This is a genomic window from Streptomyces sp. AF1A (assembly GCF_047340315.1).
Lineage (GTDB): Bacteria > Actinomycetota > Actinomycetes > Streptomycetales > Streptomycetaceae > Streptomyces.
On sequence record NZ_JBLEBI010000018.1, the window covers coordinates 1 to 56,580 of the forward strand.

Consider the following 56,580-nt stretch of genomic DNA (forward strand, 5'->3'; position numbering starts at 1 on the left):
CTCGTCGCCGAGCCAGGGGCCCCATCCGTCGACGCGGGCGTACGACCCGTCGTCCCCGATGCCGATCGCCACGGCACCGGTGCCGATCGCGAGCACCACGCCGGTGTGCCCGCCGAGGGCGCCCGCGTGGGCGGTGACGGCGTCGCTGGTGACGGCCACCTCGTCCGTGGGCAGGTCCGCCAGGAGCAGGCCGGCCAGGGCGCGGGCCGCTTCGGGTGCGGAGGCCGCGCCCGCCGCGCCCACGCACACCGTCGCCGACCGCGGCGCGGGGTGCGCTTCGAGGAGGGGGCGTACGGCGGCGAGCACGGCGGCACGGGCCGCCGCCACGCCGTTCTCGGCGGCGAGCCCGGGAGCCCCGGGCACCTCGCGGGTCTGCCGGGGCGGACCGTCGCTGCCGTTCCACAACGCGGCACGGCAGCCGGTCTTGCCCAGGTCCACCGCAACTACTGCTGTCATACGGCACGCCTTTGTGTCATCAGGGATGCGTCGCGCAGGCCCGTCACGGGTGGCCGGGAGGCCGGTGACCGGCGCGCGGCGCGGTTCAGCGAGTATCAGAACGACGGACTCCACATGTCAATAAGTAACTTCACGTAATTCGGCACGTAACTTTTTGACGTCCGGCCGAGCCCGTGGTTACTGTGGCGCCACCCAGTCAGGAGGAACGGCCCATGGCCCGCACGGAACCACCTCGCATACCGGCCCGGCCCGCGGAGGACCCTTCCGCCGCCGGAACCCTGGCACGCATCCGGACGGCGCTGCCGTCGCTCGCGCCGTCGGAGCGACGGGTGGCCGAGGCCGTCCTGGCCGACCCGGCGCAGGCGGCGGAGCTGTCCATCAGCGCCCTGGCCAAGCGGGCCGACACCTCGGTGGCGACGGTGATGCGCTTCTGCCGGGCGATAGACGTCACCAACTACCCGCAGCTGCGCCTCTCCCTGGCCGCGGCGGCCGCCCGGGAGCACGCCCTCAGCGGCGATCGTCCGGCACCGGGCACCGACATCAGCGCCACCGACACCCTGGACGAGATCGTCGGCAAGATCATCTACAACGAGGTGCGCGCCCTGGAGGACACCGGGGCCGGAGTGGACGTCGAGGTGCTGGGCCGGGCCGTGGAGGCCGTCGCGGGCGCCGGCCGGATCGACATCTTCGGCGTCGGCGCCAGCGCCTTCGTCGGCCAGGACCTGCACCAGAAGCTGCACCGCATCGGCCGCATGGCGTTCATCTGGACCGACCGGCACGCCGCACTCACCGCCGCCGCCCTCCTCGGCCCGGGCGACGTCGCCCTCGCCATCTCCCACTCGGGAGAGACCGAGGACACCGTCGAGCCCCTGCAGGCCGCCGCCGAACGCGGCGCCACCACGATCGCCCTCACCAACGTCCCGCGCTCCGCACTCGCGGAGAGCGCGGACCTCGTGCTGACGACCTGCGCCCGGGAGACGCCCTTCCGCTCCGGCGCGACCGTCAGCCGCATCGCCCAGCTCGCGCTCATCGACTGCCTCTTCGTCGGCGTCGCCCAGCAGTCCTACGACGCCACCACCGCGGCGCTGGAGAAGACCTACGGCGCGGTCCAGCGCCGCCGGCGCCAGCCGTCGCCCCGCCGCGCACCGTCCGGCGACTGACCGCCTCTGCCCTCCTTCTCCCGCACCCCCGAAAGGACGACCGCGCCGTGGACCTCAGCACACTCGGCACCGAGACCCGCAACGAGCGGACCGCTGATCTGGACCGCATGCCGGTCAGCGAACTGCTCTCGGTCATGAACGACGAGGACCGGACCGTCGCCCTCGCGGTGCGCGAAGCCCTCCCGCAGATCGGGGCCGCCGTCGAGGCGATCACCGAGTCGCTGCGGGCGGGCGGGCGGTTGATCTACATCGGCGCCGGCACCAGCGGCCGCATCGGCCTGCTCGACGCCGTCGAGTGCCCGCCGACCTTCGGCACCGCCCCCGAGCAGGTCGTGGGACTGCTCTCCGGCGGCCCCGGCGCCTTCGTGCTGGCGGTCGAGGGCGCGGAGGACGAACCGGGGAGGGCGGTCGCCGACCTTGACGAGATCGGTGTGAACGACCGCGACACGGTCGTGGGACTCGCCGCCAGCGGCCGCACCCCCTACGTCGTCGGCGGCCTGCGGCACGCCGCCGCCAAGGGCGCCGCCACGGTCTCGGTCGCCTGCAACCGCGACGCGGTCGTCAGCCGCCACGCCGGCATCCCGATCGAGATCCCCACCGGTCCCGAGGTCCTCACGGGGTCGACCCGGCTCAAGGCCGGCACGGCCGAGAAGATGGTCTGCAACATGCTCTCGACCGCCTCGATGGTGCGTCTGGGCAAGGCCTACGGAAACCTCATGGTCGACGTCAAGGCCAGCAACGAGAAGCTGGTCGATCGGGCACGCCGCATCGTCGTCCAGGCCACCGGCGCCGACCCCGACACCGCCGCCGACGCGCTGGTGGCGGCCGACGGTCATGCCAAGACCGCGATCGTCATGCTGCTCGCCGGGTGCACGGCCGAGGAGGCCATCCGGCGCCTGGAGATGGCGAACGGCGACACACGGACCGCCGTCGGCCGCAGCTGACGGCCTCTCCCCGGCCGGGATTCGCCCGCGGGCGCAACTGGTCGGGCAGCCTCGCCCCAGCCGTGGCACACCGGCGAACTCCCCTGGGGTGGAGCGTCATGCCTGAGGTGGAGTCAAGCCTTCACAGCCCACAGACACGTCGACGGCATGTCGATGAATCACCATGTCCAGCCATCGCCCTCGCGGCCACGTCATGCGCCGTGCCTTGGTGCCCGCCGAGCCGCCTGTCACATTTTCCGGTCCCGGCCGGTCAAAGGGTCGACGGCACAGGCACACGAGAAGGGCGGCGGTGGTGGACGTCTACGAGGCGGTCATGAGTCGACGGGCGGTGCGCGGGTTCAATGACCGCCCTGTCCCGAGGGAGACGCTGATACGCGTGCTGACCGCCGCGGCCTGGGCGCCGTCCGGATCGAACATCCAGCCGTGGCACGCCTACGTGGTGAGCGGCGCACCGCTGGACGAGATCAAGAAGCGCACCGGCCGGCGACTGGCCGAAGGCGACCCATGGGACGAGGCGGAGTACGAGCAGTACCCGCCCACCCTGAAGTCCCCTTACCGCGAGCGCCGGGCGGCCTTCGGCGCGCTGCGCTACGGCGCAGTCGGTATTGCGCGCGAGGACGTGGAGGCGCGCCAGCGGGCCGCTTCGGCGAACTGGGCCTGTTTCGGCGCGCCGGCGGCCCTGTTCTGCTACATCGACCGGGGCCTGGGACGGCCCCAGTGGTCCGACGTGGGCATGTATCTGCAGACCGTCATGCTCCTGCTGCGGGCGGAAGGGCTGCACAGCTGCCCGCAGATGGCATGGGCGAAGTTCCACAGGAGCGTCGCGGAGGTGCTCTCGCCGCCCGACGAACTCGTCCTCTTCTGTGGCATGTCGATCGGGTACGAGGACGCCACGTCGAGCAGGGCCCGCACGGGCCGGGCCGCCCTCGACGAGACGGTCACGTTCGTCGAGGGCTAGACAGATCGCGGGCACCCGTGCCCGCCCGAATACGTGCGGGGAGCTGCCGTCCGGTTGAGCGGCCGGGACGGAACACCTGATCACAGCTCCCCGCCAGGCCGGGGCCCCTCGTGGGGACGGCGGGCCCCGGCACCTCCTCGTTCCGACTGCTCACTGCGGCCAGGGCGAGTGGATGACGCGCTCCACCATGGACGTGCGGCGGAAGCCGGGAACGAAGTGTTCCAGGACGTCCGCGTTGACGGTCCCGTACGTGGTGTCCGGACGGTCCTTGAGCCCCTCGACGAAGGTCTGCAGGAACTCCCTCTTGAAGTCCCCGCGCGGATGAGCGGCGACGATCTCGTCCACCCGGCCGCTGTCCAGCCCGTCCAGGCGCCACCCGAGCACGTCGGTCAGAACGCCGTAGTTCAGGGTGGCGATCTCCGGGCCCATCCGGCCGGGAACCGCCGGCGTCGTGTGCAGCGCGATCGCCGTCCAGACCACCTCGGCGGCGCGCTCCGGGAACCCACGGTCGAGCAGGAACGTGCGCGCGTGGTCCGCGCCGTCCAGCTCGAAGCGCTGTTCCGCGTCGGAGAACGGGGTCAGCAGGCCCGTGTCGTGGAACATCGCCGCGATGTAGAGCAGTTCGGGGTCCGGCTGCAGACCCAGCTCGCGGGCGTGCAGGGAGGCGAAGAGATAGACACGCCGGGAGTGGTGGAAGATCAGGGGCGAGGTCGTGTCCCGGAGGTGGCTCGTGGCCTCCGCGACGGCCGAGGTCTCGGGGATCTCCACGCCTGCGATCATGTCGGTCATGGGTCCGTGCTTTCCGTCCGCTACGAGTGGACCGGGCGCCGTGGCCCGCCCGTGCCGACCACGCGGAATGGCTGCGTGCGGCACCGCATCGGTCCGGCCGTGGACCGCTCGAGTCCCGTCACTCCAGGATGGGACCGCGAGCTGAATCGCGCATCGGCGCATGTCCGACGGGCTCAGGCCGCAACGCGCCCGTGGAAGGTCGCGAAGGAACCGACGGGCTCGCGCGGGGTGCGCAGCAGGTCAGCGGTGCGCGGGATCGCCGTACCCGAGGGCGAGTCCGCGGACGATCAGCTGGTCGCAGGGGATCCGCAGGTCTCATGCGCGTCACACTGGAGGCATGATTTAGTTACATTAAATAACTGTAAAGGAACAGTCGCCCTCCTTCGTTCGCCCTCCTGTGAAGCCACCGCGGGCGACGGGCCGGTGTTCGCGTAGTGTGCCGGCGCTCCGGGGGAGCGGGCGGGCCGACGCTCGCCGTGGACGGGTGAGGCCCGGCTCGGCTGACGGGATCGGGGGTTGAGGAACATCGGAACGAAAGCCCGAGGAGGACAACTGTGAGCTCCGGCGTGCCCCACCGGGTCGCCATCCTCGTCTACGACGGGGTGAAACTGCTCGACGTGGCCGGTCCGGTCGAGGTGTTCGGGGAGGCGAACCGACTCGGTGCCGACTACCGGATCGCGGTGCTGTCGACCACCGGTGCCGACGTCCGGTCGTCGGTCGGAATCCGGATCGCCGTCGACGACGGCCCCGCCGCGGAGCCGGGCCCGGACACGTTGGTGGTGCCGGGCGGGGACGTCTTTCCCAGGGCCCCCGTCACCCGCGATCTGGTCGACGCCGCGAGGGATCTGGCGGCGCGCTCCCGCCGCGTCGCCGCCGTCTGCTCCGGGGCGTTCGTCCTCGGCGCCATCGGCCTGCTGGACGGAAAGCGTGCCACCACCCACTGGAAGGTCGCGGGCGAACTCGCAGCCCGGTGTCCGAAGACCCGCGTCGAGCCCGACGCCATCTACGTACGCGACGGCACCACGTTCACGTCCGCGGGCGTCGCCGCCGGCATCGACCTGGCGCTGGCTCTCGTGGAGGAGGACCACGGGGCCGAGCTGAGCAGGGACGTCGCCCGCGCCCTGGTCGTCTACCTGCAAAGAGCGGGCGGTCAGTCCCAGTTCTCCGCTCCGCTGCAGGGCCCCCCGCCCCGGTCTCCCGCCCTGCGCACCGTCCGCGACCTGGTCCTCGCGGATCCCGCGGGCGACCACTCCCTCGGTGAACTCGCCGGACATCTCCACGTCAGCACCCGTCATCTCACCCGGCTGTTCCGCGAGGAGCTGGCCACCACGCCGGCCCGGTACGTCGAGTCGATCCGGCTCGACCTCGCCAAGGCGTTCCTCGACCAGGGGCACACCGCGACGCAGGCGGCCGCCCTGGCGGGATTCCCGAGCTATGAAAGCCTGCGCCGGGTCTTCGCACGCGAGCTGTCCATCAGCCCCGCTGCCTATCAGCGCCGCTTCGGCACGGCCCGCGGCACGCAGGCGGGGCGGTGACGGGCGGCCGCAGCAAGACCTGTTCACTCGCGCGCGAAAGAGGGCCCCGCCGGGCACTGCCCCGCTGGGCGCCCTCCTTCCGCGCGTCCGGAACTCCCGCGCGTCCGGAACTCCCGCGCGTCCGGAACTCCCGCGCGTCCGGAACTCCCGCGCGTCCGGAACTCCCGCGCGTCCGGAACCTCCGCGCGTGGAGAACTCCCTCTCGTCCAGAAGAAGCCCAGCTTCACGCGACTGGCGAGCGGAACCGCTAGTGGCCGCGCGTCCTTCTGACTCCGAACGGTACGGCAGCCGCCGAGATGAGCGGCAGCACGACGCGGGCGTCGACGGCGGCGGAGCCGAGCTCGGTCACCTCGGTGCGGTGCGCCGGCACGATGAGAACGGTCCGTCCGGGGGCCACGTGCCGCCGGACGGACCGTTCGCCGCTTCACCACCGGAACGGCCGGGCCACGGCGACGCCCCGCCACTCCCGTCGGCGCACTCCGTCGAGAACGAGGCGCGCGCTCGGGCCGGTGGACAGCCGGGCGGGTGGCGCGTGCCACCGTCGCGCCGGTGACCTGCCGCGTCGTCCGGTGCGGTGTCCGCCCCGTGCGACACGGTCACGCGGCAGGCGAATCCTGTCTTCCTACAGGTGGGGGGGCTCTCTCGGCGCCCCGCGGCGGAACGGAGGGTCACTCAGATCTGGTTCAGTCCACCGTCGACGTAGAGCTCGGCGCCAGTGACGAAACTGCTCTGGTCGGTCGCGAGGAAGAGAGCAGCCGCGGCCGCTTCGGAGGGCTCGCCCATGCGGCCGAGGGGAACCTGCTGCGCGAAGAAGGCGTGGAGCGACTTGGCCTCTTCCTCGTTGGGCGCGAGGCCGGTGAGTCCCGGGGTCTTGATCGGTCCGGGCACCAGGGTGTTGACCCGGATGCCACGGCCCCGCAGCTCGTTGGCCCAGGTGCGCGAGAAGGAGCGGACGGCGGCTTTGGAGGCGGCGTAGACACCGAACGCCTCTCCGCCGGTGGTGGCGGCGGTGGAACCGGTCAGGATCACCGAGGCGCCGTCATTGAGGAGCGGCAGTGCCTTCTGCACGGTGAAGAGCGTCCCGCGGACGTTGATGTTGAACGTGTCGTCGAAGTGCTGCTCCGTCACCTCCTCCAGGGTTGCGAATTCCCCGCCGCCCGCGTTCGCGAAGAGCACGTCGATGCGGCGGCCCTGCTCGGCGATGACCGAGAAGAGCCGGTCGAGGTCGGCCGGGCTGGCTATGTCTCCGCGGACGGCGGTGACGTTGTGGCCGATCTCGGCAGCGGCCGCGTCCAGCGCATCCCGGCGTCGGCCAGTGATGATCACGTGGGCGCCCTCAGCCGCGAAGCGCCGCGCCGTGGCCAGTCCGATGCCGCTGTTCGCCCCGGTGACCACGGCCACCTTGCCTGCGAGTACTTCCGTCATGACGCGCCACTCCTCGATAGTTCTTGACCGACTCGTCCATAACGTTAAGGGTTATGGACGAGTCGGTCAAGAAAGCGTATGCTCAGCCGCATGGCACGACCTCGGAAATTCGACGAGCAGCAGGTACTGGCGAAGGCCCGGGAGCAGTTCTGGGCCGCTGGGTACGCCGGCACGCGCATGGACGACATCGCCGCGGCGACAGGCCTCGGCAAAGGCAGCCTGTACGGCGCGTTCGGCGGCAAGCAGGACCTCTTCCACCGTGTGTTCGACGACTACTGCAACGCAGTCGTCGACGCCACAGCCCAGCAGCTGCGCGGCGACGACGAGGACGCGTACACCCGGCTGTCCGCCCACATCCACGCGGTGGCCGCAGCCGCCGCCGCGGACACCGTCCAGCGCGGATGCCTGCTGGCCAAAGGCACCGCCGAGCTGGCCGAACACGACAAGACCGTGGCCCATCGTGCGCACACGGCCATCCAAGCGCTCCACGCACTGCTGAAGGACGACATCGCCGCCTGCCAGCGCAACGGCGACCTCGACGCGAACGCGGACCCCGGACGGTTGGCCGCACTGGTGCTCGCCGTACTCCGCGGCATCGAAGCACTGGCCAAGGCCGGAGCCGACGAGGAGATGCTGACGGACATCGCCCGCGCCGCCCTCGCCGTACTGCCGCGCCCAGCGAACTGACGCACCCATCGGACCACCTTGTCGGGGTTGCGATCACCAGCCGGGTATCGGCGTCCACGATGACCGCCGTGCTCGCCGACGGCGCGCTGAGCCGCTCCACGCCACGACGGACGCAGGGGCGCGTCAAACCTGGCACTCAACCCCGCGGCAGACCCTTTCCTGAATCCGAGTCGGTGGGCTGTTACAGGGCGAGATCGGTGAGGACCAGCACGCGTTCGTAGGTGTAGTCGTCCATGGCGAACTTCACTCCCTCGCGGCCGACACCGGACTGCTCGACGCCGCCGTAGGGCATCTGGTCGGCGCGGTAGGAGGGAACATCGCCGATGACGACACCGCCGACCTCCAGAGCGCGATGGGCCCGGAACGGCGCCTGCAAGTCGTGGGTGAACACACCTGTCTGCAGGCCGTACTTGGAGTCGTTGACCGCCGCGAAGGCCTCGGCCTCGCTAGCGACCCCGAGCACCATGAGAACCGGTCCGAAGACCCTCCTCGCAGGCCAGTGTCGTGTCGGCTGGAACATCCCCGAGTACCGTAGGCGCATACGAGGCGCCATCGCGCTTGCCACCCGCGTGGAGCGTGGCACCGGCGACGACGGCTTCGTCGACCCACAACTCGACGCGGCACGCGGCGTCCTCGCTGACGAGCGGGCCCACATCGGTCCTGTCGTCCGAGGGGTCCCCGGTGACCTGTGATTCGACTGCTGCGACGATGCGGGGGAGCAGTCGGTCGTACACCGCGGCGTGGGCTGTGACGCGCTGCACGGAGATACAGGACTGTCCGCCCTGGTAGTTGGAGAACGTGGCGATCCGGTCGGCGGCCCGGTCGAGGTCCTCGTCGCTCGTGAAGTCACCCAGCACGACGGCCGCGCCGTTCCCGCCGAGTTGCAGCGTGCAGTGTTTCCTCGGGACCGAGTCCATGATCGCGTAGCCGACCTTCTCGGATCCGGTGAAGGAGATGACGGGCCCGCGCTCGTCCTGGATCAGCGCGGGCATCCGGTCGTTGGCGACCGGCGGAATGCTCCACGCACCTTCCGGCAATTCGGTCTCGGCGAGCAGGTCCCCGAGGATCAGGGCGGACAGGGGAGTGTTCGGCGCCGGCTTCAGGATGATCGGGGCGCCGGCCACGATGGCCGGAGCGACCTTGTGAGCGCACTGATCGAGCGGGAAGTTGAAGGGCGTGATGCCCAGCACAACCCCCTTGGGGAAGCGGCGGATCAGCGCCAGACGACCCTGGCAGTCTCGCTGATGGCCTGGCGGCCGGCGAGCCAGAAGGCGCGGGGGGAGGTCATGTCCGGTCACGGCCCTGACGTTCGGACACACTGGCTGTGACCTCGCCCTGGACCGGCCAACTGGTCGGCCAAGTCAGCGTGCCGACCGATGGTCAGGTCGAGGAGGCGGTGGCGGTCGCATACGCCGCCCACGAGGAGTGTGCTGAGGAGGCAGTCCTACCGCATTCTTTCGATTACCTCGTCAGTCGACAGCAATGCATGGGCGAAGAATCGATAGTTGATGATCGCTGCTTGGTAGCCATCGCCCCAGACCGGGTGCCGGGGACCTGCTGTCGCATCGCTGACGAGGGCGACCTCAAATCCTTCCTCTATGAGGTGTCGCATATGGGACTCGACGCACATGTTTGCCAGCATGCCGCCGAGAATAATTCGCTGTATGCCGCGCTTGCGTAGTTGTAGTACCAAGTCGTTGCTTTCCGGCCCAAATACCTTGTGGGGGCTGGCGACCACCGTTCTGCCGTCCTCGATGTAGGGCTTGAACCGGTCGAGCCAGTCGGCCCCGGAGCCTTGGAATCCAGTGAGATCCAGGGGGCCGGTCCTTGCGAACGTGCGGGTCTTGAGCTCGCTCGTCTCGAGAGGCCCATTCATCCGCCATCCGTCGTCGGTCGGGTAAAAATAATGAGGCGAGATGAAAACCTCGTACCCGCCCGTCTTCGCCGTATCGAATATTCTCTCCATATTCTCGACGGTCCTGTTCTCCGTGACGCTTGCACCCACCACGGCCCAGTTGGCTCCGTGCTCGCTCAGCACGTCATTCTGTGGGTCAATGAACACGACCGCCGTGTCAGACCTATTGATTTCCATCCAGCGCTCCTTGTGTGACAATGATGACGGGCCTTATAATTCCCGGATGACGGTATGTGTTTCCGCGGATTTTGCTGGGTGATGGTCCTTTCGATCGGGCGGAATCGGCGAGCGGCGTACTGGCCTGGCGGTATGGAGACGTTGACCGGACGTTCTGACCGCCGTTCCCAGCCTGACTCATTTTCGAGCGCTGCGCATCGGTCAACCGCTGTACCTCGGTTGTCGTCCCTGACTCCTTCGCGGTGGTGATCGGTAGGCGTCATCCTCTGAGCTCAAACCCAGAAATCTCGGCCACGCGGGCCCGTGCATTTCGACGCGCGATCGCGCCACCACTCGGTTAGAGTCCGACAAGGCGCTTGTGTGGGCGCGGCGCTGATCTCGGCAAGTTCTGGACCAGCTCGAGAGGAACTCCGACATGCCCTTCGCCACTGCCAAGGACGGCACGCAGATCTTCTACAAGGACTGGGGGTCGGGCCAGCCGGTCGTCTTCTCCCATGGCTGGCCGCTGACTGCCGACGCCTGGGACCCCCAGATGAAGCTCATGTCGGACAATGGGTTCCGCTCGATCGCTCACGACCGGCGGGGCGGCGGACGATCCGGCCAGACCTGGGACGGCAACAATCTCGATACCTACGCCGATGACCTGGCCGCTGTCATCGAGGCTGAGGACCTCCACGATGTCATCCTGGTCGGCCACTCCACCGGTGGCGGTGAGGTCACCCGCTACATCGGTAGGCATGGCACGGCGCGGGTCGCCAAACTGGTCCTGCTCGGTGCGATCCCCCCGCTGATGCTCAAGACGGAGGCCAACCCCGAGGGCCTGCCCATCGAGGTCTTCGATGAGATCCGTGAGGGTGTGGAAACGGACCGTTCACAGTTCTACAGGGACCTGAGTGCCCCGTTCTACGGCGCCAATCGCGACGGCTCGACGGTCACGCAAGGAATCCGCGACGAGTTCTGGCTCTGGAGCATGACAGTGGGCATCAAGGGCGCCTATGACTGCATCAAGGCGTTCTCGGAGACGGACACCACGGAGGACCTCAAGAAGGTCGACGTGCCCACACTGATCGTCCACGGCGACGACGACCAGATCGTGCCCATCGTGGCGGCCGGTGAAAAGTCCTCGAAGCTCGTCAAAGACGCGATCTACAAGGTGTACCCGGGCGCCCCCCACGGCCTGGCAATGGTCCCGAAGTTCGCCAAGATCTTCAACAAAGACCTCCTCGAGTTCGCCCGCAGTTGAGTCGAAGACGTGACCAAGCCGCGACCTCTCGGCCTGGTACGTGATGACGGTACGGATGCCGGCTTTCCCAGGCGGGCAGAAGCAGTTCACGGCCTGGGCCCCGACCGCGGGGCCCAGGCCGCGTTTGTGCGCGCCGTGTCGCGCAGCATCTACAGGCCGACGGTACGGTGCAATCAGAAGCGATTCGGCTCGCTGGAGTCTGGCCGTGGTGGGGCGCTGGGCTATGTGCATCAGCTCTTTTGCCGACCAGGTCGGCCGGCGAGACTTTCCGGTTGTCCGGGCATGCGTGCTGCCCACGATGAGTGGCCGCCCCACCCGGAGGAAAGCGCATGGATTGCGACACGCAGGTAGTGATCGTGGGTGCGGGGCCCGCGGGACTCCTGCTGGCAGGCGACCTGGCGGAATCCGGCGTCAGCTGTACCGTCGTCGAGCGGCGCGTGCGGGACTCGGAGCTCACACGCGCGTTCTCTGTCAACGCGCGGACGCTGGAGCAACTGGATGCCCGCGCGGTCGCGGATGATCTGACCTCGACGGGTCTGCGAAATCCTGTTCTCCAGTTCCTGCAGATCGATCTGTCGCGGTTGCCGACTCGCTTCCCTCATGTGCTGGTGACGCCGCAGTACAACACCGAGCGGATGCTTCGCGCACGCGCCCGCACCCATGGTGTCGAAATCCGTGGAGGGTGCGAAGGCCGGGCGGGCGACGCCTCTACGAAGCTCTCCGTGGGCGCCGGTTCGTGCTGGTCTCGCCGGCGGACGCGCCGCTGCCTGCCTCGGTTGCCGACGACTGGAGCGGTGAGGTGGGGTTCGCCACCTCAGCCGGTCCGACCGGCAAGACGGTTCTGGTCAGACCCGACGCATGCATCGCCTGGGCCACATCCGACCAGTCCGCCGAGAGCCGGGACGCCGAGATCCGACAGGCCCTGGCCAGGAACTGTGGCCCGGCGACGGCAGAGGGGTAGCAACGCTGGGTGGCTGCCTCCCGGGTTGCGGCAAGAAATTCGTCCACGGTCGGCTTTGCGTGGGAGATCGCGAGCGCTGCCACCGGAACCGTTGGTCAAAGCTGGGACATGGAGTGGGAGATATGGGGAGTAAGGGCGTGCCGACTCGCTGCTCAGATGTGCGCCGAGAAGGGCGCCTGCCGGGCATCTGCCCTGGTCAGGCGCCCTTCTACGCCTAGAAGAAGCCCAGCTTCTTCGGGGAGTACGACACCAGCAGGTTCTTCGTCTGCTGGTAGTGCTCCAGCATCATCCTGTGGTTCTCGCGGCCGATGCCGGACTGCTTGTAGCCACCGAACGCCGCGTGCGCCGGGTAGGCGTGGTAGCAGTTGGTCCACACACGGCCGGCCTGGATCGCGCGGCCCGCGCGGTAGGCGGTGTTGACGTCCCGGGTCCACACGCCCGCGCCCAGGCCGTACAGCGTGTCGTTCGCGATCTTGATGGCGTCGTTGAAGTCGTCGAACGAGGCCACCGAGACGACCGGGCCGAAGATCTCCTCCTGGAAGATCCGCATGCGGTTGTCGCCCTCGAAGATGGTGGGCTGGACGTAGTAGCCCCCCTTCAACTCGCCGTCGTGCTCCAGGCGCTCACCACCCGTGAGGACCTTGGCCCCCTCCTGCCGGCCGATGTCCAGGTAGGAGAGGATCTTCTCCAACTGGTCGTTGGAGGCCTGGGCGCCGATCATCGTGTCGGTGTCGAGCGGGTGGCCCGGCTTGATCTTCCGGGTGCGCTCGACGGCCGCGTCGAGGAACTCCCGGTAGTGGGCGTGCTGGATCAGCGCCCGGGACGGGCAGGTGCAGACCTCGCCCTGGTTGAGCGCGAACATCGTGAAGCCCTCGAGCGCCTTGTCCCGGAAGTCGTCGTCGTGCGCCCACACGTCGTCGAAGAAGATGTTGGGCGACTTGCCCCCGAGTTCGAGCGTGACCGGCTTGATGTTCTCCGAGGCGTACTGCATGATCAGCCGCCCGGTGGTGGTCTCTCCGGTGAACGCCACCTTCGCCACCCGCGGGCTCGACGCCAGCGGCTTGCCCGCCTCCACGCCGAAGCCGTTGACGATGTTCAGCACGCCCGGCGGCAGCAGGTCCGAGACCAGGCTCAACCAGTAGTGGATGGAGGCCGGGGTCTGCTCGGCGGGCTTGAGGACCACCGCGTTGCCCGCGGCGAGCGCCGGCGCGAGCTTCCACGCGGCCATCAGGATCGGGAAGTTCCACGGGATGATCTGCGCGACAACCCCGAGCGGCTCGTGGAAGTGGTACGCCACCGTGTCGTCGTCGATCTCACTCAGCGACCCCTCCTGCGCCCTGATCGCTCCCGCGAAATAGCGGAAGTGGTCGATCGCGAGCGGGATGTCTGCCGCGAGCGTCTCCCGCACCGGCTTGCCGTTCTCCCAGCTCTCGGCCACGGCAAGGGGCTCCAGGTAGGCCGCCATGCGGTCGGCGATCTTCAGCAGGATGTCGGAGCGCTCCGTCACCGACATACGGCCCCACCCGGGGGCCGCCTTGTGCGCCGCGTCCAGCGCCCGCTCGACGTCCTCCGCGGTACCGCGCGCGATCTCGGTGAACGGCTGCCCGTTGACCGGCGACGGGTTCTCGAAGTACTGCCCGCGTATCGGCGGCACGTACTCGCCACCGATGAAGTGGTCGTAGCGCGCCTGATAGGAGACGATCGCGCCCTCCGTGCCCGGCGCCGCGTAACGAGTCATGCTGGTCTGCCTCCCGGTGCAGCGCTGCCCGCCGTTGGGCAGCTCTCGGCGCGAGGCTAGGCGGGCGGACGTTGCAAGTACGTTGCGCCGCGGGACCGGGCCGGCCCCCGGTCGGCCGGCGCCGCCAACTCCGCATCCAGGGCGGCGAGCCGGGCTCGCACCGACGCCGTCGGACGTATCGCGGCGAGCGCCCGCCACACCTCCACGTCGTCCTCGCCCCACGGCGCGTGCGCCCAGTCCGCCAGCAGATCGGGGTCCCGGTGCGCTATCAGCGCCGTCCGCAGCCCGTCGGCCAGACGCTCCCGCAGACGTACGATCGCCGGCGCCTGCGAGCCGGGCAGCAGCGGACCGGTGTACGCCTCCGCCGCCGCGGTGAGTGCCCCCGACTCCAGCCGCCGCTCCACCACGGTCGCGTCCGACTCGACCGCCGCCGTCAGCCGGTACGGCCGAGACGCCAGCACACCCGGGCCCAGCAGTCTGCGCAGCCGGGCCAGTTCGGCCCGCAGGGTCACCGGCGTCACCGACTCGTCGGCGTACAGAGCGCACAGCAGCTCGTCACCGGTCAGCCCCTCGGGATGCCGGGACAGCAGCAGGACGATCTCGCTGTGCCGCCGGCTGAGCCTGGTCCGCCGCCCCGCCACGGTGAGTTCGGCCTCGTCCCGGCCCAGCGTGCTCAGCATCGGGGTCTGCGCGGCCGGGCGCGGCGGGGCGAGCAGCGCGAGCTGGGTCTCGGCCGCCCGCGCCACCGCCCGCACGAAGCCGAGGCTGTGCGGATGCGCGAGCCCGTCTCCGCCGGTGATGTCCACGGCGCCCAGGACCCGGCCGGTGTGCGGATCGTGCACCGGTGCGGCCGCGCACGTCCACGGCTGCACCCGCCGTATGAAGTGCTCGGCCGCGAACACCTGCACCGGCCGGTTCACGGCGACCGCGGTACCCGGCGCGTTGGTGCCCACCGCGGTCTCCGACCAGCGCGCCCCCGGCACGAAGTTCATCCCGTCCGCCCGGCGGCGGGTCACCGGATGGCCCTCGACCCACAGCAGCCTGCCGTGCGCGTCGCACACGGCCAGCAGATGCTCGCCGTCGGCGGCGAACGTGCCCAGCAGCTCCCGGAACAGCGGCATCACCCGGGCGAGGGGGTGTTCCGCCCGGTAGGCACCGAGGTCGCCGTCGGTCAGCTCCACGCTCGCGGCCCCGTCCGGCCCGACTCCGGCACGCGCGCTGCGCCGCCACGACTCGGCCACCACCAAGCGCACCGGGCGCGGCACGGTGCCCACCGTGGTGAACGTCTCGTGCGCGCGGCGCAGCGCGCGGACGCGCTCGGCCGGGTCGGCTCCCGGCTCAAGGGCTACCCACGGATCGGTCAACTCGGCCTCCCCCCGAGGGTGATACGGCAGTGATACACGGTGTTCGGCGGCGACGCCATCGGCGCTGGCCGGTGACACGGCCGGGACCATCGTCACGCCGGGTGTCCGTGCGGACAACCGGTTCGACGCCGGTTCGGCCCCCGGCTAGGCGAAATTGACGAGTCTGATGTAGCGGACCCAGTCCCAGTCCGGTCCCGGGTCGGTGTGGTCGGTGCCGGGCACCTCGTAGTGGCCGATGATGTGCTCCCTGTCCTTGGCGATGCCGTACCTGTCGCAGATCGCCGCCGTGAGCTTCGCCGACTGCTCGTAGAGAGCATCGGTGAAGTAGGCGGGCTGGTCCACCCACCCCTCGTGCTCGATGCCGATGCTGCGGGTGTTGTAGTCCCAGTTGCCCGCGTGCCAGGCGATGTCGGCCTCGTGCACGCACTGGGCGACGTGTCCGTCCGCCGAACGGACCACATAGTGGGCGGACACCGCCTTCTGCGGATTCGCGAAGATGGCCAGCGTGTCGCCGTACGTCTCCTGTGTCACATGGATGACCACACGATCGATGGCGTAGCCGTCGGGGCGGTCGGCCGACGTGTAGTTGGAGGGGCTGGCCGGCTGCCACTCGGCGGGCGGGTAGTCGACGGCCGTGCTCTGCGCATCGGCGCTCGGGGCGGGGAGCAGCGCGTACGGGACGGCGGCGAGTGCCGCGCCCTGCAGGAGCCGGCGTCTGCTCAGGCGCGGCTTTGCCGAGTCGATGTCCATGGGGGGGATTGCCTTTCCGGGGTGTGGGGAGTCGAGGTGGGCGGAGGCCGGGGTGCTCCGGGCGGGTGCGACGGTGGGGTTCAGTGCCGCAGGGCCCGGGCGGTCTCCCGCAACCGGGCGTGCACCCCGCGGTAGGTCTCCCGTGCGGGCAGCCACTGCTTGCGAAGCTTGGCCACGCAGGTGTAGTTCGTGTCGCACACGTTGGCCAACGGCGATTCGACCGCCTGGGTTGCGAATTGGTACGCGTCCAGCTCACCGAACCCGTAGTCGCGCACCAGCCACTGCACGAGGTCCAGCTGCGATATCCGGAACGCGTCCTCCAACGGGCGTGCCGAACCGGTCGAGATGATGTGCGTGTCCGACTCGAGCCGGGGCCACGGGGTGGCGACGTCTTTGAGCAGGTCCACGATCACCACGGTGTTCATGGCGCACTCCACGGCCACCCCGCAGGTCTCGCCCTCGCCCTGCCGGGCATGGCCGTCGCCGAGGCTGAGCAGGGCGCCCTCGACGTTGACGCCCAGGTAGCAGGTGACTCCGGCCCGCATCTCGGGGGTGTCCATGTTCCCGCCGTGCGCGTCCGGGACCAGCGCGGACCGCACCTCGAGGTTGGCGGGTGCCACGCCCACCGTGCCGTGCATCGGATCCAGGGGCAGTTCCACCTCGATGTCACTGTCGCGCGCCTGGAACAGGGCGGTCCGCCGCGTGCGGTCCAGCTGCCAGATCCACACCCGTTCCGGCAGCGGCGGCTGGAGCGTGGCCGTCGTGTGCGTGGAGGTGAGCGCCCCGAAGAGGGGAACGGTCGTCGACGCGGCCCAGTCGCGGGCAGGTTCGACCGACACGAAGTGCACGGCCACGGTGTCGCCGGGCTCGGCGCCCTCGACGTGGAAGGGACCGGTCTGTGGGTTGAGGAACGGGAACTCGCAGACCTCGGACACGAGATCCTTCTCGGAGCGGACCCGGCCGGCGAAGCAGTCCTCCGTGTACAGGTCGAGCACGGTGCCGGGCGCGATCCGCGCCACGGGCGCGGCGCCGCCGAACGTCCAGGCGTACTGGTCCGGCGCCGGGCGCACGGTGAGGATCCGGGGGTCGGTCATCGTGACGTGGGTCCCTTCTGGGCGGTGGCGGTCATGAAGTGGGCCGATCGGCAGGCAGACCGGAATGCGGGGGCGGCGGGCCGGGTCGTGTCGCTTGGCCGTGATGCCCGGAGACGCGGAGACGCGAGGCGGGGAGTGGCGAGGAAAGGAGACGCGAGGCGGGGAGTGGCGAGGAAAGGAGACGCGAGGCGGGGAGTGGCGAGGAAAGGAGACGCGAGGCGGGGAGTGGCGAGGAAAGGAGGGGCGAGGCAGGGAGGTGCAGCAAGTGGTGAGGCGCGGCCGGGCGGGCGCGCCGGCGCCGTACTGCTCCCGTCCGGCCCCACGTCAGCGGGGTATGGCTCCGTCCTGGCGGTGGCTGGTCGGGTCGTGGTCGTCGACGTGCACCCGCGCCGTCTCGGCTATGCGCTCGGGGTGACGCCGCATCAGCACGAGCAGCACCACCACGCCCACGGCCATCCAGATGCCGATTACGGGACCCGCGTAGGACACCGGAGGGGTCAGTTCGGTCACGAAGTCGAACACCGGCAGGCCTGCGGCCGTCAGCAGCGCGGGGACGAACGCGACGATGCCCAGCACCGGGAACAGCAGATGCCGTACAGGTGCGAAGGCGTGTCGGCCGTCTCGCAGGAAGTGACCCGCACAGGGCAGGTTCACCACACTGGCTGATTCCGCGTGCATCTGTGCCCCCCGAGACGTGTCAGTCCGCTGCCGTCCGACGTGTGTTGCATCCCTTCCATTCCGCGAGCGCGTCCGGCGGACCTGACGGGTCCACGGCTGCGGCTCGCGTGAATCACGGTACGGCGCGGGCGGGTTGGGCAGAAGGGTGCGCCACGGTTCCGTGGACGACGGACCGCCTGTGGACAACTCGGCCACCCGTTCGGGCGAAGCAGGGTTGCCGGCGCGCCCGGCGTTCCGGGGCGTGGCAAGAGAGTGTCAGGAGCGTTCCGCCACCGCCGCCGGATCGTCCAGTACGGCCCGGACGACCGAGTGCGCCGCGCCGAGCAGGGGGCCCTCGGAGCCCAGCCGGGACACCGTCACCGGGCAGGCCGGACCCGCTGTACGGCCCGTCAGTTCCGCCTCCAGCGTGGGCAGCAGCCAGGGCGAGAGCCCCGCCAGGGCACCGCCCAGGACCACCGTCTCGGGGTCGAGCAGGTTCACCGCACCTGTCAGGGCGATACCCAGTGCGGTACCGGCGTCGTGCAGGGCCGCCCGTACGCCGTCGTCGCCCTGCTCGGCACGCTGCGCGAGCAGGCCGACTCCGTCCTCACGCGGCTCGAGTCCTGCCGCGCGCAGCACCGCCTCCTCGCCCGCGAACTGCTCCAGGCAGCCTCGCCCGCCGCACGCGCAGGCAGGCCCGTCCGGGCGCACGGGCACATGGCCCAGCTCGCCCGCGAATCCCCGGGTGCCGCGCAGCAGCTGCCCGTCCACGACGACCGCGGCGCCGATGCCGATCTCGGCCGACACGTGCAGGAAGTCGGGCGGAGTGCCGGCGCCGAGCCACAGCTCGGCCAGCGCGCCGAAGTTGGCCTCGTTGTCCACGGTCAGCGGCCACCCGCCAGGTATCAGGGCGCCGAGGTCCGTGTCGTGCCAGTCGAGGTTGGGGGCGCGCACGACCGTACGGCCGTCCCTCGCCACCAGTCCGGGCACGGCGACCGCGAGCCCGGCGGGCCAGAGCTCCTGCTCCTCGGCCTCCGCGACGATCCGGTGGACCAGCGATGTCAGCTGCTCGATCACCGGCTCCGGCGCCCGGCCCCGGTTGGCGACGTGACGCACGGCCCGCGCACGGACCGTGCCCCGCAGGTCGACCGCGCACACCGCGAGGTGATCGACGCCGATCTCGGCCCCGATCCCGGCCGGGCCACGTCCGCTCACCGCCAGCGCCGATCCGGGCCGGCCCACCCGGCCCGGCCGCTCGGGGCCGAGTTCCTCCAGCAGGCCGGTGCGGATCAGCTCGTCCACCAGCGTCGAGACCGCGGCCCGCGTGAGACCGATGCGTGAGGCCACCGCGGCCCGCGACAGCGAACCCTCGGCGCTGACGGCGTGCATCACCCGGGCCAGGTTGCGCCGGCGCATGCCCTGCTGGGTGTCCGGCAGGGCGCGGCCGACGCCCCGCGGGCGGGCCTCGTGCAGCGGTGCGGTCATGCCTCCGTCAATCCTTGGTCCGTGGCTGGGCCGGTCGGCTCAGCGGGGTTCCGGCGCCCGCTCCAGCAGCGGGGCTGCGTCGGAGAGTACCCCGCTGATCCGGGCGAGCGTTTCCTCGTCCCGCTCCACGGCCTCCAGCACCGGGCCCGCGGCCGTGTTCCAGCGGCGGGCCACCGCCGCCGGGTCCTCGCCGGTCAGCAGCGCGGCCGCCTGCGCCGCCGCCCCCAGCGCGACCAGCTCCCTGGCCTCCGGGACCTGGACGGGCCGTCCCGACAGCCGGCGCACGGTCTGCTGCCAGGCCGTGCCCCGGGCGCCGCCGCCGATCAGCAGCAACGGGCCGGCGCGGTCCGCGTCCTCGTCGAGGACCAGGTCGAGGGCGCCGAGCAGCGCGTGCACCGCGCCGTCGTACGCGGCCTGCAGCAGCTGGCCCGGGGTGGTGTCGTGGCGCAGTCCGTGCAGCAGCCCGGAGGCGTTCGGCAGGTTCGGTGTGCGCTCGCCGTCGAGGTACGGCAGCAGCGTCACAGAGCCTCCGGGCGCCACGGCCTCGCGGTCCAGACCCAGCAGCGCCGCGAGGCGGTCGACCGCGAGCGTGCAGTTCAGGGTGCAGGCCAGCGGCAGCCAGTCCCCGCGCGCGTCGGCGAAGCCCGCCACCGTGCCGGTCGGATCGGCCGGGCGGTGCCGGGAGACGGCGTACACCGTGCCGGACGTGCCGAGGCTGAGGACCGCGGTGCCCGGTCGCAGCCCGAGGCCCATCGCGGCGGCGGCGTTGTCGCCGGTGCCGGCCGCCACCAGCGTGCCCTTGGAGAAGGGCAGGTCGTGGCTGTCGCGCACGGTGCCGGCCACCTCTCCCGGCCGCACCACCCGGGGCAGCAGCGCCGGGTCGAGCCCGACGTGCGCGAGGGTCTCCTCGTCGTACCGCTGCGTGCCGGATGCCCACCATCCGGTGCCGGAGGCGTCACCGCGGTCGGTGGTGCCCTGACCGGTCAGGCGCTCGGTGAGGTAGTCGTGGGGAAGCCGTACCGCCCGGGTGGCGCGGACCGCCTCCGGCTCGTGCTCGGCGAGCCACGCCCACTTCGTGACCGTGAAGGACGCCCCGGGCACACTGCCCGTACGTTCGGCCCACGCCTTGGGACCGCCCAGTTCCTCCACCAGCCGGCGGGCCTGCGGGGCCGAACGGACGTCGTTCCACAGCAGCGCCGGGCGCACCGGCTCGCCGTGCTCGTCGAGCGTCACCAGGCCGTGCTGCTGGCCGCCGATGGACACGGCGGCCGCCTCGTGCGCCGCGTCGCCGCACTGGTGCAGCGCCTCGCGCAGGGCGTCCCACCACTGACGCGGATCGCTCTCCCGGCCCGCGCCTGAGGTGACGGTGTGCGGCGCCTGTCCACTCGCCACCACCTGCCCGGTGGCCGCGTCGACGACCAGGGCCTTCGTGGACTGGGTGGACGTGTCCACGCCGACGACGAGCGGACCCTCGGCTGCTGACATGGGGCTCTCCCTCTTCCGCGGCTCAGCGGTTGTGCTGTGGCTCTCCAGGGGCACCTGTCGAAGACACGTGGCCGTCAAGGACATCTTGTCTCTTCCCAGAGGTGCGTCGGCATACTAATTTGTAAACGGCCATGACGAAATAGTCGTACGCAACAAGGAGCCGCGGCATGAGCTACCAGCCCACCCCCGAGGACAGGTTCACGTTCGGTCTGTGGACCGTCGGCTGGCAGGGAAGGGACCCGTTCGGCGACGCCACGCGCCGCGCCCTCGACCCGGTCGAGACGGTGCAGCGCCTGGCCGAGCTGGGCGCCTACGGTGTGACCTTCCACGACGACGACCTGATCCCCTTCGGCTCCTCGGACGCCGAGCGCGAGTCGCACATCAAGCGGTTCCGCCAGGCCCTGGACGCCACCGGCATGACGGTCCCGATGGCCACCACGAACCTCTTCACGCACCCCGTCTTCAAGGACGGCGCGTTCACCGCCAATGACCGTGACGTGCGCCGCTACGCACTGCGCAAGACGATTCGCAACGTCGACCTCGCCGTGGAGCTGGGCGCCAAGACGTACGTCGCCTGGGGCGGCCGTGAGGGCGCCGAGTCCGGAGCCGCCAAGGACGTGCGCGCCGCCCTCGACCGCATGAAGGAGGCCTTCGACCTCCTCGGTGAGTACGTCACCTCGCAGGGCTACGACATCCGCTTCGCCATCGAACCCAAGCCCAACGAGCCCCGCGGCGACATCCTGCTGCCCACCGTCGGCCACGCACTGGCGTTCATCGAGCGCCTGGAGCGGCCGGAGCTGTACGGCGTCAACCCGGAGGTCGGCCATGAGCAGATGGCCGGCCTGAACTTCCCGCACGGCATCGCGCAGGCCCTGTGGGCGGGCAAGCTCTTCCACATCGACCTCAACGGCCAGTCCGGCATCAAGTACGACCAGGACCTGCGCTTCGGCGCCGGTGACCTGCGTGCGGCGTTCTGGCTGGTCGACCTCCTGGAGAGCGCAGGCTACGCGGGACCCCGGCACTTCGACTTCAAGCCGCCGCGGACCGAGGACCTCGACGGCGTCTGGGCGTCGGCGGCCGGCTGCATGCGCAACTACCTCATCCTCAAGGAGCGTTCCGCCGCCTTCCGTGCCGACCCGGAGGTGCAGGAGGCGCTGCGCGCCGCGCGCCTGGACCAGCTGGCCCAGCCGACCGCGGCCGACGGCCTGCAGGCCCTGCTCACCGACCGCACGGCGTTCGAGGACTTCGACGTGGAGGCGGCCGCCGCCCGCGGCATGGTGTTCGAGCGGCTCGACCAGCTGGCGATGGACCACCTGCTGGGAGCGCGGAGCTGACCGCCACACGCGCGTCCGGCACGTAAGGGGGCCGGGGAGGGCGGCACCGGCGCGCCGCCCTCCCCGGCCCTCCCGCGTGCGCGTGCAGGACGAGGGCGGCAGACGACCCGCGCGACACCGGGGCGCGGTCGCCGAGGGTGCAGCACAATCTGTTCGAAGGACGCCTGGCGATCGGTGGGCCGTCGGGTCCATTGTGGGGTCCACTAGGGGGCGTGCCTCAGGGATGTCTCAGGGGCGAGGTCCGGAACCGCGGGGTGCGGGGGGCCGTTTTCAGAGCAGAGAGCGGCAGTGGCCGCGAAGGAGGCGACGCTCATGTCCAAGAACGCCAAGATCGCCGCAGGGGGCGTGGCGGTCGGTCTGATCCTGCTGATATGGCTGCCCTGGTGGGTGGCGTTCCTCATCGTGGTCGGAGTCCCGGTCGCCGCGTACCTGGCGCTGGACCCCTCGCAGCGGCGCAGGCTCCGCCGGGTCACCCGCAAGGAACTCGGCCGCTGAGGCAGCGGCGGGCGTCCGGGGCGGTCGCCTGCGGGGCGGTCGCACGGGGAGGCCGGCGGCGCGGGGGGCCGGCTCCGCCGAGCCGCCCGGGTCGCCGGCCTCAGAGGGCACGGCCGTGGGCGGCTACGGCGGGCGCGAGCCGGTGGTGGCCCACGCGCGGTCGATCGGCTCCCGCCCGGGCCTGCGCGGTCGTACGGCTGCCGTCGGGGCTTGTGCGGTACAGCTGCGGTCCGGCCTTGCGCGGTCGCACTGGGGTTGCCCGTCCCCGGCTCAAGCGGAGCGTGCCACCGTCCAGCTCATGCGGAGCGTGCCGCCTTCCGGCTCGTACGGAGATCATGTCGCCTCCCGGCTCACACTGACCATGCCGCCGTCCCCGCACATGCCGGACCGCGCCGTCTCCCGGATCCTGTGACGGTTCCGGCTCACCGACAGTTCAGTCGCGCCGCCGCTTCTCCCCAGGACGTCCCGGGGCGCCAGTGATGGTCCCGGCCGACTGACCATGACGCCTCCCGGTGCCCGCGAATCGCTGCCGCCCGGCACACAAGCTGTCGTATCGCCGTCCCGGCCGATGACGAACGCGTCGCCCCGGCCGACGAGAACGGTGTCGCCGACCGGCACCTACCCGGCCGGCGACACCGTCAGTGGTTCACAGGGGCCGTACGGCCATCTTGTCGAGCGCTTCCAGCAGGCCCGGCAGTTCGGGGCCGCGGCCGACCGGCAGGACCTCGCCCGGCTCGTCGTCGAGGAGGACGAACGCGATGTCGTCCGTGCGGGCCACGATGGACCAGCCGGGGCCGTCGGCGCGCAGGGTCCGGGCGTCGCCCGGGGCGAACGACGAGCGCACTCGGCCGAGCGGAGGTGGCGAGTCCACATAGGCACGGGCCTCCGCGAGCACCCGCCGGATCCCCTGGTGGCGGCCCTTTGCGGTGCCCCCCGCACCCTGCTCCTCGCCGCCCGGCGCGGGCTCGCCGGAGGCGGCCCGGTCACCCGGTACGGCGAACTCGTCGTCGTTGATCTGCTGCCGCCACGAAGCCCACTGCAAGGCGATCTCGTCGGCACCGAGGCGCCGCTGGGCCGGACCCCAGGTGCTGGTGTCCGGTGGGCACAGCGGCGGCCGGTCCGCGACCTCGGGGGAGGGGTCGTGCGGCGCGGGGATGCCGGGAGCCGCGACCGCAACCGCCAGCGGCCAGCCCGGCAGGGCGGTCACGACGGCGCGCTCGTCCGGCGACAGCTCGTACTCCATACCGCAGTCCCAGGACGCGATGGCCACGGCGACCAGCGAGACGTCGTCGATGACGACGGTCCAGCGAGCACCGTCCCCGTCCTGCCCCAGCACCAGGCCGTACCCGTCGGCGCGGGGCGCGAGCCCCAGTGCCGCGCACGCCTCCGGGTAGTCGTCGCCCAGCACGCTCGGAAACTGCGCCGGCGTCAGCAACACCGCCGTCAGCACAAACAGCGCATCGTCCGCGGCGGCGACGGCATCCTCGTCCGTCCCGGCCATTCCTGCCTCCCCAGTGGTTCGTCCATCGGCGCGCACCCTAGTGCGGGCGAAAGGCCCTTGTCACGACCGCTCACACCACGCGGACCTGCAGGTTTCCACCTGGACGGGGGCGAAACGACCACGGTCTCCACGGGACTTCCTCACACCGCGGGCAGCCCGAGCAGATCACGGGCCACCGCCCCGGGCGACTCGTCCCGCTCCCGGGCCAGCGCGACGACCGCCCGGCAGGCCAGTTCGCTCACCCCGAATGACAGCGCCTCCGGTGACACCCAGGTCGCCGCCTCATCGACCCCGTCCTGGTCGTCCTCCACCCGGGCCGCCACATACACGGCCGCAGCTTCGAACAAGTTGTGTCCACGCTTCTCCCGGGCGCCTGCCGGCTGCGCCTGCGGGGAGGTGCGGAGTCTGGCGGCGTATGCACGGATCGTGTCGAACACGGGGACCACCCTCCACCCGAACGGGGTCGTTGTCGATCGCTCATTTTCCGCTCTTCAACGTAGAGTTGGAGTCCCGGCAGCAGAAGGGGGACGACGCGGTGAAGCGCTTCGACCGGCTGGAGCGGATCCGTCGGCTGGACCCGGTGGCGGACGCGCCGGAGATCTACCGACTCAGCGTGGCGTTCGAATTCCCCTGGGACTACGCACGCGCCCTGGAACTGGCCCTGTACCGCACGTACGCCGTTCCGAGCATCGGCCGGCTCCTCGCCCGGACGGCCGAGCTGACCGCGCGCACGCAGAAGCGGTACGACGACACCGCGCTGCTTCTCGACGCCATCGTGGAACACGGCTTCGCCTCCGCGGAGGGTCGCACCGCGATCCGCCGCATCAACCGGATGCACCGCAGCTACGACATCAGCGACGACGACATGCGGTACGTGCTCTGCACGTTCGTCGTGACGCCCAGGCGCTGGATCGACGCCTACGGCTGGCGGCGGCTGTCCCGGCACGAGATCGTCGCCACCGCCGAGTACTACCGCATCTTCGGGCGGCACATGGGCATCCCCGGCATCCCCAGGACGTACGAAGAGTTCGAATCCCTCCTCGACGCCTACGAGGAGGCCCACTTCGGCTGGGACGAGCAGGCCCGGCAGGTCTCCGACGCCACCCTCGACCTGATGGTGTCCTGGTACCCGCGCCCCCTGGCGCCCCTGCTGCGCACGGCGACGCTCGCCCTGCTCGACGAGTCGCTGCTGCGCGCATTCCGCTACCCGCCGCCCGGCGCGGCCGTCACCGCCCTCGTGCAGCGTGCCGTCAGGACGCGCGGCCGGATGGTGCGGCTGATGCCGCCGCGCCGCAGGCCGCACTTCGCGCGCCAGAACCGGGAGATCAAGGAGTATCCCAACGGCTATCGCGTGGCCGATCTCGGCACTCATCCGGTTCCGGGGCTGCGTGGCTGCCCGGTGCGGCCCAGGGACACCTCGGTGTCGGACTCCTCCGACTGATGCCGGGCCGGCGCAGCCAGGGGAACCGGCACCGGCCCGGACGCCCCACCCGCGTGGACCGGCGGCCTGCGGCGGGGACGGACTGCGCGGCCGCGCTGTCCGTCACCCCTCGCGCACCGCGAGCGCGAGGAAACGGTCGTCCTCGTCGACGTACGACCTCATGCGCCACCCCGAACCAGCCAGCAAAGAACGCAGATTGGGCTCGGCCCGCAGGTCGTCGGGTGTGATCTGCCGTCCCTGACGTGCCGCCAGGGCCGCGCGGCCGATCGGATGGAACAGCGCGAGCGTGCCGCCCGGCCGCACCACGCGGGCCAGTTCCCGCAGGTTCTCCGCCGGGCGCGGCAGGTGGGCGATCAGACCGGCCGCGAACACGGCGTCCAGGCAGCCCGAGCGCAGCGGCAGCGCGGCCACGTCCGCGCGCAGCAGCGTCCCGATCCGGTCCCTGCCCGCTCGCACGGCGGCCGCGAGCATCGCCGGGGTCAGGTCGGCTCCCAGCACGACCCCCGAGGGGCCCACGGCGGCCCGCAGGGGCGCCAGCGCACGTCCCGTTCCGCAGCCCGCGTCCAGCACGCGGTCGCCCGCCCGCAGCCCGAGGTCGGCGACAGCGGCCGCGTACGCGGGACCGTCGTCGGGGAACCTGCTGTCCCAGTCGGCCGCCCGAGCGGTGAAGAACTCCTGGACATGTGTGTGGTCGTCGCTCATGTTCCGCATGATTCCTCACCGTCACGAGGGATGTCTCTGTGCGCACGTTCGAGCGTGAGGCGATCGTTCCGGCGCATCTCTGTGTCATATTCCAACACCTTTCGAAATGCGCCCCCTTTGTGCGCTCGTGCCCCGGCTAGCGTCCCGTGGCCATGGGACACCTGGACCACGCCGCCTTCGGCTGGCTGACCCCCGTGCTGTCGTACCTGATGGCCTGCATAGGCGCCGCACTCGGACTGCGCTGCACCGTCCGTGCGCTCGCCACCAGCGGCCGCTCGCGCCGCAACTGGCTCGTCACCGCCGCCTCCGCGATCGGGACGGGCATCTGGACGATGCACTTCGTGGCCATGCTCGGCTTCCGCGTCAGCGGCACCGACATCCGCTACGACGTGCCGCTGACCATCCTCAGCCTGCTCGTCGCCATGACCGTCGTCAGTGTCGGCGTCTTCGTCGTCGGCTACAGCCGGGACCGCAGCCGGGCGCTCACGCTCGGCGGACTCACCACCGGACTGGGTGTGGCCAGCATGCACTACCTGGGCATGGCGGCGGTCCGGCTGCACGGCGACGTCACGTACGACCCCGTACTCGTCGGACTGTCCGTCCTGATCGCCGTGGTGGCGGCGACGGCCGCCCTGTGGGCCGGACTCAACATCAAGTCGCCCCTCGCGGTCACCGTCGCCTCCCTCGTCATGGGGGCGGCCGTCAGCAGCATGCACTACACCGGAATGTTCGCGGTGAGCGTGCATGTGGACCCGTCCGGCGCGGCCCTGCCCGGGGCCACGGCGATGCAGTTCATCTTCCCCCTCGCCGTCGGCCTCGGGTCCTACCTGTTCATCACCTCGGCCTTCGTCGCCCTCTCGCCCACGGCCGACGAGCGTGAGGCGTCCGCCTCCGCCCAGCGGCCCGTCGAGAGCGCCGCCCGCTAGCGGGAGCCCGGCCCGAGCGCCCCGACCCACGTTCCGAGCGAGGAGGCCATGCGCCCACCCCGTACCACCGCAAGCGCCGCCACCCCGGCGCACCCCCCGCGTGGCCGCCGCGCGCACGCGGGGCCGCCGGCCGACGAGGGCACCGAGCTGCCACGAGGTATCGGGCCGGACAAGGCACGCGCGCGCGTGAAGCGGCGGCAACTGCGGCCCCGGACCGTACGCGCCAAGGTCGTCAGCCTCCTGATGGTCCCCGTCGTCTCCCTGCTCGCCCTGTGGGCGTACGCCACCGTCAGCACCGCACAGGACGTCGCCGGGCTGCGCCAGTCCCAGCGGGTCGACGCCGAACTGCGGACTCCGGTCGCCGAGGCCGTCGCCGCGCTCCAGGCGGAGCGCACCGCGGCCGTGCGCTACGCCGGCGCCCCCGGCGCGGCGGACGGCACCGAGCTGCAGGGCCTGGCGGCCCGCACCGACCGGGCCGTGGCCAGGCTGCGGCTCGGCGACAGCACGGTCGCCGACAGCCAGGAACTGCCCGCGGGCGTCTCCGGACGCCTCGGCGCCTTCGTCACCGGCGCCGAGCACCTGCGCGCCCTGCGGACGGCCGTGCTCGACCGCAGAACCGGCTGGGCCCAGGCGTACACGCAGTACACGAAGACCATCGGGGCGGGCTTCGCCGTGGACGGCGCCCTCACCGGCATCCAACAGGCCGACATCGGCTCGGACGCGCGCGTGCTGCTCGAATTCTCCCGAGCCGCCGAGGCGCTGGCCCAGGAGGACGCCGTCCTGAGCGGCGCGCGGACGGCGGGGTCGCTGCAGGGAGCGCGGCTGCGGTTGTTCAGCGCCGCCGTGGCCGCACGGCGCGCACTCACCGACACGGCCGTCGCCGACCTGCCGGCCGCCGAGCGCACCGCCTGGAGCCACCTCGCCGAGAGCGGTGCCTACACGGCCCTCGGCGCGACCGAGGACAAGGTCCTCGCCGCCGCGCCGGGCACCAAGCCGGCCGACGCAGCGCCCCAGGCCGCCTGGAACGCGGCCCACGCGCGCGTGCGGGACGGAATGCGGGGCATCGCGGCGGACATGGGCCGTGCCGTGGCGGGCCGCGCCGACCCGTTCGCCCGCGGACTGCTCAGCCCGGCGGGTGCCGCGGTGCTGTTCGGCCTCGCCGCCGTGGTCGCCTCGCTGGTCATCTCCGTCCGGATCGGACGGGCCCTCGTGATCGAACTCGTGAGCCTGCGCAACGACGCCCTGGAGATCGCCCGCCGCAAGCTTCCGCAGGCCATGCGCAGACTGCGCGCGGGCGAGGAGATCGACATCCAGGCCGAGGCGCCCGCCGGCCCGCCCGCCGAGGACGAGGCCGGCCAGGTCGCGGAAGCCCTCACCACCGTGCACCGAGCCGCCCTGCGTGCCGCGGTGGAACGCGCAGAACTCGCCAGCGGCATCTCGGGGGTCTTCGTCAACCTGGCCCGCCGCAGCCAGGTGCTGGTGCACCGCCAGCTCAGCCTCCTGGACAGCATGGAGCGGCGCTCCGACGACCCCAACGAACTGAGCGACCTCTTCCGCCTGGACCACCTCACCACCCGGATGCGGCGCCACGCCGAGAGCCTGATCATCCTCTCCGGGGCCGCGCCCGGCCGGGCCTGGCGCATGCCGGTCTCCCTGACGAACGTCGTCAGGGCCGCCGTCTCGGAAGTCGAGGACTACGCGCGCGTGGAGGTACGACAGCTCCCCGAGGCGCACGTCATCGGGGCGGCGGTCGCCGACCTCACCCACCTGCTGGCCGAACTCGTGGAGAACGCGGCCCAGTTCTCTCCGCCCCACACGCGCGTGCGCGTCACCGGCGAACCGGTCGGCAACGGCTACGCCCTGGAGATCGAGGACCGGGGACTCGGCATGGGCGACGAGACGCTCGCGGAGGCCAACCGGCGCATCGAACAGTCCGAGGCCCTTGACCTGTTCGACAGCGACCGGCTCGGACTCTTCGTGGTCAGCAGGCTCGCCTCACGGCACGGCATCAAGGTGCATCTGCGGACCTCCCCCTACGGGGGCACCACCGCGGTCGTCCTGGTGCCGACCGCGCTGCTGCACAGCGGCTCGGCGGAACGTTCCCGCAGTCGCCACGAGCAGTCGGACCCCGAGCAGGAGTCCGCGTTCGCGCGCATGCCCGGCCCGACCCCGCCCCAGGAGGCCGTCGCCGCACGGTCGGAGCGGCCCGCCCTGGCGGCCACCGCCGCGGGCCCGCACGGCACCGTGACCGACCCGCACGGCGCGCCGGACCGGCCGGCCCCCCGTGACACCGCGAACGAACCCCCGCCTCCCGGAGTCACCGCACTGAGGCTGCACCGACCGCCGAACGACTCCGAACCCCCCTCCGACGACCTCCCGCGCCGGGTGCGCCAGGCCAGCCTCGCCCCTCAACTGCGCCATCAGCGACCCGAGGAGCCCTCGCCCGGGCGCGCGCAGCAGCACGACGACCCGCGCACCCCCGAACTCGTACGGGACCGCATGGCGGCCTACCGCGACGGTTGGGCCCGCGGCGGTGGCAGGCAACCCGGCCGGGGGGTCGCCCCGGAGCCCGAAACGGGCCGCAACCGCGATGAAGGAGACCCGGCATGATCCAGGACCCGAACCCGAGGGCCGGCCGGCGGTCCGGCGAACTGGACTGGCTGCTCGACGATCTGGTGATGCGCGTGCGCGAGGTACGGCATGCCGTCGTGCTCTCCAACGACGGCCTGGCCGTCGGCGCCTCCAGCGATCTCGCCCGGGAGGACGCCGAGCATCTCGCCGCCGTCGCCTCAGGTTTCAACAGTCTCGCCAAGGGGGCGGGACGGCACTTCGGAGCCGGCGGCGTGCGTCAGACCATGGTCGAGATGGACGACGCGTTCCTGTTCGTGGCGGCCGCCGGCGACGGTTCCTGCCTCGCGGTGCTCACCGCCGTCACCGCCGACATCGGGCTTGTCGCCTACGAGATGGCGCGACTGGTCAAGCGGGTCGGGGAGCACCTCTACACCGCGCCGCGCGTCGCGGCGCAGCCGCCCGCCGCCAGGTGAGCCGGAAGGCGGCGCGATGATCCAGAACCCGACGGGCGGCCCGCGGGAGCCGGGCAGCCAGTGGTACGACGGCGAGGCGGGGCCCCTGGTCCGCCCGTACGCCATGACGGGCGGACGTACCCAGCCGGGCCCCACCGGCGTGCACTTCGACCTGATCGCGCTGGTCAGCCTCGATCCCGCAGCGCCGGCGGTCGACGACGACATCGCGCTCGGACCCGAACACCGCACCCTGATCGAGCTGTGCCGCACGGAGACGCAGTCGGTCGCCGAACTCGCGGCGGACGCGGACCTGCCCGTGGGCGTGGTCAGGGTGCTCCTCGGGGACCTCCTGGAACTCGGCTGTGTGACCATCAGCCGCCCCGTGCCACCGGCCCATCTGCCCGACGAACGAATTCTGCGCGAGGTCATCGCGGGATTGCGAGCGCTGTAGTGAACAGGAAGCACGAGTGCCACGGATGAACGGTCAGAGCCCGCCGCCCGTCCCCGCACGTCCCTATCCGTACCCGTTGCGTCACCGACCGGGCGCGAGCCGGTCACATCAGGTTCGTTTCGATCCAACCACCCGCACGGCGGCCCCGGTTGTCATGATGCTGACTCCACCACCGGAGCCCCTGGACGTCGACCGCAGCCGGCCCTCCCGAGAGAAGTGATCATGGTCTCCGAGCACTCCGAAGCCGCCGACGACACCTCCGCCCTGGCGCTGAAGATACTGGTCGCCGGCGGATTCGGCGTCGGCAAGACGACCCTGGTCGGGGCCGTCAGCGAGATCCGGCCGCTGCGCACCGAGGAACTGCTCAGTGAGGCCGGTCAGCTGGTCGACGACACCGACGGCGTGGACCAGAAGGTCACCACGACCGTCGCCATGGACTTCGGGCGCATCACGATCCGGTCCGGGCTGTCCCTCTACCTCTTCGGCACGCCTGGACAGGACCGCTTCTGGTTCCTGTGGGACGAACTCTCCCAGGGGGCCCTCGGCGCCGTCGTCCTGGCGGACACCCGGCGCCTGGAGGACTGCTTTCCCGCCGTCGACTACTTCGAGCACCGCCGCATTCCGTTCGTGGTGGCCGTCAACTGCTTCACGGGGGCCCGCACCTACGGCGCCCACGACGTCTCCCGGGCCCTCGACCTCGACTCCGGCACACCCGTGGTGCTGTGCGACGCGCGCGACCGGAACTCGGGCAAGGAGGTGCTGATCCGGCTCGTCGAGTACGCCGGGCGGATGCACACCGCCCGGCTCCTGGACTCGGTCGGCTGAGCCCGTCGCTCAGGCCGCCAGGTCGCGGACGGCGACCACCTTGTCGATCGTCACGCGCACGAGCAGTTCACCCGGGACACCGTTACGGGCGCCGTACTCCTCGGCGCGGCCCTCGCCCATGTACCGGGCGGCGATCCGGGTGGCCCAACCGCGCACCTCGTCCAGGTCCTCCGACAGCCGGGCGCGGCCGTTCAGCACCACGAAGTGGAACGGCGGCCGGTCGTCGTCCACGCAGAGGGCGACCCGCCGTCACGGGCGAGATTGCGCCCTTTCACCGTGTCCCGGCCGGTGTTGAAGATCAGTTCGTCCCCCTCCAGCAGGAACCAGACCGGAGCCACATGGGGGCTCCCATCGGCACGAACGGTGGACAGTTTGCCGGTGCGGGTGCCCTGTGAGACGAACCCCCGCCACTCCTCGTCGGTCATCTTCTCTGCCATGCGCCCATCCTGCTTGCCCGGACGAGACACGTGGGGAAGGCTGGCGGGGAGTTCCTCCGGCCAGGGGGAGACATCACACGGGGAGAGGCGGAAAATGGCGCAGAACCAGGGACTGAGCTGGCTCCTGGACGATCTGACCGGCCGCGTGGAGCACGTGCGGCACGCGCTGGTGCTGTCGAACGACGGGCTGGTCACCGGAGCGAGCACGGGCCTACGCCGCGAGGACGCCGAGCACCTGGCCGCGGTGGCGTCCGGACTGCACAGCCTGGCTAAGGGCTCGGGACGCCACTTCGGCGCGGGGCGGGTGCGCCAGACGATGATCGAGTACGACGATGCCGTGCTGTTCGTGACCGCGGCGGGCACCGGCAGTTGCCTGTGCGTGCTCAGCGGGGCGGAGGCCGACATCGGTCAGATCGCCTACGAGATGACCCTGCTCGTCAACCGGGTCGGCGAACACCTCGGCGTCGACGCCAGGCAACCCGAGCGGACTCCGCCCACAGAGCTGTGAGCTGCGGTTCTTCCCGGCCTCGCGGAGTTATCCACAGGGTCGCCACGAACGGGGCGGACTTGGCTACGGTGTGTGCACGGCGATCGCGCAGGGCGTGAGCCACCGACTCCACGGGGGAGTACGACCATGTCGGCAAACACCTTCGGCACAGCCCGCCCCATCACCTGCAGCCCGAGCCGCGCGGCTCGCGAACTGGGGCTGCAGCGAAGCGAGTTCGACCTCGCCGTCCACCTCGGCCGCGTACGGACCGTGCCCGACGAGGGCGGGGGAGGAGGCCGACGGGTGGAGCGCGGGGAGATCGACCGGCTGCGCGCACTCGACGGCTTCCCCGCAGCGCTCCGCGAGCAGGTGCGGACCGTGGGCACCGCGGAGGGCGCGGCGCTCATGGAGATCCCGGCCGGCCGGTTCACCCGGCTCGCGCGTCTGGGCCTGCTCGTGCCGGTGCATTTCTACCTCAACCGCTACCGGGCGGTCGTCTGGCTCTACCTCGCGGAAGAACTGCGGCACTTCACGACCTGCGCCGAGAACGCGCACCTGCTGAAGGGCCGCACGCCGGAGACCCTGCGCAGCCAGCTGGCGGCGGGAGTGGATCTGCGCGCCCGGAACTGGCGCGGGCGCCACCTCGGGTTCCTGCTCCGGCAGGCCGAGGACCCGTGGGCCCGCGCCGGAGCCCTGGCCGCCTTTCTCGAGCCCGTTGAGGTCGCCGACGTCGTCAAGGACCCGTACGAGCGCGCCTGGGTGAACCGGCTGCGGCCGGCGCTCCCCGGCCGGAGCCTTCCCGGATCGGCCTCCGCCCGACTCGGTGAGCAGATCGCGACCGCCCAGGACACGGACGAGATCGAGTGGCTGCGCAGCGAGCTGGCCCGCGCGGTCGGGGAGGCCCGCACCCTCCTGCCCGCGCCGAGCCCGGCCCTCCGCCGTGCCGCGCCGACGATGCGAGCGGCGGCGTGCCCGATCCCGCCGATGGCGCCAACCGTCACGCGGCCCACGGAGCCGACACAAAGGGCCGCCGAGCTGGGCGGGGCGCCCGGGCGACGAGCGCCCGAGATGCACCGCGCTCCCGCGGCCCGGCCGGTCCCGCTCCCCTCCCGCCGGGACCACGGGTCCGGACCGGCGCCGCTGCCCCCGGCTCGCGGACTGCGTGCCTGGCTCCGGCGGAGAAACCCCGGCCCCGCGCCGGTCTGAACGACCGCCGCCGCGCGCTTCACCGGCGGCCCGCTACAGGGACCTGAACAGGCCCTCCTGGACGACCGAGACGAGCAGGCGACCCCGCAGGTCGTAGATGCGTCCGCGGGCCAGGCCGCGTCCACCGGTGATGATCGGCGACTCCTGGTCGTAGAGGAACCACTCGTCGGCGCGGAACGGCCGGTGGAACCACATCGCGTGGTCCAGCGAGGCCATGTCGAAGCTTCTCGGCCCCCAGAGGGGCTCGACGGGGATGCGCACCGCGTCCAGGAGGGTCATGTCGCTGGCGTAGGTCAGCGCGCACGTGTGGACCAGTGGATCGTCCCCGAGCGGTCCGACCGCGCGCATCCACACGGCGCTGCGCGGTTCGGCGCCCCGGATCTCCTCCGGGTGCCAGCGCAGCCGGTCGACGTACCGGATGTCGAAGGGCTGGCGGCGCGCCATCCGCTCCAACTGCTCAGGAAGCGCGCCCAGATGCTTGCGGACCTCCTCGGTCACCGTGGGCAGCGCCTCCGGGTGCGGCACGTCCCGGGCCGGTGGCAGCTGGTGCTCGAACGGTCCTTCCTCAGGCTTGTGAAAGGAGGCGGTCAGATTGAAGATCGTGCGGCCCTGCTGCACGGCGGTGACCCGGCGTGTCGTGAACGAGCGGCCGTCGCGGACCCGTTCCACCTGGTACACGATCGGCACGCCCGGACGGCCCGGGCGCAGGAAGTACGCGTGGAGCGAGTGCACCGGGCGGTCGCCGTCCGTAGTGCGCCCGGCGGCGACCAGCGCCTGGCCGGCCACCTGGCCGCCGAACACCCGCTGCAAGGACTCCTGCGGGCTTCGGCCGCGGAAGATGTTGACCTCGACCTGCTCGAGGTCGAGCAGGTCGACCAGTCTGTCGGCCGGGTTGGTCATCGGTGGGCGTCTCCTTGGCTCACAGCTGGCCGACATCGGTGACGCGGACGACCGCCCGGCCCTCGGCGTCCGAGGCCGCGAGGTCGATCTCCGCGCTGATGCCCCAGTCGTGGTCGCCGTTCGGGTCGTCGAAGATCTGCCGCACCCGCCACAGGCCGTTCTCCGGTTCCTCGTTGATGACCAGCAGCTTGGGGCCACGGGCGTCGGGACCGGTGCCGAGGTCGTCGTACTCGTCCCAGTACTTGTCCATCGCCTCGCCCCACGCCTGCGCGTCCCAGCCCGACTCGGCGTCCATCTCGCCCAGTTCCTCGACCTGGTCGAGCGCGGCCAGCTCCACGCGCCGGAACAGCGCGTTGCGGACCAGGACCCGGAAGGCGCGAGCATTGGTGGTGACCGGCTTGACCTCGTCGGCCTTCTCCTGGGCCTCCTCGGCGGTCATCTCCTCGGGGTTCGCCAGCTGTTCCCACTCGTCCAGCAGGCTGGAGTCCACCTGGCGCACCATCTCGCCGAGCCACTCGATCAGGTCCTGCAGGTCCTCGGACTTCAGGTCGTCCGGGATGGTGTGGTCCAGGGTCTTGTAGGCGCCCGCGAGGTAGCGGAGCACGATGCCCTCGGTGCGGGCCAGTTCGTAGAAGGAGACCAACTCGGTGAAGGACAGCGCCCGTTCGTACATGTCCCGGACGACCGACTTCGGCGACAGCGGGTGGTCGCCGACCCAGGGGTGGCTCTTGCGGTAGGTGTTGTACGCGTGGAAGAGCAGTTCCTCCAGCGGCTTCGGGTACGTGACGTCCTGGAGGCGCTCCATGCGCTCCTCGTACTCGACGCCGTCCGCCTTCATCGCGGCCACGGCTTCTCCGCGCGCCTTGTTCTGCTGGGCGACGAGGATCTGGCGCGGGTCGTCCAGGGTGGACTCGACGACGGAGACCATGTCGAGTGCGTAGGACGGCGAGTCGGGGTCGAGAAGTTCGAACGCGGCGAGGGCGAACGTGGACAGCGGCTGGTTCAGCGCGAAGTCCTGCTGCAGATCGACCGTGAGCCGGACGATGCGGCCCTCGGCGTCGGGCCGGTCGAGCTTCTCCACGATCCCGCCGTCGAGCAGCGAACGGTAGATCGCGATCGCCCGGCGGATGTGCCGCAGCTGCTGCCTGCGCGGCTCGTGGTTGTCCTCCAGGAGATGGCGCATCGCCTCGAAGGCATTGCCCGGGCGGGCGATCACCGACAGCAGCATCGTGTGCGTCACCCGGAACCGGGACGTCAGCGGCTCCGGCTCCGACTCGATCAGCTTCTGGAAGGTGTTCTCCGTCCAGCCGACGAAGCCCTCCGGCGCCTTCTTGCGCACCACCTTGCGCCGCTTCTTCGGGTCGTCGCCCGCCTTCGCCAGCGCCTTCTCGTTCTCGATCACATGCTCCGGCGCCTGCGCCACGACGAGCCCCGCGGTGTCGAAGCCGGCCCGGCCGGCCCGGCCGGCGATCTGGTGGAACTCCCGTGCCCGCAGCGTGCGCACACGGCTGCCGTCGTACTTGGTCAGCGCCGTGAAGAGCACCGTGCGGATGGGCACGTTGACGCCCACGCCCAGCGTGTCCGTGCCGCAGATGACCTTCAGCAGACCGGCCTGGGCCAGCTTCTCCACCAGGCGCCGGTACTTGGGAAGCATGCCGGCGTGGTGCACGCCGATGCCGTGCCGGACGTAACGGGAGAGGTTGCGGCCGAACTTCGTGGTGAAGCGGAAGTTGCCGATCAGCTCGGCGATCCGGTCCTTCTCCTCCCGGGTGCACATGTTGATGCTCATCAGCGCCTGCGCGCGCTCCACGGCCTGGGCCTGCGTGAAGTGGACGATGTAGACCGGGGCCTGCCTGCTCTCCAGCAGGTCGGTGAGCGTCTCGGTGAGCGGGGTCAGCCGGTACTCGTAGGAGAGGGGCACCGGGCGGGTCGCCGAGCGGACCACCGAAGTGGGGCGGCCGGTGCGGCGGGTCAGGTCCTTCTCGAAGAAGGAGACATCGCCCAGGGTTGCCGACATCAGGATGAACTGCGCCTGCGGCAGCTCCAGCAGCGGGATCTGCCAGGCCCAGCCGCGGTCCCCCTCGGCGTAGAAGTGGAACTCGTCCATCACGACCTGGCCGATGTCCGCGTGCTTGCCGTCGCGCAGCGCGATCGACGCCAGCACCTCGGCGGTGCAGCAGATCACCGGCGCGTCGGCGTTCACGGAGGCGTCGCCGGTCAGCATGCCCACGTTCTCGGTGCCGAACAGCTTGCACAGCTCGAAGAACTTCTCCGACACCAGCGCCTTGATCGGAGCCGTGTAGAAGGTCACCTCGTCCCGGGCCAGCGCGGCGAAGTGGGCACCGGCGGCGATCATGCTCTTGCCGGAGCCGGTGGGCGTCGAGACGATCACGTTCGCCCCCGACACCACCTCGATCAGCGCCTCCTCCTGGTGGGGGTAGAGGGTGAGACCGCGCTCCTGCGCCCACGACTCGAAGGCTTCGTACAGGGCGTCGGGGTCGGCGGTCGGCGGCAGCTGATCGATGAGGGTCACGCCCCCATCTTGCCTGGCCTTGTCCCCGAGAGGGGAATCGGCTGCGGATACGAAGATCATGGCAGCTACGCTGTGGCGCCGACGGCGCGTCAGTGCACCGGTTCAACTGGACAGCGGCACACGAGGAATGGGGCGGGAAGCGGCCATGATGGGACCAGCACACTCACTGTCGGGGGCCGCGGCCTGGCTCGGCGTAGGAGCGGCCGCCGCCGCGGCCGGTCACCCGATGCCCTGGCCGGTGCTCCTCTGCGGCGCCCTGATCTGCGCGGGCGCCGCGCTCGCCCCGGACCTCGACCACAAGGCGGCGACCATCTCGCGGGCCTTCGGGCCGATCTCCCGCTGGATCTGCGAGATCGTGGACAAGCTGTCGTACGCCGTCTACAAGGCGACCAGGAAGAAGGGCGACCCGCGCCGTTCCGGCGGCCACCGCACGCTGACGCACACCTGGCTGTGGGCGGTCCTGATCGGCGCCGGCTGTTCGGCGGCGGCGGTCGTGGGGGGCCGGTGGGCGGTGCTGGCGATCCTGTTCGTGCACATGGTGCTGGCGATCGAGGGGCTGCTGTGGCGAGCGGCCCGGGGTTCCAGCAGCGACGTCCTGGTCTGGCTGCTGGCGGCGACCAGCGCGTGGATCCTGGCGGGCGTGCTCGACAGGCCGGGCCACGGCTCCGACTGGCTGTTCACCGCCCCCGGGCAGCAGTACCTGTGGCTGGGGCTGCCGATCGTGCTGGGCGCGCTGGTGCACGACATCGGGGACGCGCTGACCGTGTCCGGCTGCCCGATCCTGTGGCCGATCCCGCTGGGCCGCAGGCGCTGGTACCCGGTGGGGCCGCCGAAGGCGATGCGGTTCCGTGCGGGCAGCTGGGTGGAGCTCAAGGTGCTGATGCCCGTGTTCATGCTGCTCGGGGGAGTGGGCTGCGCGGCAGCCCTCAACGTGATCTGAGGCACTCCCGCGAATCAGCCGGCGTCGCCCGCGTCCGTCCCGCCGTAGCGGCGCTCGAAGCGGGCGATGCGGCCCTCGGTGTCGACCGTGCGGGCCTTGCCCGTGTAGAAGGGGTGGCTCTCCGAGGAGATCTCCACGTCGATCACCGGGTAGGTCCGGCCGTCGTCCCAGTCGATGGTCTGCTCACTGTGCGCGGTGGACCGGGTCAGGAACGCGTAACCGGCGGCACGGTCGCGGAAGACCACGGGGTGGTAGTCGGGGTGCTTGTCCTGCTGCATGGCGGCTCCTCGTGCGAGGCGGACGGCCAGGGCGCGGGCGGGTCGGCCGGAGCCCGCGGGTCAGCCGGGGAAGGTGTCCTCGTCGACGATGTGCATGGCGGCCTCCTCCGCGGAGGCGGCGGCACCGTCGATTCCGACGTCGGTGGCGACGAGCGCGGCCTCCTCGTCCTCGTGCGCCCCCTCGTCGGGGGCCACCAGCCGGCCGGAGCGGAGATGGCCGACCTCGTTGTCGAGGAGTTCCCCGTCGGTGTCGTGGTCACCGATGCCGTCGTCGTAGGGGGCGTCCCGGTCGGGAAGTTCCTCGGCGAGCCGCTGGTCGAGCGTTTCGCCCGCCTGACGCTCGGCCGCTGTCACGCCGATGTGATCCACTGCCCACGGCCGCTCGGGAGGGGACCAGCCGCGGTCGAGGGGGTCGTCGACGCCGTCGAAGTCCAGTGTGTCCTCGACGTCGAGCACTCCCGAGTCCTCCCGGATCTCCGAAGCATCGGGCTGGTAGACGTCGTCCCCCCAGCTGTCGGGGCTGTCCACGAGAACCTCCAGGTGGTGAGGACGGCCGTGTACCGCCCGAAACGGGCGGCGGCCCGTCGGCAGGCGCGGCGCGGGGATCACACGACGCTGACCGAGCGGTTCCCGGGCCGGCCCCGAGTCCGTGCCGCTTTCCAGCCTTCCACCCCCGCTTGCCACCGCGCAACGGCACGTGCCCCGGCCTGGGCCCCCGGACCGGAGGGCAGGTTCTCACTGCGCGACCGTATCGGCCGGGCGCCCTGTCCCTTTGCCGGTACGGGCCCCGGGCGCCCGGCGGCTGCCAGGCCGGCACCGGTGGGAGACGGCACCCACCCGGCACGGTCACGAGGCGGGCCGGCCGGCGCGGACCCCGCTCGGCGTGGCTCTCGCAGACGGCACTGGGGGATGCGCCGGTCCGGGGCAGTGCTCACCACAGGCCCGCCGGCAGGGGGGCGAGTGCCGGTGACTGCCGCCGGTGCCGGCCCCGCAGCCGGCACCAGCGCCCGTCCGCCGGCCGTGAGCACCGCTCCCGGCAGCCGGTTCGCCGCCACCGGCCTCACCGGGCCCGCCTTCGCCGCCCCGGCAGTCGGTCGTGCTTGCCGTGGTGCCTCAGCCGTGCCAGGACCTCCAGAGGGCCGCGTAGGCCCCGTCGGCCGTGACCAGGTCGTCGTGGCTGCCCAGCTCGGTGATGCGGCCGTTCTCGACGACGGCGATCACATCGGCGTCGTGCGCGGTGTGCAGGCGGTGGGCGATGGCGACGACCGTGCGGCCGTCGAGGACGCGGGCCAGGGAGCGTTCGAGGTGGCGGGCGGCGCGCGGGTCGAGGAGCGAGGTCGCCTCGTCCAGGACCAGCGTGTGCGGGTCGGCGAGCACCAGCCGGGCCAGGGCGATCTGCTGCGCCTGCGCCGGGGTCAGCGCCAGCCCTCCGGATCCGACCTCGGTGTCCAGGCCGTCGTCCAGGGCCCGCGCCCAGTCGTCCGCGTCGACGGCGCCGAGGGCCGCCCACAGTTCGGCGTCCGTGGCACCGGTGCGGGCCAGCAGGAGGTTGTCCCGCAGGGAGCCGACGAAGACGTGGTGCTCCTGGTTGACCAGGGCGACGTGCGAGCGGACGCGTTCGGCGGGCATCCGGGACAGCTCGGCCCCGCCCAGGGTGATCCGGCCCGACCGAGGGGCGTAGATGCCGGCGAGCAGCCTGCCCAGCGTGGACTTGCCCGCGCCCGAGGGCCCGACCAGGGCGAGGCGGGTACCCGGCGCGACCTCGAGGGACACCTGGCGCAGGACGTCGACGCCCTCGCGGTAGCCGAAGTGAACCCGGTCCGCGTGCACGTCCCGGCCGTCGGGGGCCAGCGCGGTGTTCCCGGCGTCCGGTTCGATGTCCCGCACGCCGACGAGGCGGGCGAGCGACACCTGGGCCACCTGCACCTCGTCGTACCAGCGCAGGATCAGGTTCACCGGGTCGACCAGCATCTGTGCGACGAGGGCTCCGGTGGTCAGCTGGCCCACCCCGATCCAGCCGCGCAGGACGAAGACCCCACCGACCATCAGGACCGAGCCGAGGACGATGACGTGGACGGCGTTGATGACGGGGAAGAGCACGGACCGCAGCCACAGGGTGTAGCGCTCCCAGGCCGTCCACTCCGCGATGCGCCGCTCCGACAGGGCGACGCGGCGGGCGCCCAGGCGGTGCGCCTCGACGGTGTGGCCGGCGTCCACGGTCTCGGCGAGCGCGGCGGCGACGGCCGCGTACCCCGCGGCCTCGGAGCGGTAGCCGGAGGGCGCCCGCTTGAAGTACCAGCGGCACCCCGCCACGAGGACCGGCACGGCGAGCAGGACGGCCGCCGCGAGCGGCGGGGCCGTGACGACGAGCCCGCCGAGCAGCAGCAGGGCCCACACGACACCGATCGCCAGTTGCGGTACGGCTTCCCGCATGGCGTTGGCCAGGCGGTCGATGTCGGTGGTGATGCGGGAGAGCAGATCGCCCGTGCCGGCCCGCTCCAGCACGCCCGGCGGCAGCCCGACCGACCGAACGAGGAAGTCCTCGCGCAGGTCGGCCAGCATCCGCTCGCCGAGCATGGCGCCGCGCAGCCGTACCTGCCGGACGAACACGGCCTGCACGGCGAGCGCGAGCACGAACAGAGCGGCGGTTGGGCCCAGATGCAGCTCCCGTGCTCCGTCGGACACCCGCTGGACCAGGCCGCCGAGCAGGTACGGGCCGACCATGGAGGCGACCACGGCCACCGTGTTCACGGCGATCAGCAGCAGGAAGGCCCGCCGGTGCCGGCGGAACAGCTCGGTGACGTAGGCCCGCACGGTCGCGGCCGCGCCGACGGGCAGAGTGGTGGCGGTCGTCGGGGCCGCCGGGTCGTACGCCGGTGGCGCAACGCCGATCATGCGCTCTCCTCGATCTCTTCCAGCTCATTCAGGGCGTCCAGCAGGGCGCCCTCGTCGGCCGCGGCCAGTTCGTCGTCGGTCTCCCGCGTCACCACGGCCCGGTACCGGGGTTCGCCCTCGATCAGCTCCCGGTGCACGCCCGCCGCCACGACCTCGTCCTCGTGGACCAGGACGACCCGGTCCGCGCGGTCCAGCAGGAGCGGCGAGGAGGTGAACACCACCGTCGTGCGACCCGAGCGCAGCCGGCACAGTCCGTCCGCGATCCGCGCCTCGGTGTGCGAGTCGACCGCGGAGGTCGGCTCGTCCAGCACCAGCACCTCGGGGTCGGTGATCAGGGACCGGGCCAGCGCGAGCCGCTGCCGCTGGCCGCCGGACAGCGAGCGTCCGCGCTCGGTGATGCGGGCGTCCATCGGGTCGGCGGCGTCCAGGGAGCCCTGCACCAGCGCGTCCAGGACGTCCTCGCACTGTGCGGCCGCAAGCGCGTCGGCGGCCCCGACGGCACCGGACGCGGGCACGTCGAGCAGCTCGCGCAGGGTGCCGGACAGCAGCACCGGGTCCTTGTCCTGGACGAGGACGGCCGTGCGGGCGCTGTCCAGCGGCAGCTCGTCCAGCGGCACCCCGCCGAGCAGCGCCGAGCGGCCCGGTTCCGCGGGGTGGCCGCCGAGCCGCTCCGCGAGCCGCCCGGCCGCGTCGGGGTCGCCGCACACCACGGCGGTGAGCAGGCCGGCCGGAGCGAGCAGACCGGTGGCGGGGTCGAACAGGTCCCCGCCCGGCACCTCGGCGTCGAGGGTGCCGTCGGTCGCCGTGGCGCGACGCAGCGACAGCACCCGCGCGGCCCGTTTGGCCGAGGGCCGGGAGAAGGAGTAGGACATCGCGATCTCTTCGAAGTGCCGCAAGGGATAATTCAGGACCATGACCGCGCTGTAGACGGTGACCAGTTCCCCGATGGTGATCCGGCCCTGGCGGGCCAGATGGATGCCGTGCCACACGACGGCGATCAGCAGCAGCCCGGGCAGCAGCACCTGGATGGCGGAGATCAGCGACCACATCCGGGCGCTGCGCACCGCCGCGTGGCGCACCTCCTGCGAGGCCCGGCGGTAGCGGTCCAGGAACAGTTCCTCGCCGCCGATGCCGCGCAGTACGCGCAGCCCGGCGACGGTGTCCGAGGCCAGCTCGGTGGCCCGGCCGGCCTTCTCGCGCTGCACGTCGGCGCGGCGCGTGGCGCGCGGCAGCAGCGGCAGCACCGCGAGGGCCACGAAGGGCAGTCCGACGGCGACGACCACGCCGAGCGCGGGCTGGTAGACGAGGAGGCCGACACAGACCACGACGACCGTCAGCGCGGCGGCGGTGAACCGGGAGACGGCCTCGACGAACCAGCCGATCTTCTCCACGTCGCCGGTGGAGACCGCCACCACCTCGCCGGCCGCGACCCGCCGGGTCAGCGCCGAGCCCAGCCGGGCCGCCTGGCGCGCCAGCAGTTGCTGGACCCGGGCGGCCGCGGTGATCCAGTTGGTGACGGCGGCCCGGTGCAGGAAGGTGTCGCCGACCGCGATGCCCGTCCCGCACAGCAGCATCAGAGCGCCCGTCAGGGCGAGCCGGGTGCCGGAGCGGTCGACGACCGCCTGGACGGCGAGGCCCACGCAGAAGGGTAGAGCGGAGACGGAGACGAAGTGCAGCAGGCCCCAGGCCAGTGCCTTCAGCTGGCCGCCCAGCTGGTTGCGCCAGAGCCACCACAGGAATCGGGGACCCGAGCGGGCGTCGGGCACACCCGGGTCGGAGTACGGAAGGTCTTGAATCTGCATGGCGTCCCAGCGGCTCGTGTCAGGGGAGTCAGGCGGCGACGAGCGGCAGCCGCCGGCAACAAGCCGTGAAAGGTTGGCCTCGCAGAGTGGTGAATTTCAAACGGTTTTCCGGCACGCTCGCTTGCGCCACCGGCTTCCGGCCACGAGCCTCTTCGCTCTCCGCCACCGGCTTCCGGTCATGGGCCGCTTCGCTCGGCGGCCGCCATGCCGGTGACCCGTCGGGTGACCCCGGCATGTGGCCACACGACGCCCCCCGCCCCTGGGCGAGAGCAAGGGCGGCGTAACGGCGCGGTGTCAGCGTCCCGGCGAGCCGCCGTCCTCGGCAGCCGGCGGCCCGGCCGCCGCGGTCGCGTTCAGTACGTCCACGTCACTCGACCGGACGTAGGCGAGCCGGTGGCCGAACTGGATCTCGTAGTACTGCTCGTCGCCCTTCACGACTGCGGCGGGCGTGTCGAGGAAGGTGGATCTGGGGACGTAGGAACTGTCGATGCTGGCCTGTGTCACGTACCGCTGCCCCGCCATGAGGTGGTACGGCAGCGGCGACTCGGGCTCCTCCTCCACTCCCTCCGGGTAGGCCTCCTCCTCCGGAAGGGCGCGGCCGAACACCGGGATCTCACTCAGGCCTTCCCTCGGCGTCACCATGCGGCCGGCGGAGCCGACGGCCGTCGGCTGCTTCTTCGGGTTCTTGAACCACGCCTCCTGGCCCTGGAACCAGATGGCCGTCCAGTCGCCGCTGCGCCCGGCCACGGCGAAGGTCTGGCCGGCGGAGACGCGGGACCCCAGGTCGTTGACGTCCTTGGTGGAATCCTCGCCGTTCGGTTTGCGGCCCGGGTCCTGGATGAGCGGAGCGTTCTCGTTCGGCCGGGTGTGGAGGCGGACGGCGCTGGAGCCGTGCTTCGGACAGGGCGCACCGTCGCGCGAGCACCCGGTGAAGACCGGCTGGTGGGTCTTGTAGTCCGGCAGAATGGTCACCATGTCGCTGTCCGGTCCTGCCGTGGCCTTCAGCGGCGCGCCGAGCAGGTCGAAGTAGTGCCGCCAGTCCCAGTACGGGCCGGGGTCGTCGTGCATCTCGGGGATCGAGTCGGCGGTCGGCGAGGGCACGTTGTCGTGACCGAAGATGTGCTGCCGGTCGAGCGGAATGTCGTACTTCTTGGCCAGATAGCGGACCAGGCGTGCCGATGCCCGGTACATCTCCTCCGTGTACCAGGTGCCGGGCTGTTTGAGGAATCCCTCGTGCTCCACGCCGATCGAGCGGGCGTTGACGAACTGGTTGCCGGAGTGCCAGGCCTCGTCCTTGGTCCTGACGTGCTGGGTGACGTGGCCGTCGCTGGAGCGGATCGAGTAGTGCCAGGACACCTCCGTCGGATCCTGCACCGTCGCGAACATGCTCGGCAGCTTCGCCTCGGTGTCGTGGATGACGATGTACTCGATCTTCTGGTCCCGCGGCCGGTCGGCGAGGTCGTGGTTGCCGTAGTCGCCGTCCTCGTCGATCTCCTCGTACGGCGCGGCGAGCCAGTCGCAGGACAGCTCGGCGGGGCACTCGACCTCCTTCGGCCGCGGCTTCTGCGGGCGGACGGTGCGGGGGTGCACCGCGGGGTTGGCGGGCAGGGAGACCTCCTGCCCCTCGGCCGTGGTGCGGTGCGCTCCCTTCCGGATCACGGAGAAGACGTCCTTCGCGTACGCGGCCGCCGACGTGACGTCGGGCGTGCCGGGGAAACGTTCCACCGCCTCCCACCAGTCCATCGGGTTGTTGCTGAGGGGCTTGCCCAGCTGCCGTTGCATGGCGGCCAGGAGAGCGGCGCCGCCGCGTACGTTGGCGGTGGGGTCCGTCCGCAGGCGCCCGGCCGGGACGTCGGTCAGGCGGGCGGCGCGCTGCAGATCCGCCGGCCTTACGGCGTGGCCCCCGAGAGCGCCGGGATCCAGTGCGGCGGGCGTGCCCGCGGAGCCGCCGTGCGGCGCCCCCGCCGCGGCGGGCGGCGGCGCGGGCGGGACCCGGCTGGTGTCCACCAGGTGCATCGGCCCGTAGCCGCCCGCGACGCTGGGGGATCCCGGGTGGGCGTCCCAGCGCGTCTGCACGTAGGAGACGCCCATGAGCACGCTGCGCGGCACGTGGTACTCGCGCGCGGCGTCCGTGAAGGCGTTCTGCAGATGCTGCTCCGGCGCGTCGTCGTCGGACATCGGGCTGAGCAGCAGCGGCGCCAGCAGCGCCGCCGTTCCGATCACGCATGCCGACCGGCGGCACACGCGGACGCCGTTGGGGACACGTGGGGCGGTGGGTCTTCTCATGGCACGGGTCTCCAAACATGCTCATCGCAGCCAGGACAAAGGAGTTGCCCCTGACAACCACCCCTCGTACGTTTCCGTGCCCCGCGTGCCCCGTCGCGTCAAGGGTCACCGGGGTGGCCCAGCAGCCCGGCAGAGGCCACCCGGTCGGCGGCAGCGGCTGTGCTCCGACGGTCCGTCAGCGCGCGGGCCGGGAACGGCGCGCACGCGCGGCGAGCCGGCTCACTCCTCGACCGGGTCGACCTGCCAGTCGGGATGGCCCGGCATGGGCGGGGTGTGGGGCCCGTGGAGCCACGCCGTCAGGAAGGGTTCGAGGTCCTCGCCCGCGACCCGGGACGCGAGCGCGATGAAGTCCCGGGTGCCGGCCGCGCGCCCGCGGTAGGTGGACACCCAGGACCGCTCGATCCGCTCGAAGGTGCCGGCGCCGACCTTCTCCCGCAGGGCGTACAGGACCAGCGCCGAGCCGTCGTAGCGCATCACCTTGAACAGCGTGGACGCGGTGGGTTCGGCGGGTGCCCCGTCGTCGTGCCGCCACTGGTCGTGCTGCTCGTAGGCCGCGTGCATCGCCTCCTCGAGGCTGACGCCGCCGTGCGTGGCGGAGTACAGCCGTTCGTAGAACCGGGCGTGACCCTCACTCAGCCACAGGTCGGACCAGCGGCGGATGGCGACGCTGTCGCCCGTCCAATGGTGGGTCAGTTCGTGCACGAGGTTGCGTTCGGCGTCGACCCGGTCGCCCAGCAGATCGTCCTTCGGGAGCACGGACAGCGACTGCGTCTCCAGCGCCACGGGCAGCTCGGTGTCCCCGACCAGCACGCCGTAGCGCCGGAACGGGTACGGGCCGAGCCGGCTCTCCAGCCAGGCGAGGTGCTCCGGGGTCAGCGAGCGGTACGCCTTGGTGTCCCCGACCAGTCCGTCGGGGACCACGTCCCGGACGGGCAGCCCGTGCGGCCCCTTGCTGTCGACGAAGTGGAACTTTCCGATCGCCAGCTGTACCAGCTGCGCCGCGATCGGCTGTTCGGAGTCGTACGTCCACCGGACGCGTCCGTCCGGGCGCCGGACGGTGCCGACGAGACGGCCGTTGGCCACGGCACTGATGCCCGCCGGGGTGGTGACGTGGAAGGTGACGGGCGCCCGCAGACTGGGGTGGTCGTCCGCAGGGAAGATCATTTTGGCGCCGTCGGGCTGTGCGCAGACCACGGTGCCGTCGGGCGTGGGGACCCAGCCGTAGTCCCGGATGGCGTCGTCGCGGTGCCGTTGCTGCGTGGGGTCGGCGGTGTAGGCGACATGGACGGTGAACCTGCCGCCGCGCGGGATCGGGTGCGCGGGCGTGACGACGAGCTCGTCGCCCTCGCGCGCGGCGGCGGCCGGTGCGCCGTCGACCGTCACCCGGTGCAGCGTGTTGCCCGCGAAGTCGAGGTCGAAGCGGGACAGGGCCTGGGTCGCGGTGGCGCTGATGGTGGCGCCCGCCTCGAAGGGCGTACGAGGTGCCTGCCAGTCGAAGTCGAGGGTGTAACGGCGGACCGTGTAGCCGCCGTTGCCGGCGAGCGGCATGAGCGGATCGCCGATGCCGGGTGCGCCGGGGGACGGGGCCGGGCCGGACGTGGCGGTCGCCCCGGAGGGGGCGGCCGGACCGGGAGCGGGCGAGCCGTCGCCGCCATGGGGGACCACGTCGGTGAGCACGGCGGCACCGGCCAGGGCGACGGTACCGGCGAGGGCGAGCGCCGCGCGGCGGGGGCGCCTCTTGCCGGAGTTCCGGCTCCGGGGCTGCGCCGGGTGGCCTGCGGGCATGATCTCCATGACCGCACTATGCCAGCATGATCAGTTTATAACACGAAATATCCTCACGGTGCGGCTCTGTGTCGCGACCCGCGCGCGCCGGCCGTCGGCCGGTCCGCTCATTGCCGTCGGTGGTCAACTCCCCGTACGACACCGGCCATGAGAAGGCGGACCGTCATGCTCATGCCCGCCGGAGCGACCTGGCGGGCACCCTCTTCGGCGCAGGGGCCTCGACCGCGCGGGCCGACGGCGTCCCCGCCGAGTTCGGCACCGACTGGCACGACCCCGTGACCGCGAACCCTCACCTGCTACGCGGGACGCCCCGCCGAGCGCATCCCGGACCGCGTCCTCACCCTGGCCGAAGGCCCCGGCGGCAGGACGGCGGCCACCCCGCGCGACAGCGAACCCATCGTCGCCGAGGTCCACGCGACCGGGTCGGGCGATGGCTGCGCGGAGTTCTGGTACCTGACGGTGGCCGACCCGGCGGCGTACTCCTGCACGGCCGACCACGGCCCCTGCCGCGAGGTCCAGATCGAGGTCGACGGGCAACTCGCCGGGATCGCCGCGTCGTTCCCGAACGTGTGGACAGGGGCTGGCCCAACCCCGTCCTGTGGTAGTGATCCCGGCGCCGCGCGCCCTCGGCGTCCGGCCCCTCGCCCACGGCCTCACCCCCTTCGCCGGCCTGCTCGACGACGGCCGCCCGCACCGCGTCGAGGTCGTCGGCGTCCCGGCAGTCGGACGGGCTGGAGCGGCGCCGACGACGTGCCGGTCCGGCCGGACGCGCACCGCGACGGGGTGGCCGGGGCGCTCGCCGAGGGCACGGCGACCGGCATCGCCGGGTCCTCGACGTACAGGCCCGGACCGGAGAACCGCGTGCGCACCGGGGCCGGGCGCCGACTCGGCGTCCGGGGACGCCTCGACACCTCGCACGGCCGCGTGACCACCGCCGTCACCCGGGCGCTCGCTCCGCTGACGGCGGACCGCAGCTGCTGCTGAGCCGCAGCGCCGGGTGTGCTCAGCAGCGAGTGGCGGTGTCCCCGTCGATCAGGGTGTCCAGCAGCACGCCGAGCACCTGGCGCTCCTTCTCCGTGAGCGGGGCGAGGATCTCCTCGGCCGCGGAGCGGCGCGCGCCCCGCAGCTCGCGCAGGGTCGCGCGCCCCTCGTCCGTCAGCTCGATCCGGGTCACCCGTCGGTTCGCCGGATCCGGTACCCGGCGCACCTTGCCGCTCGCCTCCAGGCCGTCGACGAGGGTCGTCACCGCGCGCGGCACCACCTCCAGGCGCTCGGCGAGGTCGGCCATGCGCGGCGGTGAGCCGTAGTGCGCCAGGGTGCGCAGCAGCCGGGACTGGGCGGGGGTCACGCCCAGGTCGCGCCGTTCCAGATGGCGCTTCTGGATGCGGTGCACCCGGCGGGTGAGCCGTAGCAACTGCTCCGCGAGCAGGCCGTCGGGATCCGGGGTGGTCATGCGGGAACAATATCAGGATGCCGTTCATTGTGAGTATAGGTAACAATGACCTACGATCCGTCCGTCATCGCCGGCCGATCCCCGGCCGGCGCCCGCTCAGCCCCGTAGGAGCCCATGCACCCCGACCGTGAACCCGCCTGGTCCCCGCCTGCCGACGCCAAGGACCAGCCCCGGCAGGTACGCCGGATCCTGAAACTCTTCCGCCCCTACCGCGGGCGGCTAGCGATCGTCGGCCTGCTGGTCGGCGCCTCCTCGCTGGTCTCGGTGGCCACGCCGTTCCTGCTGAGGGAGATCCTCGACGTCGCCATCCCCCGGGGCCGCACCGGCCTGCTGAGCCTGCTCGCGCTCGGCATGATCCTCAGTGCGGTCCTCTCCAGCGTCTTCGGCGTGCTGCAGACGCTGATCTCGACCACCGTCGGCCAGCGCGTCATGCACGACCTGCGCACCGCCGTCTACGGGCGCCTGCAGCGCATGTCGCTCGCCTTCTTCACCCGCACCCGCACCGGCGAGGTGCAGTCCCGCATCGCCAACGACATCGGCGGCATGCAGGCGACGGTCACCTCCACCGCCACCTCCCTCGTCTCCAACGTCACCAGCGTGGTCGCCACGATCGTCGCGATGGTCGCCCTCGACTGGCGCCTGACGATCGTCTCGCTGGTGCTGCTGCCGGTGTTCGTGTGGGTCAGCCGTCGCGTCGGCAGCGAACGCAAGAAGATCACCACCCAGCGGCAGAAGCAGATGGCGGCGATGGCCGCCACCGTCACCGAGTCGCTGTCGGTCAGCGGCATCCTGCTCGGCCGCACCATGGGCCGGTCCGGCTCGCTCACCGCCTCCTTCGCGGAGGAGTCCGAGCGCCTGGTCGACCTCGAGGTGAGGTCGAACATGGCCGGCCGCTGGCGCATGGCCGTGATCACGATCGTGATGGCCGCGATGCCCGCCGTCATCTACTGGACGGCCGGCCTGGCCCTGCACCTCGGCGGACCGCAGGTCTCGCTCGGCACCATCGTCGCCTTCGTCTCGCTCCAGCAGGGACTGTTCCGCCCCGCCGTGAGTCTGCTCGCGACCGGCGTCCAGATCCAGACCTCGCTCGCCCTCTTCCAGCGCATCTTCGAGTATCTGGACCTGCCGATCGACATCACCGAGCCCGAACAACCGGTCCACCTCGACCAGGTCAAGGGCGAAGTCCGCCTGGAGCGGGTCGAGTTCCGCTACGACGACAAGGGCGGACCGGTGCTCGACGGCATCGACGTCACGGTCCCCGCCGGCGGCAGCCTGGCGGTCGTCGGGCCCACCGGCGCCGGCAAGTCCACGCTCGGCTACCTGGTGCCCCGGCTCTACGACGTCACCGGCGGTCGCGTCACCCTGGACGGCGTCGACGTCCGCGACCTCGACTTCGACACCCTCGCGCGCGCGATCGGCGTCGTCTCGCAGGAGACGTACCTCTTCCACGCGTCGGTGGCCGACAACCTCCGCTTCGCCCGGCCGGACGCCACCGACGAGGAGCTGTACGCGGCGGCCAGGGCGGCGCAGATCCACGACCACATCGCCGCGCTGCCCGACGGCTACGACACGATCGTCGGCGAACGCGGCCACCGCTTCTCCGGCGGCGAGAAGCAGCGCCTCGCGATAGCCCGCACCATCCTGCGCGACCCGCCGGTCCTCATCCTCGACGAGGCGACCAGCGCGCTGGACACCCGGACGGAGGCCGCCGTCCAGGAGGCCATCGACGCCCTCTCGGCCGACCGGACCACCATCACCATCGCCCACCGCCTGTCCACCGTCCGCGGCGCCGACCAGATCGTGGTGCTCGACTCCGGGCGCGTCGTCGAGCGCGGCACGCACGAGGAACTGCTGGAGCAGGACGGGCGGTACGCGGCCCTGGTGCGCCGGGACGCTCAACTGGAGCCGACAAGCTGAAAATATGCCGGGTTTGTCCGGGTATGCGTATTACCGTGCGAGCATGCAAAAGCACATTCCGCCACGGAGCAAGATCCAACTGACACGCCGGGGCAGGCTCGCCCTCGTCGTGGCCGGCACCGTCGTGGCCGGCACCGCCGTGGCGGTGCCGCTGCTCACGCCGCATGCCCACCACGCGCAGGCGAAGCCCGGCAAGCTCGTCATCCCCGAGGGCTGGCGCACGAGCCAGGTGTACGCCGCGATCGACAAGGCGCTGAAGCTACACCCCGGCAGCACCGGCAAGTCGGTCCGCAAGGCCGGCCTGAAGCTGCCCCACGACGCCGCGGGCAACCCCGAGGGCTACCTCTTCCCCGCCACGTACAACGTGCCGAAGGGGGCGACGCCCGAGTCCGTGCTGCGGGCCATGGTCGACACCGCCAACCAGAAATTCGACAGGACGCCGATCGCGGCCGGGGCGCAGCGCAACGCGCTGAACGTCTACCAGACCGTCGTTCTCGCCAGCATCGTCCAGGCCGAGGCAGAGACGAAGGAGGACATGGGCAAGGTCGCCCGCGTCGTCTACAACCGGCTGCGGCGCGGCATGCCGCTCCAGCTGGACTCCACGATCAACTACGCACTGAACCGCACCACCATGCGCACCAGCCAGGACGACACCCGGATCAAGAGCCCGTACAACTCCTACCAGCGCATGGGCCTGCCGCCGACGCCCATCGACAACCCCGGCGAGGACGCGATGCACGCCGCCCTCAACCCGACACCGGGCGACTGGCTGTACTTCGTGACGGTCAAGCCCGGGGACACCCGCTTCACGTCGGACTATGCGACGCACGTGCGCAACGTGGCGGAGTTCAACGCCCTCCGCCAGAGCAAGGGGAAGCCGGCGAGCCCCAGCGCCGGCGCGAGCGCGAGCCGATCCCCGGCCTCCTCGCAGCCCACGGCCCACTGAGCCGGAGGGACGTCACGCGGCGACCGGCCGGTCCGCGGCCAGCAGGCGCCTGATGTCCCGCACGGCCGCGCGCCCGGCCCGGTTGGCCCCGATGGTGCTGGCCGACGGGCCGTAACCGACGAGGTGGATCCGCGGATCGGCCACCGCGCGCGTGCCCTCGACCCGGATGCCGCCGCCGGGCCCGCGCAGGCGCAACGGCGCGAGATGATCCAGGGCCGCCCGGAACCCGGTGGCCCACAGGATCACGTCGGCCGCCACGTGCCTGCCGTCCCGCCACTCCACCCCGTCGGGGGTGATCCGGTCGAACATCGGCCGCCGCTCCAGCACCCCGTCCGCGATGCCCTTCCGGATCGCGTCGTTGAGGGGCAGACCGGTGACCGAGACCACGCTGCGCGGCGGCAGCCCCTGGCGCACGCGTTCCTCCACGAGCGCCACCGCGCTCCGCCCCACGTTCTCGTCGAACGGTTCCTCGCGGAAGACGGGAGGCCGCCGGGTGACCCACGTGGTGGCGGCCGCGTACGGGGCGAGTTCCAGCAGGTGCTGGGTGCCCGAGGCGCCGCCGCCCACGACCACGACCCGCCGCCCGGCGAACTCCTCGGGCCCGCGGTACTGCGCCGTGTGCAGCTGTCGCCCGCGGAACGTCTCCTGGCCCGGGTACCGGGGCCAGAACGGGCGGTCCCAGGTACCGGTCGCATTGATCAGCGACCGCGTCGACCAGACCCCGTCCGAGGTCTCCACGCGCAGCCGCCCGCCGTCCCCCTCGCGCACGGCCCGCACATCGACGGGCCGCCGCACCCGCAGGTCGAAGGTGCGCTCGTACCGGTCGAAGTACCCCGCGATGACCTCGGCCGAGGGCCGCGCCGGATCGGGCCCCGTCAGCTCCATCCCGGGCAGCGCGTGCATCCCGTGCACCTTGCCGTACGTCAGCGAGGGCCACCGGAACTGCCAGGCGCCGCCCGGGCCGGGGGAGTGGTCGAGAACCACGAAGTCCCGGTCCGGCTCGAAGCCGGTGCGCCGCAGGTGATAGGCGCTGGACAGGCCGGCCTGACCAGCGCCGATGACGACTGCCTCGACCTCGCGTGCTGTGTTCACGCCTGCACCAACAGGCGGCGGGCCGCGGATCTTCCCGGCCGCACGGCCGAGGGCGTGCCACAAGCCGGTTCCCGCGTCCGGACCGGCCGGCTAGGTGGACGGGCGCGCGTGAGGACAGTCACATGCACGTCGATGCGGACCGGGATGCTCACGCCTGGCGTGGCCGTCGCGGCCCTCGCTGAGCATGAGTCAGGATGGGGGCATGTCCGATGCCTTCACCACCCGCATGCTGCACGTCTCCACCGGCTCCCGGGAACGCGTCGTCGACCTCACCGAGGACTGCGCGGAGTTCCTGCGCGAGGCGGCGGCCGGCCGCGACGGCCTGCTGAACATCTTCGTCCCGCACGCCACCGCCGGCATCGCCGTCATCGAGACCGGCGCCGGCAGTGACGACGACCTGCTCGCCGCGCTGCACACCCTGCTCCCCGCCGACGACCGCTGGCAGCACCGGCACGGCAGCCCCGGCCACGGCCGCGACCACGTCCTGCCGGCCATCGTCCCGCCGCACGCCACCCTCCCGGTGATCGGCGGCCGCCTGGAACTGGGAACCTGGCAGTCGGTCTGCCTGGTGGACACCAACAAGGACAACCCCGAACGCAAGGTGCGGCTCAGCTTCCTCGCGGGGGCCTGACCCGGGCCGGCCACGGGCACGCCGGGAACTACCCGCCGACCAGCGGGACCACGGTGGCCGCCAGGGCCAGCCAGATCAGCACCTCCAGCGCGGTCAGCAGCCGGGCGCGGGCCGAGGGGATCAGGGCGTTCCACTCGGCCGGCCGGCGTCCCCCGCGCGACCTGCCGCCGGTGAGCAGAGCGCCCAGGGCCGGCGCCGCGAGCACCGCGGCCGGGAGCGCGGTGCCCAGCAGAGGCGAGCTGTCGGCGGCGGAGGCGACCGCAGCGCCCGCCACGATCACCGCGGCGGACGTCAGCAGGGCCGTACGCTGGGCTCCCCCGTCGAACCGCCGCGCGCACAGCACCAGCGCACCGGCCGCCAGTACACATCCGGCGCGCCCCCAGCGGCCCCCGGACACGGCCAGCACCAGGCCCGCGCCGGTTCCCAGCACCGTGAGCGCGGTCGCGCAGACCGACAGGGCGGAGCGCACGTCGGACGCCCGCTGCAGCAGCCGCTGCCGGCTCGACCCGGCCGCCGGGGGTGACGCCGGCCCTGCACCGGCGTCGGATCCCACCGGCTCGAACGGCCCGTTCAGTGTGTCCGACCGCAGGCGGCGGGCCGCCAGCAGGAGCGACATCGACGGCACCGGAACACTCACCGGCAGGACGACGCAGAGCGTGACCACGGCAAGAGCGGGAGCGGGCCACCCGGGCCACGCGGCGTCGGCACCGCACACCATCGCCCCGAAGACATAGGCGGCGGCACAGCCCAGGGACACCGGCCGCGGAGCCGGTGCGGCCCATGCGGCGACCGCGGCCGCCACGGCGGCGGCGAGCAGACCGTAGGCCGCCCAGGCCGGGCGGGAATCCCTCAGCGGCGCGCCCCCCGACGCGCGGAGCACGGCGGCGAGGAAGGCGAACGCCGGCGCCGACACGGCCGGCACGAGGGCGCTCCACGTCTCCGCCCGGCGCCGGGGCACGGCCCAGGAGCCGAGCAGCGCCACCACGCTCAGGGCCGCCGCCAGGAGCGCACGCACGCTCCAGCGCTCGCCCGACCGCAGCAGCAGTGCCGCCAGCCCGGCGAGCGCCACCGCCAGGGCGACCTGGGTGGACAGATTCGACCATCTGGGACCCCACCGGTCAGCCGCCTCGTCCTCGCCGCCCGTCAGCGGATCGACCAGCTCCAGGACCGAGATGTCGGGCAGCGGCCGGGTACGCGGCCTGAGATGGAGCGTCTCTCCATGCCTCAGTCCCACTTCGGCAGGGGTCGCGCCGAGCGGCAGGGGTGGCTCGTCCACCCGCTGAAGCACCCATCCCTCGTGCTCCACACCGGCCTCTGCGAGATCGCCCCCGGTGTACCCGATGACGGCCGGCAGCAGCTCGGCGAACGACAGGTGGACCGGGAGGGCCAGGTCGACCCGGCTGCGGGGGCCCAAAATGCTGATGTGGCACAGACCTTGGTCACTCGGCACGCTCATCCGGCACTCCACCCGTGTCACGCGGCTTTGTCGGCGGCCATTCTGACCGAACCGGGGGGTGGCCGTACGCCCGACTTCCTACAATGCTGAACCGCGGCCGGTCCCTCAGCCGCGGGACGCCGGACAGGAGCCAAGCGCGAGGACGGGGGTGCGGTGAGCACCGTACGGGTGCGGCGGGGTCCGCGTCGGTCCATGCCCGAACCGCCGTCCGGGGAATGGCAGATCGAACCGCCTCCGGAACTCCCCGAGACGGTGGGCAGCACGCGCACGGTGCTGGGCTGCTTCGCCTCGGTGTGCTCCCTGGGCGCCCTCGTGCTCCTGATGCTGCCGGGTTCCGAAGCGGCGGGCAGGTGGACGGCGCTCGCCTCCGGTCTGGTCGCGGGGGCCCTGCTCGGCGACCTGCTGAGCCATGTGCGCGGCCGCGGCCGCGACCGCCAGGAACGGCTCGGCGCCCTCCGCCGCGACTATCTGCGCTACCTGCGCAGTCTGGACCACCTGCTGCACGAGGAGTCGGCCGTCCAGCGCCGCTACCGGCTGTGGAGTCACCCGGCCCCGGACACCCTGTGGGCCGTGGCCATGAGCGACCGTCTGTGGGAACGGCGGCCCTCGGACCCCGACTTCGCACACGTCAGGCTGGGCGTCGGGCCCCAGAACCGGATGCGTCCGCTGATCGCCCCGGAGACCAGACCCGTGGAGGAACTCGATCCGGTGAGCGCGGACGGGCTGCGCAGACTGCTGCGGACGCACCGCAGCGTGCCGGATCTGCCCCTGGCCGCCGCACTGCGTTCCTACTCGCGGGTCGTGCTCGACGGCCACCCCGAGGCCGTACGCGGTCTGGCGCGGGCCGTGATCGCACACCTGGCCACGCTGCACGCCCCGCACGATCTGCGCATCGGCGTCTGCACCTCCTCCGCGATGGCCCCGCACTGGGACTGGGTGAAGTGGCTGCCGCACGCCCACCACCCCACGGAGGACGACGCGTTGGGGCCGGTCCGGCTCGTGCGCCGCAGTCTCACCGAGCTCGAGGAACTGCTCGCCGGGGACCTCGCGTCCCGTCCGCCGATGACCGGGCAGTTCGGCGGCTACGACATGGTGCATCACGTGATCGTGCTGGACGGCGGTCTGGCGCCTCCGGACTCGTTGGTGGCCGCAGCGGGACCGTACGGTGTCACCCTGATCGACCTCGGCGGGGTCCCGTTGCCCCCGGCGGACCCCGACTACACCCTCAGCCTGAGAGTCGGAGCGGGCGGCCTGCGCGTCGAGTCCGCCCATGCGGTCCATGAGGAACACGTGTGGCCGGACTCATTGACAATCCGCCAGGCCGAGGCCCTGGCACGGCAGTTGGCGCCCCTGCGCGCCGACCTGTCCATTGACTCCGCGAGCCACCTGAGCACGCAGACGGCGCCCGCGGCGCTCTTCGGACTTGACGACCCCCGTCACATCGACCTGGCCCAGATCTGGCGCGATCGCGGTCCTCGGGCGCGACTGCGGGTGCCGATCGGCCTGGGCGGCGAGGGCCGGCCCGTCGAACTCGACTTCAAGGAGGCCGCACTGGGCGGCGCCGGGCCGCACGGCCTCTGCGTCGGCGCCACCGGCTCCGGCAAGTCCGAACTGCTCCGCAGCCTGATCCTCGGCCTCGCGCTGGCCCATCCGCCGGATCGGATCAACTTCGTCCTCGTGGACTTCAAGGGCGGCTTCACCTACTCCGGGCTGCACGACCTGCCCCATGTGGCCGCCGTGGCGACGAACCTGGCCGGCGAGGAAGGCCGTGCGAAGAGGACACTGGAGTACCTGCAGGGCGAACTTCGCCGCCGGCAGGAGCTGTTGCGGAACGCGGGCAACCTCGCCAACGCGTACGACTACGAGCGGGCACGCACCACCGGAGCCGCTCTGGAACCTTTACCGGCGCTGTTCCTGGTGATCGACGAGTTCTCCGACCTGCTGGCGGAGCACCCGGACGCCATCGACGTCCTCCTCGCGATCGGCAGGACCGGCCGGTCGCTCGGAGTCCACAT

General features: G+C 71.9%; 47 protein-coding genes and 5 pseudogenes (1 of these 52 only partly in view). 24 read left to right on the forward strand and 28 right to left on the reverse strand.

Going from position 1 to position 56,580, the window contains the following annotated elements:
* Positions 1–456, reverse strand: a pseudogene (locus ACLU3S_RS08675) (ATPase); the annotation flags it as partial.
* Positions 457–668: 212 nt separating this feature from the next.
* Here ACLU3S_RS08675 and ACLU3S_RS08680 point away from each other — a divergent pair.
* From ACLU3S_RS08680 to ACLU3S_RS08690, 3 genes are all read left to right on the forward strand, one after another.
* Positions 669–1,616, forward strand: coding sequence for a MurR/RpiR family transcriptional regulator (locus ACLU3S_RS08680; protein ID WP_413951173.1), 948 nt, complete (start codon positions 669–671; stop codon positions 1,614–1,616).
* A gap of 47 nt (positions 1,617–1,663) precedes the next feature.
* A complete protein-coding gene (gene murQ / locus ACLU3S_RS08685; RefSeq protein WP_413951174.1) occupies positions 1,664–2,560 on the forward strand; it encodes an N-acetylmuramic acid 6-phosphate etherase in 897 nt (298 codons plus the stop codon).
* Positions 2,561–2,852: 292 nt separating this feature from the next.
* Complete coding sequence (locus tag ACLU3S_RS08690) at positions 2,853–3,518, forward strand: nitroreductase (protein ID WP_413951232.1); 666 nt, start codon at positions 2,853–2,855, stop codon at positions 3,516–3,518.
* A gap of 150 nt (positions 3,519–3,668) precedes the next feature.
* Here ACLU3S_RS08690 and ACLU3S_RS08695 read toward each other — a convergent pair whose 3' ends face one another.
* Complete coding sequence (locus ACLU3S_RS08695) at positions 3,669–4,307, reverse strand: HD domain-containing protein (RefSeq protein ID WP_413951175.1); 639 nt, start codon at positions 4,305–4,307, stop codon at positions 3,669–3,671.
* Between the two features lie 554 nt (positions 4,308–4,861).
* Between ACLU3S_RS08695 and ACLU3S_RS08700 the strand changes: the two genes are divergently transcribed.
* Complete coding sequence (locus ACLU3S_RS08700) at positions 4,862–5,842, forward strand: GlxA family transcriptional regulator (protein WP_413951176.1); 981 nt, start codon at positions 4,862–4,864, stop codon at positions 5,840–5,842.
* A gap of 247 nt (positions 5,843–6,089) precedes the next feature.
* Here ACLU3S_RS08700 and ACLU3S_RS08705 read toward each other — a convergent pair whose 3' ends face one another.
* Positions 6,090–6,212 (reverse strand): hypothetical protein, encoded by a 123-nt coding sequence (locus ACLU3S_RS08705; RefSeq protein ID WP_413951177.1) that lies wholly within the window; start codon positions 6,210–6,212, stop codon positions 6,090–6,092.
* A gap of 302 nt (positions 6,213–6,514) precedes the next feature.
* A complete protein-coding gene (locus ACLU3S_RS08710; RefSeq protein WP_413951178.1) occupies positions 6,515–7,267 on the reverse strand; it encodes an SDR family oxidoreductase in 753 nt (250 codons plus the stop codon).
* Positions 7,268–7,357: 90 nt separating this feature from the next.
* Between ACLU3S_RS08710 and ACLU3S_RS08715 the strand changes: the two genes are divergently transcribed.
* Positions 7,358–7,954 (forward strand): TetR/AcrR family transcriptional regulator, encoded by a 597-nt coding sequence (locus tag ACLU3S_RS08715; protein ID WP_413951179.1) that lies wholly within the window; start codon positions 7,358–7,360, stop codon positions 7,952–7,954.
* Between the two features lie 181 nt (positions 7,955–8,135).
* Here ACLU3S_RS08715 and ACLU3S_RS08720 read toward each other — a convergent pair.
* Positions 8,136–9,186, reverse strand: a pseudogene (locus ACLU3S_RS08720) (aldehyde dehydrogenase family protein); the annotation flags it as partial.
* A gap of 212 nt (positions 9,187–9,398) precedes the next feature.
* Complete coding sequence (locus ACLU3S_RS08725) at positions 9,399–10,046, reverse strand: cysteine hydrolase (RefSeq protein ID WP_413951180.1); 648 nt, start codon at positions 10,044–10,046, stop codon at positions 9,399–9,401.
* Positions 10,047–10,461: 415 nt separating this feature from the next.
* On the opposite strand from ACLU3S_RS08725, the gene ACLU3S_RS08730 reads away from it, so the two are divergent.
* The 3 genes and pseudogenes from ACLU3S_RS08730 to ACLU3S_RS08740 all read left to right on the forward strand — a co-directional run bounded on the left by ACLU3S_RS08730 (position 10,462) and on the right by ACLU3S_RS08740 (position 12,250).
* Positions 10,462–11,289, forward strand: a complete 828-nt coding sequence (locus ACLU3S_RS08730; protein WP_413951181.1) for an alpha/beta fold hydrolase — start codon at positions 10,462–10,464, stop codon at positions 11,287–11,289.
* A 329-nt stretch (positions 11,290–11,618) separates the two neighbouring features.
* Positions 11,619–11,966 (forward strand): annotated as a pseudogene (locus ACLU3S_RS08735) (FAD-dependent monooxygenase); the annotation flags it as partial.
* A 59-nt stretch (positions 11,967–12,025) separates the two neighbouring features.
* Complete coding sequence (locus tag ACLU3S_RS08740; RefSeq protein ID WP_413951182.1) at positions 12,026–12,250, forward strand: hypothetical protein; 225 nt, start codon at positions 12,026–12,028, stop codon at positions 12,248–12,250.
* Between the two features lie 214 nt (positions 12,251–12,464).
* On the opposite strand, the gene ACLU3S_RS08745 is transcribed toward ACLU3S_RS08740, so the two are convergent.
* The 7 genes from ACLU3S_RS08745 to xylB all read right to left on the reverse strand — a co-directional run bounded on the left by ACLU3S_RS08745 (position 12,465) and on the right by xylB (position 20,823).
* Positions 12,465–13,988, reverse strand: coding sequence for an aldehyde dehydrogenase family protein (locus tag ACLU3S_RS08745; protein WP_413951183.1), 1,524 nt, complete (start codon positions 13,986–13,988; stop codon positions 12,465–12,467).
* A 56-nt stretch (positions 13,989–14,044) separates the two neighbouring features.
* Complete coding sequence (locus ACLU3S_RS08750) at positions 14,045–15,352, reverse strand: GAF domain-containing protein (protein ID WP_413951184.1); 1,308 nt, start codon at positions 15,350–15,352, stop codon at positions 14,045–14,047.
* A gap of 144 nt (positions 15,353–15,496) precedes the next feature.
* Positions 15,497–16,102: an N-acetylmuramoyl-L-alanine amidase gene (locus ACLU3S_RS08755; protein ID WP_413951185.1), complete on the reverse strand. Its 606-nt coding sequence runs from the start codon at positions 16,100–16,102 to the stop codon at positions 15,497–15,499.
* 80 nt (positions 16,103–16,182) lie between these two features.
* Positions 16,183–17,196: an acetamidase/formamidase family protein gene (locus ACLU3S_RS08760; RefSeq protein ID WP_413951186.1), complete on the reverse strand. Its 1,014-nt coding sequence runs from the start codon at positions 17,194–17,196 to the stop codon at positions 16,183–16,185.
* A gap of 324 nt (positions 17,197–17,520) precedes the next feature.
* Positions 17,521–17,874, reverse strand: coding sequence for a hypothetical protein (locus ACLU3S_RS08765; RefSeq protein WP_413951187.1), 354 nt, complete (start codon positions 17,872–17,874; stop codon positions 17,521–17,523).
* Between the two features lie 255 nt (positions 17,875–18,129).
* Positions 18,130–19,338, reverse strand: a complete 1,209-nt coding sequence (locus ACLU3S_RS08770; protein ID WP_413951188.1) for an ROK family protein — start codon at positions 19,336–19,338, stop codon at positions 18,130–18,132.
* Between the two features lie 39 nt (positions 19,339–19,377).
* The gene (gene xylB, locus ACLU3S_RS08775; RefSeq protein ID WP_413951189.1) at positions 19,378–20,823 is read right to left on the reverse strand and encodes a xylulokinase; all 1,446 of its coding nucleotides are present in this window, start codon (positions 20,821–20,823) and stop codon (positions 19,378–19,380) included.
* Between the two features lie 167 nt (positions 20,824–20,990).
* Between xylB and xylA the strand changes: the two genes are divergently transcribed.
* Positions 20,991–22,157, forward strand: a complete 1,167-nt coding sequence (gene xylA, locus ACLU3S_RS08780; RefSeq protein WP_413951190.1) for a xylose isomerase — start codon at positions 20,991–20,993, stop codon at positions 22,155–22,157.
* Between the two features lie 312 nt (positions 22,158–22,469).
* Complete coding sequence (locus ACLU3S_RS08785; RefSeq protein WP_225098959.1) at positions 22,470–22,652, forward strand: hypothetical protein; 183 nt, start codon at positions 22,470–22,472, stop codon at positions 22,650–22,652.
* Positions 22,653–23,298: 646 nt separating this feature from the next.
* Here the strand turns inward: ACLU3S_RS08785 and ACLU3S_RS08790 are convergent.
* A complete protein-coding gene (locus ACLU3S_RS08790; RefSeq protein ID WP_413951191.1) occupies positions 23,299–24,153 on the reverse strand; it encodes a hypothetical protein in 855 nt (284 codons plus the stop codon).
* A gap of 140 nt (positions 24,154–24,293) precedes the next feature.
* A complete protein-coding gene (locus tag ACLU3S_RS08795) occupies positions 24,294–24,590 on the reverse strand; it encodes a hypothetical protein (RefSeq protein ID WP_413951192.1) in 297 nt (98 codons plus the stop codon).
* A 98-nt stretch (positions 24,591–24,688) separates the two neighbouring features.
* Here ACLU3S_RS08795 and ACLU3S_RS08800 point away from each other — a divergent pair, with 98 nt between their 5' ends.
* Positions 24,689–25,594 carry an oxygenase MpaB family protein gene (locus tag ACLU3S_RS08800; protein ID WP_413951233.1) on the forward strand — a complete coding sequence of 302 codons (906 nt, stop codon included), beginning with the start codon at positions 24,689–24,691 and terminating at the stop codon, positions 25,592–25,594.
* 102 nt (positions 25,595–25,696) lie between these two features.
* On the opposite strand, the gene ACLU3S_RS08805 is transcribed toward ACLU3S_RS08800, so the two are convergent.
* Positions 25,697–26,296 (reverse strand): class I SAM-dependent methyltransferase, encoded by a 600-nt coding sequence (locus ACLU3S_RS08805; protein ID WP_413951193.1) that lies wholly within the window; start codon positions 26,294–26,296, stop codon positions 25,697–25,699.
* A 152-nt stretch (positions 26,297–26,448) separates the two neighbouring features.
* On the opposite strand from ACLU3S_RS08805, the gene ACLU3S_RS08810 reads away from it, so the two are divergent.
* The 5 genes from ACLU3S_RS08810 to ACLU3S_RS08830 all read left to right on the forward strand — a co-directional run bounded on the left by ACLU3S_RS08810 (position 26,449) and on the right by ACLU3S_RS08830 (position 31,521).
* The gene (locus ACLU3S_RS08810; RefSeq protein WP_413951194.1) at positions 26,449–27,222 is read left to right on the forward strand and encodes an MHYT domain-containing protein; all 774 of its coding nucleotides are present in this window, start codon (positions 26,449–26,451) and stop codon (positions 27,220–27,222) included.
* Positions 27,223–27,270: 48 nt separating this feature from the next.
* Positions 27,271–29,832: a nitrate- and nitrite sensing domain-containing protein gene (locus tag ACLU3S_RS08815; RefSeq protein ID WP_413951195.1), complete on the forward strand. Its 2,562-nt coding sequence runs from the start codon at positions 27,271–27,273 to the stop codon at positions 29,830–29,832.
* The gene (locus ACLU3S_RS08820; protein ID WP_413951196.1) at positions 29,829–30,266 is read left to right on the forward strand and encodes a roadblock/LC7 domain-containing protein; all 438 of its coding nucleotides are present in this window, start codon (positions 29,829–29,831) and stop codon (positions 30,264–30,266) included. Before ACLU3S_RS08815 ends, ACLU3S_RS08820 begins: the two co-directional genes overlap by 4 nt.
* 16 nt (positions 30,267–30,282) lie before the next feature.
* Positions 30,283–30,696, forward strand: coding sequence for a DUF742 domain-containing protein (locus tag ACLU3S_RS08825; RefSeq protein ID WP_413951197.1), 414 nt, complete (start codon positions 30,283–30,285; stop codon positions 30,694–30,696).
* A 222-nt stretch (positions 30,697–30,918) separates the two neighbouring features.
* Positions 30,919–31,521: a GTP-binding protein gene (locus ACLU3S_RS08830; RefSeq protein ID WP_413951198.1), complete on the forward strand. Its 603-nt coding sequence runs from the start codon at positions 30,919–30,921 to the stop codon at positions 31,519–31,521.
* 9 nt (positions 31,522–31,530) lie between these two features.
* Here ACLU3S_RS08830 and ACLU3S_RS08835 read toward each other — a convergent pair.
* Positions 31,531–31,958 (reverse strand): annotated as a pseudogene (locus tag ACLU3S_RS08835) (PPOX class F420-dependent oxidoreductase).
* A 94-nt stretch (positions 31,959–32,052) separates the two neighbouring features.
* Here ACLU3S_RS08835 and ACLU3S_RS08840 point away from each other — a divergent pair.
* Both ACLU3S_RS08840 and ACLU3S_RS08845 read left to right on the forward strand, forming a co-directional pair.
* Entirely contained in the window at positions 32,053–32,466 is a 414-nt protein-coding gene (locus ACLU3S_RS08840; protein WP_413951199.1) for a roadblock/LC7 domain-containing protein, read from the forward strand.
* Positions 32,467–32,592: 126 nt separating this feature from the next.
* Entirely contained in the window at positions 32,593–33,651 is a 1,059-nt protein-coding gene (locus ACLU3S_RS08845) for a DUF6397 family protein (protein ID WP_413951200.1), read from the forward strand.
* 33 nt (positions 33,652–33,684) lie between these two features.
* On the opposite strand, the gene ACLU3S_RS08850 is transcribed toward ACLU3S_RS08845, so the two are convergent.
* Together ACLU3S_RS08850 and ACLU3S_RS08855 are read right to left on the reverse strand one after the other, a co-directional pair.
* Positions 33,685–34,551, reverse strand: a complete 867-nt coding sequence (locus ACLU3S_RS08850) for an acyl-CoA thioesterase (protein ID WP_413951201.1) — start codon at positions 34,549–34,551, stop codon at positions 33,685–33,687.
* Between the two features lie 19 nt (positions 34,552–34,570).
* Positions 34,571–37,084 carry a DEAD/DEAH box helicase gene (locus ACLU3S_RS08855; RefSeq protein WP_413951202.1) on the reverse strand — a complete coding sequence of 838 codons (2,514 nt, stop codon included), beginning with the start codon at positions 37,082–37,084 and terminating at the stop codon, positions 34,571–34,573.
* A 145-nt stretch (positions 37,085–37,229) separates the two neighbouring features.
* On the opposite strand from ACLU3S_RS08855, the gene ACLU3S_RS08860 reads away from it, so the two are divergent.
* Entirely contained in the window at positions 37,230–38,024 is a 795-nt protein-coding gene (locus ACLU3S_RS08860; RefSeq protein ID WP_413951203.1) for a metal-dependent hydrolase, read from the forward strand.
* Positions 38,025–38,038: 14 nt separating this feature from the next.
* On the opposite strand, the gene ACLU3S_RS08865 is transcribed toward ACLU3S_RS08860, so the two are convergent.
* From ACLU3S_RS08865 to ACLU3S_RS08890, 6 genes are all read right to left on the reverse strand, one after another.
* The gene (locus ACLU3S_RS08865) at positions 38,039–38,302 is read right to left on the reverse strand and encodes a type B 50S ribosomal protein L31 (protein WP_413951204.1); all 264 of its coding nucleotides are present in this window, start codon (positions 38,300–38,302) and stop codon (positions 38,039–38,041) included.
* 60 nt (positions 38,303–38,362) lie between these two features.
* Positions 38,363–38,830 carry a DUF5709 domain-containing protein gene (locus ACLU3S_RS08870; RefSeq protein ID WP_413951205.1) on the reverse strand — a complete coding sequence of 156 codons (468 nt, stop codon included), beginning with the start codon at positions 38,828–38,830 and terminating at the stop codon, positions 38,363–38,365.
* A gap of 585 nt (positions 38,831–39,415) precedes the next feature.
* Positions 39,416–41,197: an ABC transporter ATP-binding protein gene (locus ACLU3S_RS08875; protein WP_413951206.1), complete on the reverse strand. Its 1,782-nt coding sequence runs from the start codon at positions 41,195–41,197 to the stop codon at positions 39,416–39,418.
* Positions 41,194–42,999, reverse strand: a complete 1,806-nt coding sequence (locus ACLU3S_RS08880; RefSeq protein WP_413951207.1) for an ABC transporter transmembrane domain-containing protein — start codon at positions 42,997–42,999, stop codon at positions 41,194–41,196. Before ACLU3S_RS08880 ends, ACLU3S_RS08875 begins: the two co-directional genes overlap by 4 nt.
* 294 nt (positions 43,000–43,293) lie before the next feature.
* Complete coding sequence (locus ACLU3S_RS08885; protein ID WP_413951208.1) at positions 43,294–45,285, reverse strand: N-acetylmuramoyl-L-alanine amidase; 1,992 nt, start codon at positions 45,283–45,285, stop codon at positions 43,294–43,296.
* A gap of 219 nt (positions 45,286–45,504) precedes the next feature.
* Positions 45,505–47,079, reverse strand: a complete 1,575-nt coding sequence (locus ACLU3S_RS08890) for a M1 family metallopeptidase (protein ID WP_413951209.1) — start codon at positions 47,077–47,079, stop codon at positions 45,505–45,507.
* Between the two features lie 276 nt (positions 47,080–47,355).
* Here ACLU3S_RS08890 and ACLU3S_RS08895 point away from each other — a divergent pair.
* Positions 47,356–48,024, forward strand: a pseudogene (locus ACLU3S_RS08895) (peptide-N4-asparagine amidase); the annotation flags it as partial.
* A gap of 49 nt (positions 48,025–48,073) precedes the next feature.
* Here ACLU3S_RS08895 and ACLU3S_RS08900 read toward each other — a convergent pair.
* Positions 48,074–48,523 (reverse strand): MarR family winged helix-turn-helix transcriptional regulator, encoded by a 450-nt coding sequence (locus ACLU3S_RS08900; protein ID WP_413951210.1) that lies wholly within the window; start codon positions 48,521–48,523, stop codon positions 48,074–48,076.
* Between the two features lie 114 nt (positions 48,524–48,637).
* Here ACLU3S_RS08900 and ACLU3S_RS08905 point away from each other — a divergent pair, with 114 nt between their 5' ends.
* Positions 48,638–50,440, forward strand: a complete 1,803-nt coding sequence (locus ACLU3S_RS08905) for an ABC transporter ATP-binding protein (RefSeq protein ID WP_413951211.1) — start codon at positions 48,638–48,640, stop codon at positions 50,438–50,440.
* Between the two features lie 43 nt (positions 50,441–50,483).
* Positions 50,484–51,386, forward strand: a complete 903-nt coding sequence (gene mltG / locus ACLU3S_RS08910) for an endolytic transglycosylase MltG (protein WP_413951212.1) — start codon at positions 50,484–50,486, stop codon at positions 51,384–51,386.
* Between the two features lie 12 nt (positions 51,387–51,398).
* Here mltG and ACLU3S_RS08915 read toward each other — a convergent pair whose 3' ends face one another.
* Complete coding sequence (locus ACLU3S_RS08915) at positions 51,399–52,478, reverse strand: NAD(P)-binding domain-containing protein (RefSeq protein ID WP_413951213.1); 1,080 nt, start codon at positions 52,476–52,478, stop codon at positions 51,399–51,401.
* 202 nt (positions 52,479–52,680) lie between these two features.
* Between ACLU3S_RS08915 and ACLU3S_RS08920 the strand changes: the two genes are divergently transcribed.
* Positions 52,681–53,109: a YjbQ family protein gene (locus ACLU3S_RS08920; protein WP_413951214.1), complete on the forward strand. Its 429-nt coding sequence runs from the start codon at positions 52,681–52,683 to the stop codon at positions 53,107–53,109.
* A 28-nt stretch (positions 53,110–53,137) separates the two neighbouring features.
* Here the strand turns inward: ACLU3S_RS08920 and eccD are convergent, their stop codons facing one another.
* Positions 53,138–54,565, reverse strand: a complete 1,428-nt coding sequence (eccD, locus tag ACLU3S_RS08925) for a type VII secretion integral membrane protein EccD (RefSeq protein WP_413951215.1) — start codon at positions 54,563–54,565, stop codon at positions 53,138–53,140.
* A 192-nt stretch (positions 54,566–54,757) separates the two neighbouring features.
* On the opposite strand from eccD, the gene eccCa reads away from it, so the two are divergent.
* Positions 54,758–56,580, forward strand: the beginning of a protein-coding gene (eccCa, locus tag ACLU3S_RS08930) for a type VII secretion protein EccCa (protein WP_413951216.1). The gene runs 2,074 nt beyond the window's last position; only the first 1,823 of its 3,897 coding nucleotides appear in the window; it begins with the start codon at positions 54,758–54,760; its stop codon lies beyond the right edge, outside the window.

Excerpts from the sequence above, each read along its gene's own strand:
- ACLU3S_RS08770 (WP_413951188.1), bottom strand. The coding sequence starts at position 19,338 with ATGACCGCACCGCTGCACGAGGCCCGCCCGCGGGGCGTCGGCCGCGCC.
- xylB (WP_413951189.1), bottom strand. The coding sequence starts at position 20,823 with ATGTCAGCAGCCGAGGGTCCGCTCGTCGTCGGCGTGGACACGTCCACC.
- ACLU3S_RS08695 (WP_413951175.1), bottom strand. The coding sequence starts at position 4,307 with ATGACCGACATGATCGCAGGCGTGGAGATCCCCGAGACCTCGGCCGTC.
- ACLU3S_RS08790 (WP_413951191.1), bottom strand. The coding sequence starts at position 24,153 with ATGGCCGGGACGGACGAGGATGCCGTCGCCGCCGCGGACGATGCGCTG.
- ACLU3S_RS08900 (WP_413951210.1), bottom strand. The coding sequence starts at position 48,523 with ATGACCACCCCGGATCCCGACGGCCTGCTCGCGGAGCAGTTGCTACGG.
- ACLU3S_RS08875 (WP_413951206.1), bottom strand. The coding sequence starts at position 41,197 with ATGATCGGCGTTGCGCCACCGGCGTACGACCCGGCGGCCCCGACGACC.
- ACLU3S_RS08745 (WP_413951183.1), bottom strand. The coding sequence starts at position 13,988 with ATGACTCGTTACGCGGCGCCGGGCACGGAGGGCGCGATCGTCTCCTAT.
- ACLU3S_RS08805 (WP_413951193.1), bottom strand. The coding sequence starts at position 26,296 with ATGAGCGACGACCACACACATGTCCAGGAGTTCTTCACCGCTCGGGCG.
- ACLU3S_RS08680 (WP_413951173.1), top strand. The coding sequence starts at position 669 with ATGGCCCGCACGGAACCACCTCGCATACCGGCCCGGCCCGCGGAGGAC.
- ACLU3S_RS08755 (WP_413951185.1), bottom strand. The coding sequence starts at position 16,102 with ATGGACATCGACTCGGCAAAGCCGCGCCTGAGCAGACGCCGGCTCCTG.
- ACLU3S_RS08905 (WP_413951211.1), top strand. The coding sequence starts at position 48,638 with ATGCACCCCGACCGTGAACCCGCCTGGTCCCCGCCTGCCGACGCCAAG.
- ACLU3S_RS08725 (WP_413951180.1), bottom strand. The coding sequence starts at position 10,046 with ATGGAAATCAATAGGTCTGACACGGCGGTCGTGTTCATTGACCCACAG.
- ACLU3S_RS08890 (WP_413951209.1), bottom strand. The coding sequence starts at position 47,079 with ATGGAGATCATGCCCGCAGGCCACCCGGCGCAGCCCCGGAGCCGGAAC.
- ACLU3S_RS08845 (WP_413951200.1), top strand. The coding sequence starts at position 32,593 with ATGTCGGCAAACACCTTCGGCACAGCCCGCCCCATCACCTGCAGCCCG.
- ACLU3S_RS08810 (WP_413951194.1), top strand. The coding sequence starts at position 26,449 with ATGGGACACCTGGACCACGCCGCCTTCGGCTGGCTGACCCCCGTGCTG.
- ACLU3S_RS08815 (WP_413951195.1), top strand. The coding sequence starts at position 27,271 with ATGCGCCCACCCCGTACCACCGCAAGCGCCGCCACCCCGGCGCACCCC.
- ACLU3S_RS08860 (WP_413951203.1), top strand. The coding sequence starts at position 37,230 with ATGATGGGACCAGCACACTCACTGTCGGGGGCCGCGGCCTGGCTCGGC.
- ACLU3S_RS08760 (WP_413951186.1), bottom strand. The coding sequence starts at position 17,196 with ATGACCGACCCCCGGATCCTCACCGTGCGCCCGGCGCCGGACCAGTAC.
- ACLU3S_RS08785 (WP_225098959.1), top strand. The coding sequence starts at position 22,470 with ATGTCCAAGAACGCCAAGATCGCCGCAGGGGGCGTGGCGGTCGGTCTG.
- eccD (WP_413951215.1), bottom strand. The coding sequence starts at position 54,565 with ATGAGCGTGCCGAGTGACCAAGGTCTGTGCCACATCAGCATTTTGGGC.
- ACLU3S_RS08880 (WP_413951207.1), bottom strand. The coding sequence starts at position 42,999 with ATGCAGATTCAAGACCTTCCGTACTCCGACCCGGGTGTGCCCGACGCC.
- ACLU3S_RS08820 (WP_413951196.1), top strand. The coding sequence starts at position 29,829 with ATGATCCAGGACCCGAACCCGAGGGCCGGCCGGCGGTCCGGCGAACTG.
- ACLU3S_RS08825 (WP_413951197.1), top strand. The coding sequence starts at position 30,283 with ATGATCCAGAACCCGACGGGCGGCCCGCGGGAGCCGGGCAGCCAGTGG.
- xylA (WP_413951190.1), top strand. The coding sequence starts at position 20,991 with ATGAGCTACCAGCCCACCCCCGAGGACAGGTTCACGTTCGGTCTGTGG.
- ACLU3S_RS08830 (WP_413951198.1), top strand. The coding sequence starts at position 30,919 with ATGGTCTCCGAGCACTCCGAAGCCGCCGACGACACCTCCGCCCTGGCG.
- mltG (WP_413951212.1), top strand. The coding sequence starts at position 50,484 with ATGCAAAAGCACATTCCGCCACGGAGCAAGATCCAACTGACACGCCGG.
- ACLU3S_RS08730 (WP_413951181.1), top strand. The coding sequence starts at position 10,462 with ATGCCCTTCGCCACTGCCAAGGACGGCACGCAGATCTTCTACAAGGAC.
- ACLU3S_RS08885 (WP_413951208.1), bottom strand. The coding sequence starts at position 45,285 with ATGAGAAGACCCACCGCCCCACGTGTCCCCAACGGCGTCCGCGTGTGC.
- ACLU3S_RS08850 (WP_413951201.1), bottom strand. The coding sequence starts at position 34,551 with ATGACCAACCCGGCCGACAGACTGGTCGACCTGCTCGACCTCGAGCAG.
- ACLU3S_RS08840 (WP_413951199.1), top strand. The coding sequence starts at position 32,053 with ATGGCGCAGAACCAGGGACTGAGCTGGCTCCTGGACGATCTGACCGGC.
- ACLU3S_RS08765 (WP_413951187.1), bottom strand. The coding sequence starts at position 17,874 with ATGCACGCGGAATCAGCCAGTGTGGTGAACCTGCCCTGTGCGGGTCAC.
- ACLU3S_RS08715 (WP_413951179.1), top strand. The coding sequence starts at position 7,358 with ATGGCACGACCTCGGAAATTCGACGAGCAGCAGGTACTGGCGAAGGCC.
- ACLU3S_RS08920 (WP_413951214.1), top strand. The coding sequence starts at position 52,681 with ATGTCCGATGCCTTCACCACCCGCATGCTGCACGTCTCCACCGGCTCC.
- ACLU3S_RS08710 (WP_413951178.1), bottom strand. The coding sequence starts at position 7,267 with ATGACGGAAGTACTCGCAGGCAAGGTGGCCGTGGTCACCGGGGCGAAC.
- ACLU3S_RS08865 (WP_413951204.1), bottom strand. The coding sequence starts at position 38,302 with ATGCAGCAGGACAAGCACCCCGACTACCACCCCGTGGTCTTCCGCGAC.